The sequence below is a fragment of the Variovorax sp. CCNWLW235 genome (assembly GCF_037204085.1).
Taxonomy (GTDB): domain Bacteria; phylum Pseudomonadota; class Gammaproteobacteria; order Burkholderiales; family Burkholderiaceae_C; genus Variovorax.
On sequence record NZ_JBBCBW010000009.1, the window covers coordinates 55184 to 110125 of the forward strand.

At 65.3% G+C, this 54942-nt stretch carries 57 protein-coding genes and 1 tRNA gene (1 of these 58 running past the window's edge); 25 read left to right on the top strand and 33 right to left on the bottom strand.

Annotated elements, in window-relative coordinates; all coding sequences use genetic code 11:
- The 4 genes from V9L21_RS12750 to V9L21_RS12765 all read right to left on the bottom strand — a co-directional run.
- Positions 1-391, bottom strand: the 5' portion of a protein-coding gene (locus V9L21_RS12750; protein ID WP_337312342.1) for an ankyrin repeat domain-containing protein. Its footprint begins 308 nt before the window's first position; the window shows 391 of its 699 coding nt (coding positions 1-391); the start codon lies at positions 389-391; the stop codon falls past the left edge of the window.
- A gap of 2 nt (positions 392-393) precedes the next feature.
- Positions 394-897 (bottom strand): GlcG/HbpS family heme-binding protein, encoded by a 504-nt coding sequence (locus V9L21_RS12755; protein ID WP_337312344.1) that lies wholly within the window; start codon positions 895-897, stop codon positions 394-396.
- 133 nt (positions 898-1030) lie between these two features.
- Positions 1031-1669 carry a response regulator transcription factor gene (locus V9L21_RS12760; RefSeq protein ID WP_337312346.1) on the bottom strand — a complete coding sequence of 213 codons (639 nt, stop codon included), beginning with the start codon at positions 1667-1669 and terminating at the stop codon, positions 1031-1033.
- The gene (locus V9L21_RS12765; protein WP_337312348.1) at positions 1666-3168 is read right to left on the bottom strand and encodes a sensor histidine kinase; all 1503 of its coding nucleotides are present in this window, start codon (positions 3166-3168) and stop codon (positions 1666-1668) included. Before V9L21_RS12765 ends, V9L21_RS12760 begins: the two co-directional genes overlap by 4 nt.
- A gap of 62 nt (positions 3169-3230) precedes the next feature.
- On the opposite strand from V9L21_RS12765, the gene V9L21_RS12770 reads away from it, so the two are divergent.
- Positions 3231-4307 (top strand): DUF72 domain-containing protein, encoded by a 1077-nt coding sequence (locus tag V9L21_RS12770; RefSeq protein ID WP_337312350.1) that lies wholly within the window; start codon positions 3231-3233, stop codon positions 4305-4307.
- A gap of 4 nt (positions 4308-4311) precedes the next feature.
- Here the strand turns inward: V9L21_RS12770 and V9L21_RS12775 are convergent, their stop codons facing one another.
- The 5 genes from V9L21_RS12775 to V9L21_RS12795 all read right to left on the bottom strand — a co-directional run bounded on the left by V9L21_RS12775 (position 4312) and on the right by V9L21_RS12795 (position 8024).
- Positions 4312-4803: a RidA family protein gene (locus tag V9L21_RS12775; protein ID WP_337312352.1), complete on the bottom strand. Its 492-nt coding sequence runs from the start codon at positions 4801-4803 to the stop codon at positions 4312-4314.
- A 109-nt stretch (positions 4804-4912) separates the two neighbouring features.
- Positions 4913-5233, bottom strand: coding sequence for a non-heme iron oxygenase ferredoxin subunit (locus V9L21_RS12780; protein ID WP_126745865.1), 321 nt, complete (start codon positions 5231-5233; stop codon positions 4913-4915).
- A 28-nt stretch (positions 5234-5261) separates the two neighbouring features.
- Entirely contained in the window at positions 5262-5741 is a 480-nt protein-coding gene (locus tag V9L21_RS12785) for an aromatic-ring-hydroxylating dioxygenase subunit beta (protein WP_337312357.1), read from the bottom strand.
- Positions 5738-6997 (bottom strand): aromatic ring-hydroxylating dioxygenase subunit alpha, encoded by a 1260-nt coding sequence (locus V9L21_RS12790; RefSeq protein WP_337312359.1) that lies wholly within the window; start codon positions 6995-6997, stop codon positions 5738-5740. The genes V9L21_RS12785 and V9L21_RS12790 overlap by 4 nt, the downstream gene beginning before the upstream one ends.
- A 37-nt stretch (positions 6998-7034) precedes the next feature.
- Positions 7035-8024, bottom strand: coding sequence for a 2Fe-2S iron-sulfur cluster-binding protein (locus tag V9L21_RS12795; RefSeq protein WP_337312361.1), 990 nt, complete (start codon positions 8022-8024; stop codon positions 7035-7037).
- A 128-nt stretch (positions 8025-8152) separates the two neighbouring features.
- Between V9L21_RS12795 and V9L21_RS12800 the strand changes: the two genes are divergently transcribed.
- The gene (locus V9L21_RS12800) at positions 8153-9067 is read left to right on the top strand and encodes a LysR family transcriptional regulator (RefSeq protein ID WP_337312363.1); all 915 of its coding nucleotides are present in this window, start codon (positions 8153-8155) and stop codon (positions 9065-9067) included.
- A gap of 19 nt (positions 9068-9086) precedes the next feature.
- Here the strand turns inward: V9L21_RS12800 and V9L21_RS12805 are convergent, their stop codons facing one another.
- Positions 9087-9710 carry a 2'-5' RNA ligase family protein gene (locus V9L21_RS12805; RefSeq protein ID WP_337312365.1) on the bottom strand — a complete coding sequence of 208 codons (624 nt, stop codon included), beginning with the start codon at positions 9708-9710 and terminating at the stop codon, positions 9087-9089.
- 173 nt (positions 9711-9883) lie between these two features.
- On the opposite strand from V9L21_RS12805, the gene V9L21_RS12810 reads away from it, so the two are divergent.
- The 9 genes from V9L21_RS12810 to V9L21_RS12850 all read left to right on the top strand — a co-directional run bounded on the left by V9L21_RS12810 (position 9884) and on the right by V9L21_RS12850 (position 18471).
- Positions 9884-10480, top strand: coding sequence for a TetR/AcrR family transcriptional regulator (locus V9L21_RS12810; RefSeq protein ID WP_337312544.1), 597 nt, complete (start codon positions 9884-9886; stop codon positions 10478-10480).
- A gap of 36 nt (positions 10481-10516) precedes the next feature.
- The gene (locus tag V9L21_RS12815; protein ID WP_337312366.1) at positions 10517-10804 is read left to right on the top strand and encodes a YciI family protein; all 288 of its coding nucleotides are present in this window, start codon (positions 10517-10519) and stop codon (positions 10802-10804) included.
- A 25-nt stretch (positions 10805-10829) separates the two neighbouring features.
- Positions 10830-11450 (top strand): DNA-3-methyladenine glycosylase I, encoded by a 621-nt coding sequence (locus V9L21_RS12820; protein WP_337312368.1) that lies wholly within the window; start codon positions 10830-10832, stop codon positions 11448-11450.
- Between the two features lie 47 nt (positions 11451-11497).
- Positions 11498-11845, top strand: coding sequence for a DUF2946 family protein (locus V9L21_RS12825; protein ID WP_337312370.1), 348 nt, complete (start codon positions 11498-11500; stop codon positions 11843-11845).
- A gap of 147 nt (positions 11846-11992) precedes the next feature.
- Positions 11993-14170: a TonB-dependent siderophore receptor gene (locus V9L21_RS12830; RefSeq protein WP_337312371.1), complete on the top strand. Its 2178-nt coding sequence runs from the start codon at positions 11993-11995 to the stop codon at positions 14168-14170.
- Positions 14171-14188: 18 nt separating this feature from the next.
- Positions 14189-14947, top strand: coding sequence for an ABC transporter ATP-binding protein (locus V9L21_RS12835; RefSeq protein ID WP_337312373.1), 759 nt, complete (start codon positions 14189-14191; stop codon positions 14945-14947).
- Positions 14944-16371: an ABC transporter permease gene (locus V9L21_RS12840; protein WP_337312374.1), complete on the top strand. Its 1428-nt coding sequence runs from the start codon at positions 14944-14946 to the stop codon at positions 16369-16371. Before V9L21_RS12835 ends, V9L21_RS12840 begins: the two co-directional genes overlap by 4 nt.
- Positions 16368-17732, top strand: a complete 1365-nt coding sequence (locus V9L21_RS12845; protein WP_337312376.1) for an ABC transporter permease — start codon at positions 16368-16370, stop codon at positions 17730-17732. Before V9L21_RS12840 ends, V9L21_RS12845 begins: the two co-directional genes overlap by 4 nt.
- A gap of 214 nt (positions 17733-17946) precedes the next feature.
- Complete coding sequence (locus V9L21_RS12850) at positions 17947-18471, top strand: dioxygenase family protein (protein WP_443304784.1); 525 nt, start codon at positions 17947-17949, stop codon at positions 18469-18471.
- A 38-nt stretch (positions 18472-18509) separates the two neighbouring features.
- Here the strand turns inward: V9L21_RS12850 and guaA are convergent, their stop codons facing one another.
- The 4 genes from guaA to guaB all read right to left on the bottom strand — a co-directional run bounded on the left by guaA (position 18510) and on the right by guaB (position 22369).
- A complete protein-coding gene (guaA, locus tag V9L21_RS12855) occupies positions 18510-20129 on the bottom strand; it encodes a glutamine-hydrolyzing GMP synthase (protein ID WP_337312380.1) in 1620 nt (539 codons plus the stop codon).
- A gap of 13 nt (positions 20130-20142) precedes the next feature.
- Positions 20143-20562, bottom strand: a complete 420-nt coding sequence (locus V9L21_RS12860) for a type II toxin-antitoxin system VapC family toxin (protein ID WP_337312546.1) — start codon at positions 20560-20562, stop codon at positions 20143-20145.
- Between the two features lie 11 nt (positions 20563-20573).
- Positions 20574-20822, bottom strand: coding sequence for a type II toxin-antitoxin system Phd/YefM family antitoxin (locus tag V9L21_RS12865; protein ID WP_337312382.1), 249 nt, complete (start codon positions 20820-20822; stop codon positions 20574-20576).
- 77 nt (positions 20823-20899) lie between these two features.
- The gene (gene guaB, locus V9L21_RS12870; protein ID WP_337297545.1) at positions 20900-22369 is read right to left on the bottom strand and encodes an IMP dehydrogenase; all 1470 of its coding nucleotides are present in this window, start codon (positions 22367-22369) and stop codon (positions 20900-20902) included.
- Between the two features lie 179 nt (positions 22370-22548).
- Between guaB and V9L21_RS12875 the strand changes: the two genes are divergently transcribed.
- Entirely contained in the window at positions 22549-23076 is a 528-nt protein-coding gene (locus V9L21_RS12875; RefSeq protein ID WP_337312384.1) for a DUF4124 domain-containing protein, read from the top strand.
- Between the two features lie 10 nt (positions 23077-23086).
- Here V9L21_RS12875 and V9L21_RS12880 read toward each other — a convergent pair whose 3' ends face one another.
- Both V9L21_RS12880 and V9L21_RS12885 read right to left on the bottom strand, forming a co-directional pair.
- Entirely contained in the window at positions 23087-23422 is a 336-nt protein-coding gene (locus V9L21_RS12880) for an RnfH family protein (RefSeq protein ID WP_337312385.1), read from the bottom strand.
- Positions 23419-23868, bottom strand: a complete 450-nt coding sequence (locus tag V9L21_RS12885; RefSeq protein ID WP_126745891.1) for a type II toxin-antitoxin system RatA family toxin — start codon at positions 23866-23868, stop codon at positions 23419-23421. Before V9L21_RS12885 ends, V9L21_RS12880 begins: the two co-directional genes overlap by 4 nt.
- Before the next feature lie 62 nt (positions 23869-23930).
- Between V9L21_RS12885 and smpB the strand changes: the two genes are divergently transcribed.
- From smpB to V9L21_RS12900, 3 genes are all read left to right on the top strand, one after another.
- Positions 23931-24407: an SsrA-binding protein SmpB gene (gene smpB / locus V9L21_RS12890; protein WP_012747861.1), complete on the top strand. Its 477-nt coding sequence runs from the start codon at positions 23931-23933 to the stop codon at positions 24405-24407.
- A 90-nt stretch (positions 24408-24497) separates the two neighbouring features.
- Positions 24498-24878: a COG4315 family predicted lipoprotein gene (locus V9L21_RS12895; protein ID WP_337312394.1), complete on the top strand. Its 381-nt coding sequence runs from the start codon at positions 24498-24500 to the stop codon at positions 24876-24878.
- 128 nt (positions 24879-25006) lie between these two features.
- A complete protein-coding gene (locus V9L21_RS12900) occupies positions 25007-25402 on the top strand; it encodes a COG4315 family predicted lipoprotein (RefSeq protein WP_126745893.1) in 396 nt (131 codons plus the stop codon).
- Between the two features lie 71 nt (positions 25403-25473).
- Here V9L21_RS12900 and V9L21_RS12905 read toward each other — a convergent pair whose 3' ends face one another.
- The 12 genes from V9L21_RS12905 to V9L21_RS12960 all read right to left on the bottom strand — a co-directional run bounded on the left by V9L21_RS12905 (position 25474) and on the right by V9L21_RS12960 (position 41717).
- Positions 25474-26403 (bottom strand): DMT family transporter, encoded by a 930-nt coding sequence (locus V9L21_RS12905; RefSeq protein ID WP_337312396.1) that lies wholly within the window; start codon positions 26401-26403, stop codon positions 25474-25476.
- A 22-nt stretch (positions 26404-26425) separates the two neighbouring features.
- The gene (gene typA, locus V9L21_RS12910; RefSeq protein WP_337312398.1) at positions 26426-28261 is read right to left on the bottom strand and encodes a translational GTPase TypA; all 1836 of its coding nucleotides are present in this window, start codon (positions 28259-28261) and stop codon (positions 26426-26428) included.
- The gene (gene truB, locus V9L21_RS12915; RefSeq protein WP_337312400.1) at positions 28258-29214 is read right to left on the bottom strand and encodes a tRNA pseudouridine(55) synthase TruB; all 957 of its coding nucleotides are present in this window, start codon (positions 29212-29214) and stop codon (positions 28258-28260) included. Before truB ends, typA begins: the two co-directional genes overlap by 4 nt.
- A gap of 2 nt (positions 29215-29216) precedes the next feature.
- On the bottom strand, positions 29217-29588 hold the full coding sequence (gene rbfA, locus V9L21_RS12920; protein ID WP_126745896.1) for a 30S ribosome-binding factor RbfA: 372 nt from the start codon (positions 29586-29588) through the stop codon (positions 29217-29219).
- A 24-nt stretch (positions 29589-29612) separates the two neighbouring features.
- Positions 29613-32567, bottom strand: coding sequence for a translation initiation factor IF-2 (gene infB / locus V9L21_RS12925; protein ID WP_337312402.1), 2955 nt, complete (start codon positions 32565-32567; stop codon positions 29613-29615).
- A gap of 24 nt (positions 32568-32591) precedes the next feature.
- A complete protein-coding gene (nusA, locus tag V9L21_RS12930) occupies positions 32592-34076 on the bottom strand; it encodes a transcription termination factor NusA (protein ID WP_126745899.1) in 1485 nt (494 codons plus the stop codon).
- 16 nt (positions 34077-34092) lie between these two features.
- Positions 34093-34731, bottom strand: a complete 639-nt coding sequence (gene rimP / locus V9L21_RS12935) for a ribosome maturation factor RimP (RefSeq protein WP_337312404.1) — start codon at positions 34729-34731, stop codon at positions 34093-34095.
- Positions 34732-34913: 182 nt separating this feature from the next.
- Complete coding sequence (locus V9L21_RS12940) at positions 34914-36113, bottom strand: YbfB/YjiJ family MFS transporter (RefSeq protein ID WP_337312406.1); 1200 nt, start codon at positions 36111-36113, stop codon at positions 34914-34916.
- A gap of 18 nt (positions 36114-36131) precedes the next feature.
- Complete coding sequence (locus V9L21_RS12945) at positions 36132-37763, bottom strand: ABC transporter ATP-binding protein (RefSeq protein ID WP_337312408.1); 1632 nt, start codon at positions 37761-37763, stop codon at positions 36132-36134.
- Complete coding sequence (locus V9L21_RS12950; RefSeq protein WP_337312410.1) at positions 37760-38839, bottom strand: ABC transporter permease; 1080 nt, start codon at positions 38837-38839, stop codon at positions 37760-37762. The genes V9L21_RS12945 and V9L21_RS12950 overlap by 4 nt, the downstream gene beginning before the upstream one ends.
- A 7-nt stretch (positions 38840-38846) precedes the next feature.
- Positions 38847-39887: a microcin C ABC transporter permease YejB gene (locus tag V9L21_RS12955; protein ID WP_337312412.1), complete on the bottom strand. Its 1041-nt coding sequence runs from the start codon at positions 39885-39887 to the stop codon at positions 38847-38849.
- 18 nt (positions 39888-39905) lie between these two features.
- Positions 39906-41717 (bottom strand): extracellular solute-binding protein, encoded by a 1812-nt coding sequence (locus V9L21_RS12960; RefSeq protein WP_337312414.1) that lies wholly within the window; start codon positions 41715-41717, stop codon positions 39906-39908.
- A gap of 37 nt (positions 41718-41754) precedes the next feature.
- Here V9L21_RS12960 and fabI point away from each other — a divergent pair, with 37 nt between their 5' ends.
- Together fabI and V9L21_RS12970 are read left to right on the top strand one after the other, a co-directional pair.
- On the top strand, positions 41755-42537 hold the full coding sequence (gene fabI, locus V9L21_RS12965) for an enoyl-ACP reductase FabI (protein ID WP_157613990.1): 783 nt from the start codon (positions 41755-41757) through the stop codon (positions 42535-42537).
- A 52-nt stretch (positions 42538-42589) separates the two neighbouring features.
- On the top strand, positions 42590-43441 hold the full coding sequence (locus V9L21_RS12970; protein WP_337312417.1) for a DNA ligase: 852 nt from the start codon (positions 42590-42592) through the stop codon (positions 43439-43441).
- A gap of 39 nt (positions 43442-43480) precedes the next feature.
- Here the strand turns inward: V9L21_RS12970 and V9L21_RS12975 are convergent, their stop codons facing one another.
- Positions 43481-45784, bottom strand: coding sequence for an arginine/lysine/ornithine decarboxylase (locus V9L21_RS12975; RefSeq protein WP_337312419.1), 2304 nt, complete (start codon positions 45782-45784; stop codon positions 43481-43483).
- A gap of 108 nt (positions 45785-45892) precedes the next feature.
- On the opposite strand from V9L21_RS12975, the gene V9L21_RS12980 reads away from it, so the two are divergent.
- The 5 genes from V9L21_RS12980 (at position 45893) to V9L21_RS13000 (ending at position 48433) form a co-directional block, all read left to right on the top strand.
- Positions 45893-46318, top strand: coding sequence for an NfeD family protein (locus V9L21_RS12980; protein ID WP_258506498.1), 426 nt, complete (start codon positions 45893-45895; stop codon positions 46316-46318).
- Positions 46319-46344: 26 nt separating this feature from the next.
- The gene (locus V9L21_RS12985) at positions 46345-47274 is read left to right on the top strand and encodes an SPFH domain-containing protein (RefSeq protein WP_126745910.1); all 930 of its coding nucleotides are present in this window, start codon (positions 46345-46347) and stop codon (positions 47272-47274) included.
- A gap of 24 nt (positions 47275-47298) precedes the next feature.
- Positions 47299-47389, top strand: a tRNA-Ser gene (locus V9L21_RS12990).
- 30 nt (positions 47390-47419) lie between these two features.
- The gene (locus V9L21_RS12995) at positions 47420-47932 is read left to right on the top strand and encodes a hypothetical protein (protein ID WP_337312422.1); all 513 of its coding nucleotides are present in this window, start codon (positions 47420-47422) and stop codon (positions 47930-47932) included.
- Between the two features lie 108 nt (positions 47933-48040).
- Positions 48041-48433, top strand: a complete 393-nt coding sequence (locus tag V9L21_RS13000) for a response regulator (RefSeq protein ID WP_337312424.1) — start codon at positions 48041-48043, stop codon at positions 48431-48433.
- Positions 48434-48519: 86 nt separating this feature from the next.
- Here V9L21_RS13000 and V9L21_RS13005 read toward each other — a convergent pair whose 3' ends face one another.
- The 4 genes from V9L21_RS13005 to V9L21_RS13020 all read right to left on the bottom strand — a co-directional run bounded on the left by V9L21_RS13005 (position 48520) and on the right by V9L21_RS13020 (position 52244).
- Positions 48520-49725 (bottom strand): branched-chain amino acid ABC transporter substrate-binding protein, encoded by a 1206-nt coding sequence (locus V9L21_RS13005; RefSeq protein WP_337312426.1) that lies wholly within the window; start codon positions 49723-49725, stop codon positions 48520-48522.
- A 133-nt stretch (positions 49726-49858) separates the two neighbouring features.
- The gene (locus V9L21_RS13010) at positions 49859-50272 is read right to left on the bottom strand and encodes a hypothetical protein (RefSeq protein WP_337312429.1); all 414 of its coding nucleotides are present in this window, start codon (positions 50270-50272) and stop codon (positions 49859-49861) included.
- Positions 50272-50715 (bottom strand): DNA polymerase III subunit chi, encoded by a 444-nt coding sequence (locus tag V9L21_RS13015; RefSeq protein ID WP_157613997.1) that lies wholly within the window; start codon positions 50713-50715, stop codon positions 50272-50274. Before V9L21_RS13015 ends, V9L21_RS13010 begins: the two co-directional genes overlap by 1 nt.
- On the bottom strand, positions 50712-52244 hold the full coding sequence (locus tag V9L21_RS13020) for a leucyl aminopeptidase (protein ID WP_337312431.1): 1533 nt from the start codon (positions 52242-52244) through the stop codon (positions 50712-50714). Before V9L21_RS13020 ends, V9L21_RS13015 begins: the two co-directional genes overlap by 4 nt.
- A gap of 21 nt (positions 52245-52265) precedes the next feature.
- Between V9L21_RS13020 and lptF the strand changes: the two genes are divergently transcribed.
- Genes lptF through V9L21_RS13035 form a run of 3 tightly spaced genes read left to right on the top strand, consistent with a single transcriptional unit; the run spans position 52266 to position 54906 of the window.
- On the top strand, positions 52266-53408 hold the full coding sequence (lptF, locus tag V9L21_RS13025) for an LPS export ABC transporter permease LptF (protein ID WP_337312433.1): 1143 nt from the start codon (positions 52266-52268) through the stop codon (positions 53406-53408).
- Positions 53405-54514: an LPS export ABC transporter permease LptG gene (lptG, locus tag V9L21_RS13030; protein ID WP_258506511.1), complete on the top strand. Its 1110-nt coding sequence runs from the start codon at positions 53405-53407 to the stop codon at positions 54512-54514. The genes lptF and lptG overlap by 4 nt, the downstream gene beginning before the upstream one ends.
- 17 nt (positions 54515-54531) lie before the next feature.
- A complete protein-coding gene (locus tag V9L21_RS13035) occupies positions 54532-54906 on the top strand; it encodes a sirohydrochlorin chelatase (RefSeq protein ID WP_337312435.1) in 375 nt (124 codons plus the stop codon).
- Positions 54907-54942: the final 36 nt, after the last annotated feature.

Below are 54942 nucleotides of genomic sequence, written 5' to 3' on the forward strand. Positions count from 1 at the left end.
CCTGTTTTGCGCTGGCGCCGAGCGACAGCAGCAGCGCGAGTGTCGGAACGTCGTCGGCCACCGATGCGATGGTGACCGCGTCGTAGCGATCGTCTTCGAGCGCGTCGAGCTTCGCGCCCGCCTTGGCAAGCAGCTTCACTGCTTCGCGCTGCCGCGCGTGGGTGGCCACGTGCAAAGGCGTGCGGCCCCGCGCATCCCGTGCGTCCAGGTTGGCGCCGGTGGCAATCAGGCTTTTGAGCTTTGGCAGGTCGCCATGCCAGGCGGCCCGGTGCAGCCCTTCATAGGCCAGCACCTCGGCCGCTTGCGGCGGCACCTGGGCCTGCGCGCCAAACGCCGCGCCCATGCCGAGCGCGACCGCCAGCGCCAGGGACCAGATGCCGCGCTTCATCATGATCAACCCAGCAGGCCCTTGACCTTGTCCAGCGCGGCATTGGCGCACTGCTCGTCCAGATGGCCGCCGGGCGCACCGCCCACGCCCACGGCGCCGATCACTTCGTTGCCCGACTTCACCGGCACGCCACCGCCGAGCAACAGCACGCCCGGCAGGTAGACCAGGTTGGCACCCGCCGGGTTCTTCTGCGAGCCTTCCATCATGGCCTGGGTCGCGTTCTTGGCCGATGCCGAAGTCCAGGCCTTGCGTTCGCTCGATGCCAGCGTGTGCGGGCCTGCGTTGTCGGCGCGCAGCACGGCACGCACGGTGCCGGCGCGGTCGACCACGGTGGCGGCCACGTTGTAGCCGTTGGCTGCGCAGGCGGCCACGGCTTCGGCCGCGATCTGGTTGGCCAGGGCTAGCGAGATGTTCTTTTCGGAGCGCACCGCGGGTGCGGTGGTCTGGGCCTGTGCGGCAGAAGCGGCAAGCAGAATGGCGAGGCCGCCAAGGCGAAGGTTGGAACGCATTTTTCGATTTCTCCAGTGGATGCGGGGTTGCGCCGGCGCATTGCCGACGGCTGCGCCACTGTAGAAAACACCGGCCGCCGAGGCCATTCGTACGGCTACGCCCGGCGCTCCGTAGAACTACGGAGTGGCGGGTTCAGGCTTCTCCGGCCACCAGCGCGGCGTAGCGCCGGATCAGCTGCGCAAGCGAGTCGCAATCGAGCTTGGCAAACAGGTTGGCGCGGTGCGTCTCGACCGTGCGGGGCGACAGCGCCAGCATGCGCGCGATCTCCTTGTTGGTCAGCCCCTGCACGATGAAGGCAAGCACCTCGCGCTCGCGCTCGGACAGCTGCGCCACCCGCTCGCGCGCGGCGTTGTCGGCCTGCGCGCGTTCGCGCGAGCGCACATGCTGGCGCACGGCGTGCTGCAGGGCTTCGAGCAGCTGCTCGTCGTCTACCGGCTTCTCGAGAAACTCGGCCGCGCCGGCCTTGAAGGCGCGGCGGCACATCTCGACGGTGCCGTGGCCGGTGAGCATGATCACGGGCTGGTCGACGCCCTGCGCCACCAGCCGGTCGAGCACGGTGAGCCCGCTGATGCCGGGCATGCGCACGTCGAGCACGATGGCGCCGATGCTCGCGCGGTCGAAGTTGTCGATGAAGGCCTGCGGATCGGCCCAGCCCTGCACCCGCAGGCCGACCGTGCCGATCAAGAGCGAGAGGCTGTCGCGCACCGCCTGGTCGTCGTCGATGAGATGGACGAGCGGCGACAACGGCGAATGTGGGACCGTGCTGTTCATGCCGTGCGCTCCTTGCTCGATGCCGCCACCAGCGGCAACAGCAGCGTGAAGCGCGCACCGCGCGGCGCCGCATTGGCCGCGCTCAAGCTGCCGCCCATGCCGCTCGCCAGCGTTTCGCTGAGGCTCAGGCCAAGGCCCAAGCCGCCTTCACGCGTGCTGAAGAAGGGCTCGAAAAGGCGCGGCATGGCCTCGGGCGAAATGCCGCGCCCGTTGTCGGTCACGGTCAGCACGCCTTCCTGGCCGTTGCGCCCGACCGAAACAGCAAGACGCCGCTCGGACACGGGCACTAGGTCGAGCGCCTGCAAAGCGTTCATCAGCAGGTTGTGCACGATCTGCTCGAGCGCCACGGCTTCGGCCTGCACGCGCACCGGCGCCTGGGCCGTGGCGTCGAACTGCGCGGCAACGCCGCGTTGTGCGAACTCCGGCGACAGGAGGTGCATGGCGCTGCGCACCACCTCCTGCAGCACCAGCGGCTTCACATCGCCGCCGGCTTCAGGGCGCTCGATCACGCGGCGCAGCCGGCCGACCACGCCGGCCGCGCGGCGCGCCTGCTCCACGGCCTGGCCCATGGCATCGCGCGCCGAGGCCAGCTCGGGCGGATCGTCGTCCAGCAGCCGCCGCGCGGCCTGCGCATTGGCCAGCACGGCCGTGAGCGGCTGGTTCAGTTCGTGCGCCAAGCCCGCCGAGAGCTCGCCCAGCGCATTGAGCCGCGCCACCTGGCCGAGGCGCAGCAGCTCTTCGGCACGGCGGCGCGCAATGCGCTGGCGCTGGGCGGTCCACAAGCCGGCGAGCAGCAACGCCACAGCCACGGCCCAGCCCGCAATGCCGCGCCATGGCAGTTCGGCCCAGCCCACGCGGCGCTCAGCCACAAGGTCGAAAGGCTGGCTCGGAGACGCGAGGGGTTTGGTGAGGCCGAAGCGCCAGCCGCCCGTATCCGCCGGGGCTGCATGCCCCTGCTGCAGGACAAACTGCTGCCCGCCCCGCTGCAGACTTACGCGCACCGGGCTTTGCTGGGGGTTCATCGGCCAGTCGCGCCACGGCACCGAGCCGGCCAGGTCGATTTCGAGCGAATAGCTGACGGGCGTGGCACCGATCACGAGCTGGTATCGGCCCTGCGCAAGATCGACCGCAGCCACTTCGGCTCGGCGTTGGGTGCGCGAACTCGCTTCCGCTGCGGCCAGGGCAGCCGCGTGCTTCTCATCGGGCCAGGATTCGTCCCCCGCACGCCTCTGCACGCGCAAGATCGACGGATAGACCGAAGAGAGCCGCTGCTCCGGTCGGTCTGCACCGCTGCCGGTTTCAAGCAGCGCCAGCGTAGCCAGCACCGCGTCGTATTGCACCATCTGCTGGCTCATGAGGCGGTGCGCAATGCGCACGTCGGCTTCGAACGCCTGCTGCAGCTGGGCCAGCTCTGCGCGCGCGAGCCACACCGCGCCCACGGCCGTGAACACCAGCCATGCCAGCCACCAGCCCACCTGCGTACGCAACCACTGTTTCATGGCGCGGATTGTGCCCGCCGCGGCAAGGCCGGCCGATGTTGGCCGAGAATGCGGCCCCAGACATGGCTGAAGTGCAGGACTCCCTTTTCCCCGATCTTCCGCGCCCGCCCGAGGCGCCTCCAGCGGTGCTGCAAGAGCCCGAGGCCGAGCCGCCGCCGAAGAAGAAACCACGCGGCGGCACCGTGGCGGCAGCGGCAGCCGACCCCGCACTCATCGAACTGGCCGCGGCGCTCCCACCCGGGCTTCGGCTTGGCACTTCTTCATGGAGCTATCCGGGCTGGGCCAACCTGGTGTGGGACGGCGAATACGCCGAATCGGTGCTCTCGAAAAACGGGCTCGCCGCGCTGGCGCAACACCCGCTCTTTCGCACAGTGAGCCTGGACCGCAACTTCTACCGCGCGCTTACGGCAAGCCAATATGCGCGCTATGCGGCCATGGTGCCGGACGACTTTCGCTTTGTGGTGAAGGCGCCGAGCCTGGTGACCGATGCCACCGTGCGCGACGAAAGCGGCCGCGGCACGCAAGTGAACCCGGTGTTCCTGAACAGCGAGATCGCCATCCAGGAATTCGTGCAGCCCGCGCTCGAGGGCCTCGGCCACCGCATCGGTGCGCTGGTGTTCCAGCTGAGCCCGATTCCTTCGCAACTGCTGGCCGACCAGCCCGCACTGCTCACCCGCATCGGCGACATGCTGGAGGCCCTGCCCGGCCTGCAGCCGGCAGCGCCCGACGCCGTCATTGCCGTTGAAGTGCGCGACCCGCAGTTGCTGTGCCCCGCCTTCGCCGACATGCTGCGCAGCACGGGCGCCACCTTCTGCATGGGCCTGCACGCCAAGATGCCGCCCATCGAAGACCAGTTGCCGATGCTGCGCGCACTGTGGCCGGGGCCGCTGGTGTGCCGCTGGAACCTGCATCGCCGGCATGGCCGCTTCGGCTATGAAGATGCGGAAAAACTCTATGGGCCGTTCGACAGGATCGTCGACCCCGATCCGGAAACGCGCGAGGCTTTGGCCAAGGTGATTGCAGGCACCACGCGCGCAGGGCAGAACGCCTACGTCACCGTGAGCAACAACGCCGAAGGGTGCGCGCCGCTCACGATTGCCTCGCTGGCGCGCGACATCGTCAACTTGCCGAAGCGCTAGCGCATCAACTGGCGGCGGGCTTGACGGCTACGGTCATCTCCAGCTCGACGCTCGCGTTCTTGGGCAACGCATACACACCGACCGCCGTGCGCACATGCACGCCGGCGTCGCCGAACACGCGGTGCAGCAGCTCCGAAGCGGCATCGGCCACTTCGCTCTGCTGCGTGAAGTCGGCGGTGCACTGCACGAACACACCCACGCGCAGCACCTTGGCAATTTCGTCCAGCGAGCCGAGTTCGCGCCGCAGCAGCGTCAGGCAGCGCAAGACGCAGATCTGCGCGGCTTCACGGGCCTTGGCAAGAGGCACCTGGTCGCCCACGCGGCCGGTAACGACAACGGTGGTTCCCACGCGCGGCACCTGGCAACTGGTGTAGAGGGTGTTTCCGTCGCGCACCACAGGTATGTAGTTGCCGCCGGCGACAAGCTCGCCTTCGAAGCTGTGGCCCAGTTCGGCGGCAATGCGGTCGGCAATCTGGTCTCGGGTCTGCGCAGTCATACGGGTTCCATGTTCCATCAAACGATGGCTTCATTGTCGCCATCCGCGCGTGCCGCAACAGATACAGATCGCGCCGGCCCGATGCGCAACAGACGGCTTGGCGGAGCGCCTACTGCTCGATGGCAAGGTACACCCGCCCGCCCTCGATTTTCACCGGATAGCTGCGCAGGTCCTCGGTGAGCGGCGCGCACATGGCCTTGCCGGTGCGCACGTCGAAGCGGCCCTGGTGCAGCGGGCATTCGATCTCGTGGCCTTCCAGAAAGCCGTCGCAAAGGCGCGCGTGGCCATGGGTGCAGATGTTGTCGGTCGCATGAATGCCGTCTTCGGTGCCGTAGAGGGCAATGTCCCTGCCCTGCACCTCGATGCCCACCACGTCGTCGGCGGGAACCTCGTCGACCGACGCCGCGTCGATCCATGTCACTGTGGTCATAGCTGAATGCCTTCGAAACTTGGGGGGCTCAGATGGGATAGATGATCGAGTTGGGGATCATCTCGCTGTCGAACACGCAAAGGCGCGTCGCGAACTTCAGTCCTTCGGGGGTCGACACCACCGTGTCGATGTAGCGGCCGACGTTGAACACGGTCGATGCCTGGTCGAGCTTGGTGCGGAACACCGCGTAGTTGGCCTCGCTGTGGATCATGCCGTCGACATCGACCTTGTGCACCAGCGGCAGGCCCACCACATGGCGCTGGTAGTACGGGTCGTGGAACAGCGTTTCCTTGATGCCGTAGACCCGGTCTTCGAGCATGCCCCGGCTCTCGAAAGACAGCGTGGCAAGCGGCAGCCCGCGCTCGTGGTTCTCGCGCGGCTGCAGCCGGTAGCTGCACTCGTCGATGAAGAATGCGGGCCACAAGTCCCACTGGCCCGAATCGACGGCATGCGCATAGGCCGCGTAGAGGCGCGACAGTTCAAGGTAGGCGTTGGCGTCGAGGTTCATGCCGCCTCCATCACTTCACGCCAGTAGCGGTACATGCCGCGGATCAATGTTTCGGTGACCATGTGATCGGTGTTCTCGACCTCGCGCCCGCCCAGCTCGGCCAGGGTGCGGTGGTAGGGCTTCTGCTCGAAGCCCTCTTGCGAGAACTCGATCACCTCGCCGTCGTCGGCCGAAACGAAACCGGCCGGCCCGAACAGGTTGGCCTGGCGCAGGCGCCGCTCGGTCATCTCTTCGGTGTCGTCCTCGAAGCCGAAATGCGTCCAGACGAAATCGAAGGCGTCGTGCCCCACGGGCTGGATGTGGCGCGTCGACACGCTGTTGACCTGCTGCTGCAGGATGAGGCTCGGGAACAGCGTCATCATCACCGCGGTCGGCCCGTTCCACCATGGCTCGGGCACGATGTCCAGAAAGCGCGGGTCCTTGAGCTGCATGCTCTCCTTGAAGCTCGACACCTGCGTGACCTGTGCTGCCTTGCCGGCGCTGCCGCGGGTGGAAATCATCGCGGCGTGGCGGCCACGCGAATCCATCTTGAGCTCCGACTTGTTGTCCGCACGCCAGAGCCCGAAGGTGACGAACCATGTGTGCAAGAGGCCCGGGTGGTATGGGTCCTTGATGTTCTCCTGCATCAGCTTCCAGTTGCCGGGAATGCGCTGGCGGTTGTAGCCGAGGATGGTGAGCTTGCGGCCGTCAAACAGGCGGTCGAAGTAGCCGAGGATGTCGGGCCCCAGAAACTCCTCGAACGGCTCCACATCGTGGTCGAACGATGCGAACACCACGCCGCCGCGCGAGGCCACCCTGAGCTTGTTGAGGCCGTGCTCCTCGGTCTTGAAGTCTGCCGGCATGCCGCCGTTGACCTTGCCGTCCTGCTTCACGCCGCGGCGGAACGGCACGCCTTGCAGGTCGCCCTTGAGCGTGTAGTTCCACTGGTGGTATGGGCAGACGAACTCCTTCCTGTTGCCGTGGCGCTCGCGGCAGAACTGCATGCCGCGGTGCGCGCAAACGTTCTCGAACACGTGGATGGCGCCCGCTTCGTCGCGCGACATGACGACGGAGCGCTCGCCGATGGCGGTGCGCTTGAAGTCGCCCGGATTCGGAATCTCGGCTTCCAGGCCCACGTAGCACCAGTGCTTTTCGTAGAAGAAGCGCTGCAGCTCCTTCTTGTGCAGCGCCTCGTCGGTGTAGGCCATGAAGGGAATGCGGCTGGTCTTTTCGCTTTCCCACCGCAGCTCGATGGGAAATACGTCTTGCGTGCTCATCGCGGGTCTCCTTTTCTTTTGGGTCTGTCTCTGTTCTTCAGGTGCCTTGCAGGTAGAAGGCGTCGGCATGGGTCTGCTCGGGTGCGAGGCCGCGCGCATGCACCAGCTGCGACACGGCCTCGACCATGGGCGGCGAGCCGCAGAGGTAGGCACGCCAGCCGTCCAGGTCGCCGGGCCAGTCGGCGCGGATGGCATCGGTGATGAGGCCCTGGCGCTGGTTTTCGCGCGCAGCGCCGGTGACGACCACCACATGCATCTTCAGCCCCGGATGCTGCGCTTGCAGTTCTGCGAGTTCGGCCAGCCCGTACACGTCGGCGTCGGAGCGCACGCCAAGGTAAAGGTGAATCGGCTGCATCAGATCGGCCGCGATCGCGCCGCGAACGATCGAAAGAATGGGCGCGAGGCCGGTTCCGCCGGCGGCGCAGAGCATCGGCCCGCGGTGCTTCGTGCGCAAGTAGGCCGTTCCGAGTGGACCGCTCACGCGCACCGCATCGCCCATGCGCAACTGCTCGAAGATGTGCGTGGTGACGCGCCCGCCCGGCACCTTGCGGATATGAAATTCAAGCTCTGCATCGCGGCTCAAGCCGGCCATCGAATAGGGCCGCGCCAGGTCCGGCGCGAACTGCAGCTGCGCGTATTGGCCCGGTGAAAACTCGAGCGGCTTGTTCGGCTTGAGCCGCAGGCGGCGGATGTCGTGCGTGAGCACGTCGATGCCGGTCACGGTCGCCTTGAGAATGCGCGCCGGATGCACCACCACTTCGTCGGGCTCCGGAATCTCGATGGTGCAACTTTCGGTCAGCGTGCTCTGGCAGGCGAGCACGTAGCGCTCGCCCTGCCCATCAGGGCGGATCGCGTCTTGCCCGGCGTCGAGCACCTGGCCGGCCACCACCTTGCAGCGGCAGGTGCCGCAGCGCCCCGACATGCAGCTGTAAGACACTGGCACATGGTGCTCGCGCAGCACTTCGAGAAGGTTCGCGCCGGGGCGGACTTCGAGCGTGCGGGCAATGGGGTGAATGTGCAGGTCCATCGGGGGGCTTTTCTTTGCGCCGGCTCAAGAGGCCGGCCTGTCTCTGGAGCGGATGATGCGCGGCGAAGACAGATTGACCAATAGAATCCGGTGAATCGGCTACATCACCGCCATGAATAAAGGTCCGTATGCAACTCAAGGACATCGACCTCAACCTGCTGCTGGTGTTTGACCGCATGCTGGCCGAAAAGCGCGTCTCGGCCGTGGCCGAATCGCTCGGGCTTTCGCAGCCGGCCATCAGCAATGCTTTGGCGCGCTTGCGCAAGCTGCTGGGCGACGAGCTCTTCTTGCGCACGGCTCGCGGCATGGAGCCCACGCCTTTTGCGCTGCAGCTGGCCGAACCGGTGGCCTACGCAATGGGCGCGCTGCACTCGGCGCTGAACCAGCAGGTGGTGTTCGACCCCGCCAGCAGCACGCGCAGCTTCACGCTTGCCATGACCGACATCGGCGAGATCTACTTCACGCCCCGGCTCATGGAAACGCTGTCCGGCACGGCGCCGGGCGTGACGATCAGCACGGTGCGCAACAACGCCGCGGCCAGCCTGCGCGATGAACTCGAAGCCGGTCACGTCGACATTGCAATCGGCCTGCTGCCGCAGCTCAAGGCCGGCGTGTTCCAGCGCCGGCTGTTTCTGCAGCGCTATGTGTGCCTTTTTTCAGGCACCCATCCGCTGGCGCGCAAGCGCAGCGTGTCGCTCAAGGACTTCAGCGCGGCCGACCATGTTCTGGTGCAGGCCGCCGGCACGGGTCATGGCAAGGCCGACGACGTGATGGCTGCGCAAGGCATTCAAAGGCGCATTCGGCTCAGGGTGCCGCACTTCGTGGCCATTGGCCACATTCTTCGCTCGAGCGAAATGATTGCCACCGTGCCGGAACGCCTGGCGCAGAGCATCGCCGAGCCTTTCGGGCTGGTGTGGCGCCCTCACCCGGTGCCGCTGCCGCAGATTGCAATCAACCTGTTCTGGCACGCGAAGGTGCATCGCGACCCGGGCAACCAATGGCTGCGCGGATTGCTGTTCGACAATTTTGCGGACAGCGACTAGAGCGCGGCGGCGAAGAGCTTCAGGCGGGCCGGACCACGGGCCACTGACCGAGCACCTCATGGATGCTTTCGCCCACGTGGCTTTCGATGAGGGCGAACGAATCGGCCCTCCACCGGACCGGCTCGATCGGATGCCGCTCGACCTTTGTGGGCGTGTAGGCCAGGGTCATGTGAGGCGTGAAGCCGTGATCGGGCTTGAAGCCCGCATCGGCCAGTGCTTCGCCAAGACGCTGCCTGAAGGCCGCAAGCGCTGATGTCCCGCTTTCAGCGCCGCACAAAACGAACGCCTTGCTCTTGTCGAACCGCATGACCTCGTCGAACACCACATCGAAAGACGGAGGCGCCACGCTCGCTGCCGCGTCGATGGCGGCCTGCACCTGCTTGCGCGGCACCGCCGCCGGATAGCTGCCGAGGTGATGCAGCGTGACATGCAGGCGATGCGCCTCGGTCAGCTTTCCCTTCAGTGCATGCCGGTCCTTGAGGCGCGCGCCCAGCGCGGCAATCGAAGCGGCGTCTTCAGCGTGCGGAAAGATCGCCAGGAAAAGCGAGCGCGGCAGACGCTCCTTGCGGGGAACTGTGCCGCGAACGCGGCGCAGGGGCGGCGGCGGAGGATCGATACCTGGGAGAAGAAGCTGTTCGGGCATGGCAAAAATAAGAGCGTCTTCCCCCGGAGATTCGGACTGCTGCTGGGCCCATAGCTTACCGAAAGCACCCGCATCGGCCTGGCGATTTGCGTTCTTGACGAATCAGAGCGGCTGCCCTATTCTCCGCGCCGTTTAGGACAGCCGTCCTAGTTGCAGGAGATACCGGATTGCAGATGACCGCCATGGCCGACAAGACCACCCGCGAGCAGATCGTGGATGCTGCGGACCAGCTGTTCTACACGCGAGGTTTCGAGGCCACTTCGTTCGCCGACATTGCGAAGGTGGTGAACATTTCGCGCGGCAATTTCTATCATCACTTCAAGACCAAGGACGAAATTTTGGATGCGGTGATTGCCGCGCGCCTTGGCCAGACGCGCGGCATGCTGGCGCAATGGGAAGCATGCGGCCCTGATCCCACACGCCGCATCCGGAGCTTCATTCACATCCTGGTTGCCAACCAGCCTCTCATCATGCGGCACGGCTGTCCGGTGGGCACGCTGTCTACCGAACTCGCCAAGCTGGACCATCCCTCGCTGAAGCAGGCCAACGGCCTGTTCACCCTGTTCCGCGTCTGGCTGCGAAAGCAGTTCGCGCTGCTGGGCCGCAAGGCCGACGCAGATGCGCTCGCCATGCACCTGCTCGCCCGGAGCCAGGGCGTGGCCGTGCTGGCCAATGCCTTTCGCGACAAGTCCTTCGTGCAGCAGGAAGTGCGGCAGCTGTGCGAATGGCTCGAGTCCTGCGCGCCCAAGCCAGCCACCAGCAACCGCTGACCTCCAGATCCATCACCCTCCACAAACAGAAAAACCATGTTCATCGTGCTTCTCAAGTTCTCCAGCAACAAGGCCAATGCAGCCCAGTGGATGGAAGGCCACAAGGCGTGGCTCCAGCGCGGTTTCGACGACGGCGTGTTCATGCTCGCCGGCAGCCTCAAGCCCAACCAGGGTGGTACCGTGCTCGCGCACCGCACGACCATGGCCGAGCTGCAGGCGCGCGTCGACGCCGATCCGTTCGTTGCCGAGAACGTCGTGAGCGCCGAGATCATGGAAATTGCGCCGGCCCGCGCCGACGAGCGGCTCGGCTTTCTGCTGGGCTGACTATCCCTATACCCGCATCCACCTGATGACCACATTGATCGATGGCCCGGACGGCCACCCACGCTGCCGCTGGTGCGCAAGCGCGCCGGAATTTCTTGCCTATCACGACACCGAATGGGGCTTTCCGGTGACAGACGACCGCCGCCTGTTCGAAAAGCTCTGCCTGGAAGGCTTCCAGTCCGGGTTGAGCTGGCGCACCATCCTTGCCAAGCGGGGGAACTTTCGCGCGGCCTTCCACGGCTTCGACTTCAACAAGGTGGCCCGCTTCACCGCGAAAGACGTCGAGCGCCTGCTGCAAGATGCGGGCATCGTCCGGCATCGGGGCAAGATCGAGGCGGTGATCCACAACGCCGCGCGGGCGCAAGAACTGGTTGCAAGCCACGGCTCGCTGGCGGCCTTTTTCTGGAGCCATGAGCCCGATGCCGGCGCGCTCACGGAACCGCAGAGTGCTTCGACGTCCGAAGCTTCAATCGCGCTGTCCAAGGCACTGAAGAAGCTCGGCTGGAAGTTCGTCGGACCGACGACCGTGTACGCCTTCATGCAGGCCATGGGCCTCATCAACGACCATGCGCAAGGCTGCGTGATCCGGTCGAAGGTGCAACACGCGCGAAGCGCGTTCAAGAGGCCGCACGCCGCACCAGGCTGAACCGGCGGCCGGTGCGCGACAGTATGATTCCGGCCTTCGCTGTCATCATGCGCCGCATTCTTCTCCGACTCCTGCTGCTCGCCGTGTTCTTCAACACGGCCGTCGGCATGCCCTTGCACGAAGCGGAGCATCTGCAGCAGGCGGGGCCGGAAGTTGCGCAGGAGTGGCGCTCGCTGGATGCTGGCGACACCGACGGCCACGACACGGAAGCCCAGGCGCTGTGCTCGTGGTGCGTGGCGTTCGCGCAGCAGGCCTGCGCCCTCGCTGCGCCGCCGATCTACCTGGCCAGCCGGACCGAACCGGCTTCGCTCCAGGCCACGCGGCCCGCAGCCGCATTCGTTCCCGATCCTGAACGCTGGCCCTTCGCCTCGCGCGATCCCCCTGCACTCGCCTGACATCCGCCGCTAGGCGGACTGTTGCCTGCTCGCCCCGTTGCCCGGTGCCTCACACGCATCCGGCGGCATGCGTACCAGTTCCTTCCCGATTTCTGCCTTGCCGCGCCTTCGTCGTGCAGCCGGGCCGTCTCTCGTCGAGTGCCGTTCATGATTTCCAACCTCACCTCCATCCCTTTCGCGGAGCGCCGGATTCCCGGTTGCCGCCTGCTTCCCCTCGCCCTTGCAGTGGCGAGCCTTTTCGCCGGCCCGGCCTTCGCCCAATCGACGACCGAGACCCCGGCGACAGCCGAGCTGTCGACCATCGAAGTCATCGGCCGCACCGAGTCCGGCGCCTACCACTCCGAAGAAGCCGCCGGCGCCAAGACCGAACTGCCGCTGCGCGAGCTGCCGCAGTCGGTGCGCATCGTCACGCGCCAGGCAATCGACGACCTGGGCGCCACCAGGCTGGACGACGTGCTCGACTACGTGGGCGGCGTTTCGCGCCAGAACAACTTCGGCGGCCTGTGGGACAACATAGCGATCCGCGGCCTCCCAGGCAACGAGAACACCGGCATGGCCACGCTGCTGAACGGCTTCTCGTCCAATCGCGGCTTCAATGCCCCGCGAGACCTTGCAGGCGTCGAGCGCATCGAATTTCTCAAGGGCACGGCCGCCGCGCTCTACGGCAGCAGCGAGCCGGGCGGCACGCTCAACATCGTGTCGAAGCGGCCGCTCTGGAAGGCCGCGCATTCGGTCGAGGGATATGCCGGCAGCCATGGTTTGAAGCGCGGCTCGTTCGACAGTACCGGGCCCCTCGGGGAGAACCTCGCCTACCGGCTCAACGTTGCGGCGGAAGACCGAGACAGCTTTCGCGACCATGTGAGCGCCAGGCGCCAGGTGATTGCGCCGGCCTTCACCTGGAAGCTGGGCCGCGACACGGTGTTGGAGTATGCGGGCGAGGTGCTGCGGCACAAGACGCCGCTGGACCGCGGCGTGGTGGCCGTCAACAACCAGCTGGGGGCGATTCCGCGCAGCCGTTTCCTGGGTGAACCCGCCGACGGCGACGTGACCGTCGACAACCAGACGCACCAGTTCGTTCTTTTGCATGAATGGAACACCAACTGGCGAAGCCGTGTGGGCCTTTCTTATCGCGAAACCTCGATCAACGGCTTTGCAACGGAGGCAAGCGCGCTGCAGGCCAACGGCAACCTCACGCGTCAGCGGCGCTTTCGCGACTTCGAATCCCACGACACCGCCTTGCAGGCCGAGCTGCAGGGCAAGGTGCAGACGGGCGGCCTCGAGCACGAACTGCTGTTCGGCGTGGAGAGCTTCCGCTTCAGAATGGATTCGGTGATGCTGCGGGTGAACCCGAGCGCCGCGCGGCCGTATGCCATCGACATCTACAACCCGGTGTACGGCCAGGCCCAGCCCACGCCGGGTGCGAACACCGATACGCTGGAACATCAGCGCGGCACCGCGTTCTATGTGCAGGACGCGATCAAGCTCGCACCCGAATGGCGGCTGGTGGCCGGCGTGCGGGTGGACAACTACCGCCAGTCGCTGCTGAACCGCCGCACGAACACCACAGCCGACCAGGACCCATCGGCCACATCGCCGCGCATTGGCCTGAGTTGGCTGCCGACGCCGCAGTGGACCTTCTATGCGAACGCGGGCCGCTCGTTCCGCCCGAACGTCGGCTCGGACTTTGCGGCCAACAGCTTCGCGCCGGAAACCGGTCGCGCGCTGGAGCTTGGCACCAAATGGGAGAGTGCTGACCAGCGCATCGGCGCTACCGCCGCGCTGTTCGACATTCGCAAGCGCAACGTGCTGACCTCCGACCCGGTGAACACCGGCTACTCGGTTTCCGCGGGAGAAATCCGCAGCCGCGGCCTCGAGCTCGACTTTGCGGGCCAGGTGACGAAGAACTGGCGGGTCAATGCGAGCCTGGTGTTCAACGACGTGGAAATTGCGAAAGACAACAGCCTGGAAGTGGGCGGCCGCCTGCTCAACGTGCCGAAGGTCAACGGCAGCGTGCTTGCCGTGTACGAGGACGCCTTTGCCAACGGGCAGCGCTACGGCATTGGCGGCGGGGTCACTTACATGGGCAAGCGGCTGGGCCAGGCCCGCACGCAGGCCGAGGCCAATGCCGGCACGCCCGCATTCGACCTGCCGAGCTACACCACGGCCAAGCTGGTCGCCTACTGGCGCCTCAACCCCACGCTGCGGTTGACGCTGGATGTCGACAACCTTTTCGACAAGACCTACTACGCGAGCTCCTACAGCCGCGTGTGGGTGACGCCGGGAACGGCACGCACCATCACGCTCGGCCTGCAGGCCCGGTTCTGACGCGAGGAAATACAGATCATGGCCATGAACGACTTTTCACCGCCGCACGCCGCGGCCCACCCCGCGCTGGAGGCCCAAGGCGTGGTCGCCGGCTATGGCGCGCACACCATCCTGCACGGGCTGGACCTCACGGTGAAAGCCGGTGAAATCTACGCGCTGCTGGGTGCCAACGGCGCCGGCAAGACTACGACGCTGAGCCTTTTCCTGGGCTTCGTGCAGCCCGCCAGCGGCCGCCTGCGCGTGAACGGCACCGACCCGGTGGCAGACCCGACAGGCGCACGGCGCCAGCTTGCCTACATACCCGAGAACGTGGCGCTCTACGAGCACCTGAGCGCGCGCGAGAACGTGGCCTACCTGCTTCACCTTGCCGCGCAGCCCGCATCCGCACAGGCCATCGACGAGGCATTGGCCAGCGCCGGGCTGGACGCCGCCGCGCACGGGCGACGCGTGTCGGGGTTCTCGAAAGGCATGCGCCAGAAGGTGGCGATTGCGCTGGCGCTCGCGCGCAAGGTGCCGGCGCTGCTGCTCGACGAGCCCACCTCCGGGCTGGACCCGCAGGCCACCACCGAGTTCAGCCGCATCCTCGGGCTGCTGCGCGCGCAAGGCGTGGCCGTGCTCATGGTGACGCACGACTTGCTCGGCGCCGCGGACGTGGCCGATCGCATCGGCTTCATCGAGCGCGGCCGGCTGATCGAGGAAGTCGCCGCCTCGGGTACCGAGCGCTTCGACGTGCGCGCCTTGCACCGCCGCTACGCAGGCCAGGAGGCAACGCAATGAGCGCCGCACTGCACATTGCACGCGAGGAATGGCGCCTGCTGCGGCGCGACCGCGTCGCCGTGCTCGGGCTTGCGTTGCTGCTGCTGTTGACGGCGGTGGCCACATTCACGGCCTGGGAACAGCGCCGCACCACCGATGCGGAACGCGCGCGCCACCAGGCGCAGGTCGACCATGAATTCGAAACCCAGCCCGACCGGCACCCGCACCGCATGGTGCACTACGGGCACTTCGTTTTCCGGCCACTGAACCCGCTGGCGGCTTTCGACCCTGGAATCGACGCCTACACGGGCCACACGCTCTTCCTTGAAGGGCACCGGCAGAACAGCGCCAATTTCGGCGACGTACGGCAGTCTTCGCTGCTGCTGCGCTTCGGCCAGCTCACCCCTGCCTTCGTGCTGCAGGTGCTGGCACCGCTGCTGCTCATCTTTGTCGGCCATGCGGCGCTGGCGCGGGAGCGCGAATCGGGCACGTTGCGGGTGCTGCTCGCGCAAGGGGTCCGGCCGCGGCAGATCGTGGCGGGCAAGTTGCTGGCGCTGTGCGGCGTGGCGGCCGCGGCGTTGCTGCCCGCATTGCTGGCGCTGTTGTGGATCGGCGCGGCAACGCCCGCTCCCGCCAGCCTGCCTGTTGCAATGGCGGCTGGCTACGGCGTGTGGCTGTTGATCTGGGCCGCGGGAATCGTCGGCGTTTCTGCGTGGTTCGGGCGCGGACGCGACGCCCTGGTGGCATTGCTCGCGCTCTGGGCCGTGAGCGTGGTGCTCGTGCCGCGCCTGGCGCCAGAGATCGCGGCCTCGGCGCTTGCGCTGCCCACGCGCTTCGAGACCGACATCGCGGTGGCCCGCGACCTGGCTGCGCTGGGCGACAGCCACGACCCGGATGATCCCTACTTCGCCGGCTTCAAGAAAAAGGTGCTCGCGCAGTACGGCGTTTCTCGCGTGGAAGATCTTCCCGTCAACTACAAGGGCCTGCTGGGCATGGAGGGCGAGCGGCTGACCAGCGCCCTTTTCCAGCGCTACGCCGATGCTGGCTTCGAGCGCCAGGCCGCGCAGTTGCGCCGCGTCGACGGCTTTGCGCTGCTGAGCCCCGTGGTCGCGCTGCGCCGCCTCTCGATGGCAGCAGCGGGTACCGACCTGGAGAACTACCGCCGATTCGTCGAGCAGGCCGAGCGCCATCGCTATCGCCTGGTGCAGGAGCTCAACCGCCTGCAGGCCGAAAAACTCAGCTTCGCCGGCGACCGCTCCAGCCGCGACAGCCGCATCAGCCACGCGCATTGGCACGGCGTTGCCGACTTTCGCTACGAAGCCGCGCCGCCTGTGGAGGCGCTGCGCCGCGTGGCGCCCGCCGCCGGTGTGCTGCTGCTCTGGCTGGCGATGCTCGCGGGCTTGCTGGGGCTGGCCACGCGCCGCCTGGGGAGGGTGACGCGATGAGCTGGCTCGCCCACGAATTGCGCCTGCTGGTGCGCTCGAAACTGGCGCTGGCTGCGTTGGCATTGCTGTTGGTGCTGTCGACCCTGGCCGTGCTTTCGGGCACGCGCGAGGTGGCGCGCCAGCAGCAGACCATCGCGCGGCTGGCCGGGCTGCAGCAGCAAGACCTCGCTGCGCAGGCACGCAAATACACCCACGGCGGCGATGCCGGCTCCGCTGCGTATTACACCTTCCACGGCACCTGGGATGCACCGTCTTCCACGGCCTTCCTTGCGCTCGGCCTGCGCGATGCCACGCCCTATGTGCTGCGCGTGCGCGCGCTGGCGCTGCAGGCTCAACTGCACGAAGGCGAGAACTTCAATCCCGAATTGGCGCTGGCCGGCCGCTTCGACTTCGCTTTCGTGCTGGTGTATCTGGCGCCGCTGTTTCTCGTCGCGCTGTTGCACGACCTGGTATCGGGCGAGCGCCGATCGGGCCGCCTGGGCACGCTGCTGGCCATGCCCGGCGCCGGCCGCGGACTGTGGCTGCGCCGCGCGGGCTTGCGCACGGCGCTGGTCTTCAGTTGCCTGGTGCTGCCTGTGCTGGCGGGAGCACTGGGCAGCGGCACTGCTATCGAAGCCGTGGGCATCGTGCTGCTGGTCACGGCCGGCTACCTTGCGGTGTGGAGCGGGCTGGCGCTGATCATTGCGACGCGGCGCGGAAGCTCCGCCGCCAACGCGATGGCACTCATGGGCTGCTGGGCCGTGCTGACGCTCATCCTGCCGACCCTTGCCAACGCTGTGCTCGTGCGCGCCGTGCCTGTGCACCAGGGTGTGGAGTTGATGCTGGCGCAGCGCCAGGCCGTGCACGGCGCGTGGGACCTGCCACCGGAGGCGACGATGGAGAAGTTCTTCCGCACGCACCCCGAATGGCGGCACACCGCGCCGCTGCCCTCGGGCTTTCACTGGAAGTGGTACTACGCGTTTCAGCAGCTCGGCGACGAAAGCGCGGCACCGCAGGTAGCGGCTTACCGCGACGGCCTTATCGCGCGCCAGCGCTGGACCTCGCGGCTGGGCTGGCTGCTGCCGGGCGTCGGCGTGCAGGCCGCATTGCATCGACAGGCCGATACCGATTTGCAGGCGCAACTGGCCTATCAGGATCGCATCGCCGAATTTCATGCCCGCTTGCGCGCCTTCTACTACCCCTACCTGTTCAACGACCTGCGCTTCGGCCAGCAGGACTTTGCCTCCCAGCCGCACTTCAGCCTGCCAGCGCAACCGGCGGAAGTGCCGCTCGAGCACCTGCTGGCGCTGCTGCTGATGGGCGTAGCGGTTCTGGCGCTGGGCGTGGCCGCGGCCGGCCGGGTGCGCCCGAGCGCCGGTTGACGAAGGTGCGGAACTCGCGCGTGCGCCGCGGCTCTGACAGGCCATGCACGCCACGCCAGAACCAGGATCTGACCGGGTCGAATCCGCACCGGATCGAGCACAATCCGAACGGACTGGCCCTGCGGCCGGCCTTCCACGGCGCGCCGTTGCCGCGGCGATGGTCGCCTTTCCGGCGCTCTGGCTGGGCGCCCGCGCTCAACCAGCGCCAGTGCGGATGGCCACGCCGTCGCAGACGGAAGGGCCGTTTTATCCCGTCCGCCTGCCGAGCGACTCCGACAACGACCTGTTGCGCAACGGCACGCTGAACTACCGCGGCGGCCAGCCCGCATGGGTCGACGGCTCGGTGACCGACCTGGACGGCAAGCCGCTGCGCGGCGCGCAGGTCGAAATCTGGCAATGCGACGAAAACGGCCATTACCACCACCCCGGCGACGGTGACCGCGCAGATGCGGCCTTTCAGGGCTTCGGCCGCGTCGCGGTGGGCGAGGACGGCAGCTACCGCTTCCGCACCATCCGGCCCGTGCCCTACAGCGGCCGCACGCCGCACATTCACGTGAAAGTGAAGCTGGGCACGCGCGAACTGCTGACCACGCAGCTCTACGTGGCCGGCGACCCTGGCAACGCGCGCGACTATCTCTGGCGCAACCTTTCCCAAGCTGCGAGGGACGCCATTACCGTGCCTTTCGAGCGTGGGGCGGACGGGCTGCGGGCGCGCTTCCCTATCGTGGTTGCCGCCTGAGCCCGCTCGGCGCTAGCGATTGCTTGCGCCTCTGGCGCTTATTCCCACTCGATCGTTGCCGGCGGCTTGCTCGACACGTCGTACGTGACGCGGTTGATGCCGCGCACCTCATTGATGATGCGCCCAGACACCTTCTTGAGCAGCGCATACGGCAGCTCGGCCCAGTCGGCGGTCATGAAGTCGCTGGTCTGCACCGCACGCAGCGCGACCACGTAGTCGTAGGTGCGGCCGTCGCCCATCACGCCCACGCTCTTCACGGGGAGGAACACGGTGAAGGCCTGGCTCGTGAGGTCGTACCAGGTCTTGCCGGTGGCGTCGTCCTTGAAGTTGCGCAGCTCCTCGATGAAGATCGCGTCGGCGCGGCGCAGCAGGTCGGCGTATTCCTTTTTCACTTCGCCAAGAATGCGCACGCCCAGGCCCGGGCCGGGGAACGGATGGCGGTACACCATCTCGGGCGGAAGGCCGAGCGCCACGCCCAGTTCGCGCACTTCGTCCTTGAACAGGTCGCGCAGCGGCTCGAGCAGCTTGAGGCCGAGCTGCTCGGGCAAGCCGCCCACGTTGTGGTGGCTCTTGATGGTGACGGCCTTCTTGCTCTTGGCGCCGCCCGATTCGATGACATCCGGGTAGATGGTGCCTTGCGCAAGGAAGGTCGCACCCTTGTGGCCTCCATCGCCCGCCTTGAGCTTGGCGGCTTCCTGCTTGAACACGGTAACGAACTCGCCGCCGATGATCTTGCGCTTGGCTTCAGGGTCGCTCACGCCGGCGAGCTTGCCGAGGAACAGCTCGCTTGCATCGACGCGAATGACCTTTGCGTGCAGCTTGCCTTCGAACATCTCCATGACCATGTCGCCTTCGTTCAGGCGCAAGAGGCCGTGGTCGACGAACACGCAGGTCAGCTGGTCGCCGATGGCGCGGTGGATGAGCGCGGCGGCCACACTCGAATCCACGCCGCCCGAAAGGCCGAGGATGACTTCTTCATCGCCCACCTGCTCGCGGATCTTCTGCACGGCTTCGGCGATGTGGTCGCGCATGACCCAGTCGGGCTTGGCTTCGCAGATGCCGAGCACGAAGCGATCGATGATCGCCTTGCCTTGCACCGTGTGCGTTACTTCAGGGTGGAACTGCAGCGCGTAGTAGCGGCGCGCCTCGTCGGCCATGCCGGCGATGGGGCAGCTCTCGGTGCTGGCCATGAGCTTGAAGCCGGGCGGCAGTTCGGTGACCTTGTCGCCGTGGCTCATCCACACGTTGAGCATGCCGAAGCCTTCGGGCATGGTGAAGTCGGCAATGTCTTTCAGCAGCGCAGTGTGGCCATGGGCGCGCACCGAAGCAAAGCCGAACTCGCGCTTGTGGCCGCCCTCGACCTTGCCGCCGAGCTGGTGGGCCATGGTCTGCATGCCGTAGCAGATGCCGAGCACCGGCACGCCCAGGTCGAACACGGCTTGAGGCGCCTTGTCGGTGGTTTCTTCGTACACGCTCGCATGGCTGCCCGAAAGAATCACGCCCTTCAGGTGGCCGTCGGCCGCGTACTCGCGCACCCATTCGTCGGTCACGTCGCAAGGGTGCACTTCGCTGAGCACGTGTGCTTCGCGCACGCGGCGTGCGATGAGCTGGGTGACTTGCGAGCCGAAATCGAGGATGAGGATCTTGTCGTGTTGCATGGAGAAGACTCGGTCAGAGCGTTGAAATGTCGAATAGCCTGACGCCCGCTTGCGGCGCAGCCTGGATGAGTTGCTCGTCGAAAGTGGCGAGCGGAAGATTGAGCGACCTGGCGAGCCACAGGTAGCCCGCGTCATAGAGCGAGACGCCGGCATCGATGGCCACGGCGAGCACGGCCTTGTGCTGGGCCGGTGCGAGTTCATGCAGTTCCACGCGGTGGCGGATGGCATCGAGCACGCTCCACAGTCCTTCGACGGCCGAAGGAGGAATGCGGCCGCTGCGAACGCCGTTGGCAAGGATGTTGGCGCACTCCCACTGCCATGCATTGGGCGCCTGCGGCTCGACCTCATCGCGTCGAATGGCGCCGTAGAGCTTGCGGGTGTGTTCGCTGGCCTGGTCGGGCAGCAGCCAGGCGGCGGTAACGGAAGCGTCCATGACGAAGGCTGTCACGATTGCCGTCCTTCGTCGAGCAATGCGCGCACGGTTCGGCCGGGCTTGATGCTGGCGTGCAGCGCGTCGATCTGGCCGAGCTCGCGTTCGATCTGCTCGTCGGTGATGACCGGCTTGCGCCGCACCGGCAGCATGCGCACCACCTCCTTGCCGTGGCGCGTGATGCGAACTTCCTCGCCCTTTTCGACCAGGTCGATCAGGGCAGAGAAGTTGTTCTTGGCTTCGGCGATGCCGATGGATTGCATTTGGGCCAGAAAGTTGGAATCTGGCCCAAATTCTAATCCCGATCTGGCCTGACTTTCAAGATCTGGCCAGATCAGGCTTACTCGGCGCGGTAGTTCGGCGCTTCCTTGGTGATCTGCACGTCGTGCACGTGGCTCTCGCGAATGCCCGCCGTGGTGATCTCGACGAACTCGGCCTTGTTCTTCATCTCTTCGATGGTGGCGCAGCCGCAGTAGCCCATGCTGGCGCGCAATCCGCCGGACATCTGATACACGATGGAAACCATCGAGCCCTTGTAGGGCACGCGGCCTTCGATGCCTTCGGGCACCAGCTTGTCGGCGTTGGGGTTGCCGGTGGTGGATTCCTGGAAGTAGCGGTCGGCACTGCCCTGCTGCATGGCGCCGATGGAGCCCATGCCGCGGTAGCTCTTGTAGCTGCGGCCCTGGAACAGCACGATTTCGCCGGGCGCCTCTTCGGTGCCCGCGAACATGCCGCCCATCATCACGGTGCTTGCGCCCGCGGCAATGGCCTTGGCGATGTCGCCCGAATAGCGGATGCCGCCGTCGGCGATCAGCGGAATGCCTGTGCCCTGCAGCGCGGTGGCCACGTTATCCACGGCCATGATCTGCGGAACGCCCACGCCGGCGACGATGCGCGTGGTGCAGATCGAGCCGGGGCCGATGCCGACCTTGACCGCGTCCGCGCCGGCGTCGGCCAGCGCACGGGCTGCGTCGCCGGTGGCGATGTTGCCGCCGATCACGTCGACCTGCGGATAGTTCTTCTTGACCCAGCGCACGCGCTCGATCACGCCGGCGCTATGGCCGTGCGCGGTGTCGACTACGATGGCATCGACACCGGCCTTGACCAGTGCCTCGACGCGTTCTTCGGTGCCCGCCCCCACGCCGACCGCCGCGCCCACGCGCAGGCGGCCGCTCGGGTCGCGCGCCGCATTGGGGAAGCTGGTCTGCTTGGTGATGTCCTTGACGGTGATCAGGCCCTTGAGCTCCCATGCGCTGTTGATGACCAGCAGGCGTTCGAGCTTGTGCTTGTTGAGCAGCGCCTTGGCTTCGGCGAGCGTGGTGCCGTCGGGCACGGTGATGAGCTTTTCGCGCGGCGTCATGATCTCGCTCACCGGCACGTCCAGGCGGCTCTCGAAGCGCAGGTCGCGCCCCGTGACGATGCCCACCACCTTGCCGCCGTCGAGCACCGGAAAGCCCGAAATGCCCAGCTCGTCGGACAGCTGCATGACCTGCAGCACCGTGTGCGTGGGTGTGATCACCACCGGGTCGCGCAACACGCCGGATTCGTATCGCTTCACCTTGGCAACCTGCGCGGCCTGCTCGGCCGCGGTGAAGTTCTTGTGCACGATGCCGATGCCGCCTTCTTGCGCAATTGCGATCGCGAGGCGTGCCTCGGTCACGGTGTCCATCGCGGCGGAAACCAGCGGCAGATTGAGCGCGATGTTGCGGGAGAAACGGGTGGCGAGGGAGGTGTCCTTGGGCAGGACCTGGGAGAACGCTGGCACCAACAACACGTCGTCGAAGGTGAGCGCTTTGCCGAGAAGGCGCATGGGTGAAGCTCCAAAAGACGGATTGTAACGATGCCCGGTACTTACCCGCCCCCTGAGGGGCTTCGGCCGATATCGGCGTGGCCCGCAAGAGCGTCAAACGTCGCCAATTTCCAACTCGACGGCGTTGAAAGCGTGGGCCTTTCGTGTTGCAAAACGTAAGGCACAGCTAAACTCGCTGGATGAAATTCGCGCATTGGCTCGTACTGGGATGTGTTTGCCTGCTGCCGCTGTCGGCCAGCGCGCAATGGCAATGGATCGACAAGAGCGGCAAGAAGGTCTTCAGCGACCAGGCACCGCCGCCCGATATTCCCGAAAAGAACATCCTGCGCCGCGCGGGCTCGCCGCCGCCGGCCCGCACGGGCTTCGGCTCGGCTCCCGCCGACAGCGCAACCTCCGACGAGGCAGCCGCACCCAAGGCTCGTGAAGCCGCCGCAGCGCCCAAGCCTCCGGCTGTCGACAAGGAACTCGAGGAAAAGACCAAGAAGGCGCAGGCGGAAGAAAAGGCCAAGCAGGCCGCCGAGGCGGAGAAAAACGCCAAGATCAAGGCCGAGAACTGCGAACGCGCGCGCCAGGGCAAGGCCACGTTCGACAGCGGCATCCGCGTGGCCAAGGTCAACGCCAAGGGCGAGCGCGAGATCATGGACGACACCGCGCGCGCCGCCGAGCAGAAGCGCCTTCAGTCGATCATCCAAAGCGACTGCAAGTAGTCTCGAAGACTCAGTAGCCGGCCTTGCCGCCCTTGCGGCGGTTTGCAAAAAGGCCGGTACCCCGCGCGCCCTGCCGTTGAAAGCGCTCGCGGCGCGCGACCTTCGGGTCCACCGCCAAGGGCCGGCAGAGTTCGACGCGGTCGCCGTCCTTGAGCGGCTGGTTCCACTCGACTTCCCTGCCCCATATTCCCGGCGTCATCGATTGGCGCCAATCCAGTTGCGGGAAGCGCTGCGCGAGGTCGCTGGCTTTCACGGCATCGTCAACGGTGGCCTCGGGCGCCAGCCGCAGCACTTGCTCGAACACCTCGCGCGGCGCGGGCGAGCAGCTCAGCGTGACTTCGATCATCCTTCCTTGCCGTAGACCTGCTCGGCGCGCTTCACGAAGGCCTCGACCAAGCTGGAGGCCACGGTGTCGAACACCGGCCCCACAAGAGCCTGCAGCGCAAAGTTGCTGAAACCGTAGCTCATGTGCAGCTCGACACGGCAGGCTCGGTCGCCGGGCTCGCCCACGGGTGCGAACTTCCAGATGCCGTCAAGGTTGGAGAACGGCCCGTCGACCAGCTTGAGGTGAACTTCGCGCCCCGGTACGTGGCTGTTGCGGGTGGTAAAGCTCTGGTGAAGGCCGGCAAAAGCCAGGCCGACTTCGGCGGTCATGCCGGCCTCGTCTTCCTCGATGACCCGGGCCTTGTCGCACCAGGGCAGGAACTGCGGATACTTCTCCACATCGGTGACGAGCGCGTACATCTCTTCGGCGCTGTACCAGATGAGGACGGACTTGTTGACGGTTTTCATAGAATCGGGACAGCGTGCGCGACGGATTGTATTGAAGCCATGCGTCCCCATCTTTCCGAGCCATGGCCACCAAGAAACAAGATACCTCCTCCCGCATTGCCGACAACAAGAAGGCCGCGTACAACTATTTCTTCGAAGAACGCTTCGAGGCCGGCATCGTCCTCGAAGGCTGGGAAGTCAAGTCCCTGCGCGAAGGCAAGGTGCAGCTGACCGACGGCTACGTGGTGATCCGCGACGGCGAACTGTTCGTTGTCGGCCTACAGATCAACCCGCTCAAGAGTGCGTCGACCCACGTCAACCCTGACTCGATCCGCACCAAGAAGTTGCTGCTGCACAAGGAAGAAATCCGCCGGCTGGTCGGCAAGGTCGAACAAAAGGGCTACACCCTGGTGCCGCTCAACCTGCATTGGAAGGCGGGCAAGGTCAAATGCGAAATTGCGCTCGCCAAGGGCAAGGCCGAGCACGACAAGCGGGACACCATCAAGGACCGCGAAGGCAAGCGCGAAGTCGAGCGCGCCATGAAGAGCCGCAGCCGCTAGTTTCTTTTTTGCGCGGCATGGAATAAAACGCCACTGCGGGTGTTTATGCGGTGTCACCGGATGGTCGGTGCACCCAACCAGGAGTCTTCCATGTCGCCTCTTCGCGTTTCTTCCGCCGGCCTTGCCGCGGCGCTGCTCGGCAGCGTGCTCGCGCTTCCCGTTCTCGCCCAGCCCAAGGCCGCGGGCGGCGCGCTGGTCGGCCCAAACGGCATGACCCTCTACACCTTCGACAAGGACACGGCCGGCAGCGGCAAGTCGGCATGCAATGGAGGGTGCGCGGCCAACTGGCCACCCTTCATGGCCACGGACACCGACAAGCCGGCCGGCGACTTCACCATCGTCACGCGGGACGACGGCAAGAAGCAGTGGGCGGCCAAGGGCTGGCCGCTCTATTACTGGGCCAAGGACACGAAGCCGGGCGACAAGACCGGCGACGGCGTTGGCGGGGCCTGGAAAACCGCCAAGCCCTGATTGCACGTGATGTTTTGCTGAACTCGCGACGCCCGCCTACCGCGATTTGCCTTGAGGCCGGCATAAACTGCCGGCTCGCGCATCCAACTGGCTTGTGTTCGCGATTTTTCAACTGAAGGAGAAACTGCATGAAATTGCTCAGCGCCTCGATCCTCGCGGCGGCATTGCTCGCCGGTTGCGGTGGCATGTCCAACAAGACCGCCAGCGCACCCGACACCCCCACTCGCACCGCCGATGGCGTGCTCGTCGGACCGAACGGCATGACGCTCTACACCTTCGCCCGCGATACGCCCGGCGCAGGCACCTCCGCCTGCAATGCCCAGTGCGCCGCCAACTGGCCGCCGCTCCCCGTGGCCGAAACCGCCAAGCCCATGGGCGGCTACACCATCATCGTGCGCGAAGACGGCAAGAGGCAGTGGGCCTACAAGGGTTCTCCGCTCTACTACTGGACGAAGGACAGCAAGCCGGGCGACAAGACCGGTGACGGCGTCCTGAACGGCGCCTGGAAGGTTGCCCGCCCCTGAGGGCCGGCCGTCTGCTGAATGCAAAAGGCCCCGGCGAAAGTCGGGGCCTTTTTCTTTTTTCGGGGGTTGCCCTAGTGCGCGCTGGGCAGCACGCTGTCCGCCGCCGTGGTGGTGCGCCGTCCGCGCAGCGCAAGCAACTCGTTGAACACCAGCGCCCCGATGACCAGCGCGCCACCGGTCAGCACACTGGGCGCAGGCGTTTCGCCGGCACCGAGCCAAGCCAATGCAATGCCGAAGATCACCTCGAGCAACGCAAGCAAGGCAACTTCGGGCGCCTTCAGCACCCGTGCGCAAAGCACTGAAAGCACGCACGGGATCGCCAACTGGAACACGCCCAGGAAGGCAAGCAGGCCGAGGTCGTGCGCGTTCGCCTGAAAAGGCAGTGCAAAGGGCAGCGTGAAGAGTGCGCTGAGCGCCGCGCCGATCAGCACCGCGGGAACCAGGTCGATGTCCTGCCCCTTCGCATGCGCATGCTGAACCACCGTCCAATTGGTGGCACCCGCCAATGGCACGCAAAGCGCCACCAGCGTTCCGAGCAGAGATCCGCCCACCGCACCGCCCTGCAGCAGCTGCGTGCCGTACATCCAGGCAATGCCGAGCCCGGCCACCACAATGGCAAGCCAGGTTCGCAGCGGCAGCCGGTGGCCGATGAAGATGCGCGCAGCCAGCGCCGTGAACAACGGCCCGAGCGCCATGGTCACCAGCACGCTGGCGGTGGAAGCCAGCGTGAGCGCCACCATGAAGGCGGTGAACATCACCGTCCAGCAAACGCCCGAAATCCACAGCGCGCGGCCGCCGCGCCGTATTTGCGAAAACACCGCCCGGCCCCGCCAAAGCGGCAAGATCACCAGCAGCGCAAGCAGCGTGAAGAGGCTGCGCCAGAAGGTGATCTCGAAACTGTGCGCCTGCGCAAGGTGCCGCGTGACAACGCCCGCCGTGGCCCACATCAGGGTCACGGCGACCATCATCCACACGGCCCCTCCGTGCGTCAGGCGCAGCATCGGTCGGTGTTGGTGCCGGCGATCAGCTCGCCGTTTCGCGGCTGGCGCGCTTGCGGTCGCTTTCCTTCAGGAAACGCTTGCGCAGGCGAACGCTCTTGGGCGTGATTTCGACCAGTTCGTCGTCCTCGATGAACTCGACGCCGTATTCGAGCGTGAGGTCGATCGGGGGCGTGATCTTGATCGCATCTTCCTTGCCGCTCACGCGGAAGTTCGTCAGCTGCTTCGTACGCGTGGCGTTCACCACGAGATCGTTATCGCGGCTGTGGATGCCGACGATCATGCCTTCGTACACCGGATCGTTGGCCTTCACGAACATGCGGCCGCGGTCGTCCAGCTTGCCCAGGGCGTAGGTGAAGATTTCACCGTCGTCCATCGAGATCAGCACGCCGTTCTTGCGGCTGCCGATGTCGCCCTTGTGCGGTTCGTAGCTGTCGAAGATGTTGCTGATGAGGCCCGAGCCGCGCGTCAGGTTCAGGAACTCATTCGTGAAGCCGATCAGGCCGCGCGCCGGAATGCGGTACTCGAGGCGAACACGGCCGCGGCCGTCCGGTTCCATGTTGACCAGTTCGCCCTTTCGCTCGCCCAGTGCCTGCATCACGCCGCCTTGGTGCTGCTCTTCGATGTCGGCCGTGACCAGCTCGATGGGCTCGTGCTTCTCGCCGTTCACGGTGCGGAACACCACGCGCGGCTTCGACACGGCCATTTCGTAGCCTTCGCGGCGCATGTTTTCCAAGAGGATGGTCAGGTGCAGTTCACCACGGCCCATCACTTCGAAAATACCTTCTTCGTCGGTTTCGTTCACGCGCAGCGCAACGTTGTGCTGCAGTTCCTTCTGCAGGCGGTCCCAGATCTGGCGGCTGGTGACGAACTTGCCTTCGCGTCCGGCCAGCGGGCTGGTGTTCACGCAGAAGTTCATGGTCAGGGTCGGCTCGTCGACCTTGAGCATGGGCAGCGGCGCGGGCTTGTCCTTGTCGGTCACGGTGACGCCGATGCCGATGTCGGTGATGCCGTTGATCAGCACGATTTCGCCGGGGCCGGCTTCAGTCGATTGCACGCGGTCCAGGCCTTGGAAGGTCAGCACCTGGTTGACGCGGCCCTTGATGGACTTGCCGTCCGGACCTTCCATGACCAGCACGTCGGTCATGGGCCGGAGCGTGCCCTGGCTGATGCGGCCCACGCCGATGCGGCCGACGAAGGTCGAGAAGTCGAGCGCGGAAATCTGCAGCTGCAGCGGCGCGTTCGGGTCACCCTTTTGCGACGGAACGTGCTTCAAGATGGTGTTGAACAGGGCCGACATGTCGGGGCCCCATTGTTCACCGGGTGCGCCTTCTTCCAGCGACGACCAGCCGTTGATGCCCGAGGCGTAGACCACGGGGAAGTCGAGCTGTTCGTCGGTGGCGCCGAGCTTGTCGAACAGGTCGAAGGCAGCGTTGACCACCTTGTCGGGGTTCGCGCCCGGCTTGTCGACCTTGTTCACGACCAGAATCGGCTTGAGGCCGAGGGCCAGTGCCTTCTTGGTCACGAAGCGGGTCTGGGGCATCGGGCCTTCTTGCGCATCGATGAGCAGCACCACGCCGTCGACCATGCTGAGCGCACGTTCCACTTCACCGCCGAAGTCCGCGTGGCCGGGGGTGTCGACGATGTTGATGTGCGTGCCTTCCCAGGTCACAGCGCAGTTCTTGGCCAGGATCGTGATGCCACGTTCTTTTTCGATGGCGTTGTTGTCCATCACCGTGTCGACCACTTTCTCGTGCTCGGCAAAGGTGCCCGACTGGCGCAGCAGCTGGTCGACCATCGTGGTCTTGCCATGGTCCACGTGGGCAATGATGGCGATATTGCGGATTTGCTTGGTACTCATGGTGTCGCTTCGGTCTGTTGTGCGTTCAAAAGAATTTGCTGGATTTCGATGGGGTTCAGCAAGCGCCCCGGAATCAATTCGTTGGCCGTGACGTGGGCCGTTCCCAGGAAGGCCGGCGGTTCGATGCCGAACACCGCCACCTCGTCGGCATCGTCCCAGTTGCCACGGCGGCGCAGGCCCGAGAGAAAGCGTGCCGCATCTTCGTTGCCGAGCATGACGCGGCTGTGGCCGTCCACCAGGGATTCGGCAGGCAGGAGTTGTGCCAGGCGCTCTTCCTCGCCCATGGCCTCGAGCGCCTCGAGCGTGACGCATTGCGCATCGCCGAAGCCGCCGGTTGCCGTGCGGCGCAGCGAGGTCAGGTGCGCGCCGCAACCCAGGGCCTCGCCGATGTCTTCGCCCAAGGTGCGAATGTAGGTGCCCTTGCTCACGGAGGCAACGATCCGCAGGGCGGTCTCGTCCGTTCGCGTGATGCTCAGCCGGTGAATGACCACGTCGCGTGGCGCACGCTCTATTTCGATGCCTTCGCGCGCGTACTCGTACAGCGCCTTGCCATCTTTCTTGAGCGCGCTGTGCATCGGCGGAACCTGGCGGATCGGACCGGTGAACTGCGCTTCGACACGGGCCAGGTCTTCAGGCGTAACGTGCACCGGGCGCTCGGCAATGACCTCGCCCTCGGCATCCGCGGTGGCGGTCTTCACGCCCAGGCGGGCCGTGGCCACGTAGGTCTTGTCTGCGTCGAGGTGCAACTGGCTGAACTTGGTGGCTGCGCCAAAGCACAGGGGCAGCACGCCGGTCGCGAGCGGATCGAGCGTGCCGGTGTGGCCCGCTTTTTCGGCGCGCAGCAACCACTTGGCCTTTTGCAAGGCCTGGTTGCTGGAGAGTCCCAGCGGTTTATCGAGCAACAACACCCCATGCACAGGGCGCCGCTGCACCCTTGTGCGTGGCGCGTTCATGGCTAGTCGTCTTTCGAACGCGAAGCGACAGCCTGCGCAATGAGCGCATTCATGTCGGCCGCACGCTCGGTGGTGCGATCGAACAGGAAGTGCAGCGTCGGCACGGTGTGGATGTGCAAGCGCTTGAACAGGCCGTTGCGCAGGAACCCCGCAGCCTGGTTCAGCGCTTCGGTGGTCTCGTCCACGTCGCCCGTGAGCACGCTGAAGAACACCTTCGCATGCGCATAGTCGGGCGTGACCTCGACCGCCTGGATCGTGACCATGCCCACGCGCGGGTCCTTCAACTCGCGCGCGATCAGCTCCGTCAGATCGCGCTGGATCTGATCGGCAACCTTGAACGCGCGGTTGGGGGCGGCGGCTTTTCTTTTTGGCATGGACTCGGTCGCATCGAACGCTTGTTACAGCGTACGGGCGATTTCCTTGATTTCAAAGAACTCGAGCTGATCACCCTCTTTGATGTCGTTGTAGTTCTTGAGCTTGATACCGCACTCGAAGCCTTCGCGCACTTCGCGGACGTCGTCCTTCATGCGCTTGATCGAGTCGACTTCGCCGGTGTAGATCACCACGTTGTCGCGCAGCAGGCGGAAATGCGCGCTGCGGTTGACCGAACCCGAGGTGATGTACGAACCCGCGACCGTACCGATCTTCGAGGCCACGAACACCGTGCGGATCTCGGCCGAGCCGATGATTTCCTCGCGGCGCTCCGGTGCCAGCATGCCCGACATCGCAACCTTGATCTCGTCCACAGCGTCGTAAATGATGCTGTAGTAGTTCAGCTGCACGCCATTGCCTTCGGCCAGCTTGCGCGCACCGGCATCGGCACGCACGTTGAAGCCGATCACGATGGCCTTGGAGGCGATGGCGAGGTTGATGTCGCTTTCGCTGATGCCGCCGACGCCGGCGTACACGATCTGCACCTTGACCTCTTCGTTCGCCAGCTTGAGCAGCGATTGGGCCAGTGCTTCCTGCGAACCCTGAACGTCGGCCTTGATGATGATGCGCAGCGTCTGCACTTCGCCGGCCGAAAGGTCGGTGAACATGTTCTGCAGGTTCGCAGCCTGGGCCTTCGCCAGCTTGGTGTTGCGGAACTTGCCGGCACGGTAGGTCGCGATTTCGCGCGCACGGCGCTCGTCGCTCATCACCATGAACTCGTCGCCCGCTTGCGGCACTTCGGTCAGGCCCTGGATCTCGACCGGAATCGACGGACCCGCGGTCTTGATGGTCCGACCGTCTTCGTCGAGCATGGCGCGCACGCGGCCATAGGTCGAGCCGGCCAGCACCACGTCACCGGTCTTGAGCGTGCCGGACTGAACCAGCACGGTAGCAACCGGGCCGCGGCCCTTGTCGAGCTGCGCTTCGATGACCAGGCCCTTGGCCGCGGCATCCACCGGCGCCTTGAGTTCCAGCACTTCGGCTTGCAGCAGCACCTGTTCGAGCAGGTCGTCGATGCCCTGGCCCGTCTTGGCGGACACCGGCACGAACGGCACGTCGCCGCCGTACTCTTCCGGCACGACCTCCTCGGCCACCAGTTCCTGCTTTACGCGGTCCGGGCTGGCGTCGGGCTTGTCGATCTTGTTGATGGCAACCACGATCGGCACACCAGCGGCTTTCGCGTGCTTGATGGCTTCCTTGGTCTGCGGCATGACGCCGTCGTCGGCCGCCACTACCAGGATGACGATGTCGGTGGCCTGCGCACCACGGGCACGCATGGCCGTGAAAGCCTCGTGACCCGGGGTGTCGAGGAACGACACCATGCCGCGCTCGGTTTGCACGTGGTACGCACCAATGTGCTGGGTAATGCCGCCGGCTTCGCCCGCGGCCACCTTGGCACGGCGGATGTAGTCCAGCAGCGAGGTCTTGCCGTGGTCGACGTGGCCCATGACGGTCACGACCGGTGCGCGCGGCAGGGCTTCGGCGGTTTGCGCGCCAACGTCCTCGTCGGTGAAGGCTTCCGGGTCGTCCAGCGCGGCAACAACCGCGTTGTGGCCCATTTCCTCCACAAGGATCATGGCGGTGTCCTGGTCGAGCGACTGGTTGATGGTCGCCATCTGGCCCAGCTTCATGAGCTGCTTGATGACTTCCTGCGCCTTGACGGCCATCTTGTGCGCGAGCTCGGCCACCGTGATGGTTTCGGGCACGTGCACTTCGAGAATGCGCGCCTCGACCGGTGCGGCCTGCACATGCTCTTCGTGGCCTCCACGGTCATTGCTGCCGCGGCGGCCACGCGGGCCTCCGCGCCAGTTGCCGCGGCCGACACCACCGCTGGCATCGCCGCGGGTCTTGATCTCTTTCTTCTTGGCAGGATCGCCAGCCCAGCTCGACGAGAGCTTGGCCGACTTGACTTCCTTGCCCGCGCCGGCGGCGCCAGGCGCTGCGGGAGCGCCGGCTGCGGCGGGCGCACCGGGGCGGGCCGCGGGCGCGGCCGGCTTGTGCAGCGTGCCCTTGACCGCGGCCTTTTCGGGCTGCGGCTTCTCGGGCGCCTTGTGCGGCACCAGCACGCGGGCCGGTGCGTTCATCATGGCGCGAATGGCTTCGGCTTCGGCGAGTGCCTTGCGGCGACGCTCGTCGAGGTCCTTGGCGCGGGCGGCTTCCTCGTCGGCACGGGCCTTCGATTCAGCGGCGGCCTTGGCCTTCGCGTCTTCCTTGGCTTGCGTGGCGGCGGTCTGGGCGGCCAGCTTGGTGTCTGCGGCTTGCTGTTCAGCGGCAGCGGCTGCGGCGGCCGCAGGTGCGGCCACCGGCTTGGCCGCTTCCTTCGGGGGCGCGGCAGCGGCTTCGGCAGCAGCCTTTTTCTCGGCGGCGACGCGTGCGGCTTCCTGCTCGGCCTGTTCGGCGCGCTCGGCCTTTTCGGCCTGCTCGCGTTCGCGGGCTTCGGCTTCTTCGCGCAGGCGGCGCTTCTCGGCCAACTCTTCTTCCTGGCGGCGGATCAGTTCGGCCTGGCGGCGCGCCTCTTCCTCGCGGCGAGCCAGTTCGGCCTCGTCGATGCGGGGTGCGGCGGGTGCCGCGGCGGGCGCTTCAGCCACGGGCTGCGCTTCGGGCACGGCGGGGTGGCCGTCGTCGCGCTGGATGAAGGTGCGCTTCTTGCGCACTTCGACCTGGATGGTGCGGGCGCGACCGGTAGCGTCGGCCTGCTTGATCTCGCTGGTCGACTTCTTCGTCAGCGTGATCTTCTTGCGCTCGGGCTCGGCGGTGCCGTGGCTGGCTTTGAGAAAGCCGAGCAGGCGCTGCTTGTCAGCCTCGGTGAGTGCATCGGTGGGTGCCGCTTTGGGCACGCCTGCGCTCTTGAGCTGGTCAAGCAAGGTTTCGGGAGTCTTCTTGAGCTCGTTCGCGAACTCGGCGACAGTGGTACTGGACATATTGGTTTCGTGCCTCCATGACCATCACTCTTGGCCGGCGAACCAATGTTCGCGGGCTTTCAAGATGAGGGCTTTGGCGTCATCGGCGCTGTGGCCGGTGATCTCGGTGAGTTCATCGACCGCGAGGTCGGCGAGGTCGTCGCGGGTGTGCACACCCGCCTCGGCCAGCTTGGGAATCAGCTCGGGGTCGAGGCCTTCGAGGTCGCGCAGATTCTGCGAGACGGTCTCGACGCCCTCTTCCTTGGCGATTTCCATGGTCAACAGCGCATCCTTGGCGCGCGTGCGCAGCTCGTTGATGGTGTCTTCGTCGAAAGCTTCGATCTCCAGCATTTCGGAGATCGGCACATAGGCCACTTCCTCGAGGCTGTTGAAGCCCTCGGAGATCAGGATGTCGGCGATTTCCTCGTCGACGTCGAGCTTTTCCATGAAGAGCTTGCGGCTGGCATCGGTTTCGACGGCCTGCTTCTGCGCAGACTCGTTGGCGTCCATGATGTTGATCTTCCAGCCGGTGAGGTCGGAAGCCAGGCGCACGTTCTGGCCGCCGCGGCCGATGGCGATGGCGAGGTTTTCCTCGTCGACCACCACGTCCATGGCGTGCTTTTCCTCGTCGACCACGATCGACGACACGTTGGCCGGTGCCAGGGCGCCAATCACGAACTGGGCCGGGTCTTCGCTCCACAGCACGATGTCGACGCGCTCGCCGGCAAGCTCGTTGGTGACGGCGTTGACACGCGTGCCGCGAACGCCGACGCAGGTGCCGATGGGGTCGACACGCTTGTCATGCGACAGCACGGCGATCTTGGCGCGCGAACCCGGGTCGCGGGCACAGCTCTTGATTTCGAGCAGGCCTTGTTCGATTTCGGGCACTTCCTGGCGGAACAGCTCGATCATGAACTCGGGCGCCGAGCGCGACAGGATGATCGGCGCGCCGCGCAGCGTCAGGTCGACTTCCATGATCATGGCTCGCACGCGGTCGCCGTTGCGCAGGTTTTCCTTGGAGATCATCTCGCTGCGGCGCAGGCGCCCTTCGACGCGGCCGGCCTCCACGATGATGTCGCCCTTGTCCAGGCGCTTCACGGTGCCCACGAAGATCTTGTCGCCGCGCGACATGAAGTCGTTGAGCAGCATCTCGCGCTCGGCGTCGCGGATCTTCTGCAGGATGACCTGCTTGGCCGCCATGGCGCCGATACGGCCGATGGGCACGGATTCAACCGCTTCCTCGATGTATTCGTCGACCTCGATGTCGGGCATTTCTTCCCGGGCTTCGAACAGGAGGATTTCCTGGTCGGGCAGCTGCAGGCCGGCCTCGTCCGGAACGACGTGCCAGCGGCGAAAGGTTTCATAGTCGCCGCTGTCGCGATCGACCGAGACGCGGATGTCCACGTCGCCCTGGTGGAGCTTCTTGGTGGCCTGCGCCAGTGCGGACTCGACTGCGCCGAAAACCACGTCGCGCTCGACGTTCTTCTCGCGCGAGATCGCATCCACCAACATCAACATTTCGCGATTCATGCCACCACTCCTCTGGTCAGTCCGGAACATTCGTTCCGTCGTCAATATCCGAAAAACCCGGTTGGGTTTTGGCCTTGCGGCCCTTGAAATCCACAATTGGCGCAAGCCGCGCATCGCGCAGCTCGTCCAGCACGAAGCCGAGCGCATGCAACGTTGCAGGCGCGCGCTTCTTGCTCACTTTTTGACCCGGCTTGGGCTCGGGCGCATCGCTCCAGACGATTTGCCAGCCCGGGGCTCCGCTGGCCCCTTCCACGCGCTCCAGCGTGCCGCGAAACTTCTTGCGGGTGGCAGACACCTGCCCCGCCGCCGCGGCACCCATCGGCGCCTTGAGCGTGATGTCGACCACCTCGCCCACGAAACGCTCGAAATCCTGCTCATTGCGCAGCGGACGGTCAATACCCGGCGAGGAAACCTCGAGCCGCTTGTAATCGACACCATCGACCTCGAGCGCAAATTGCAGCTGCCGCGTTACCTTTTCGCAATCTTCGACGGTCACGAAAGGCTCGGGAATACCAGCAGCCACAGCTTCCGATGTGGGGGCCGTCCAAGGCAAATCAATCGTCACGCGCAGCAATCCCCCGGCCGAGCGTTCGATCTCGACCAGGTCGTAGCCGAGTCCGGCCACGGTTTGTTCCACAATCTGCTGCAATGCCACGTGTTCGAAAGTGCCTTGTAAAAATGCCTGTGCGAAATGCTTGTACGCGCCACCCGCCCGCCACGGATGCCACGCATTGAAAATGCATAGACCAAAAAAAACGGGCGGTTGGTACCCGCCCGTTTGGTCGTGAGCCTCGAATTATATGCTATTCCTGTGATAAATGAAGTGGCTGGAGCGGCTCAAAACGCCTGTCGGCGCCGGGATCTGGACCAGACCAGCGCAAACAGCACCGAACCAAGCGCCAGCGCAGCTGCCGCCACCAGCAGCGGCAGCTGAAAAGAACCGGTTCGCTGGGCCAAAGGCGCCGCAAACAGCGGCCCGATGATCTGCCCGACCCCATAGGAAGCCGTGGCGTAGCCGATCAGCCCGGCCGCGGCATTGCCCCGCAAGCGGCGGGCATCTCGCATGGCAAAAAGCGTGATGGCCGTGAAGGGCATGCCGAGCAGCAGGCTCCCCAGCGCAAAGCCCGTGATCGTCGGCCATGCCACCGACAGCACCACGCCGAGCGCCTGCAGCGCATAGGCCACGGCCAGCAGCAACCGGTTGTCCCAGTGAATGGGCGCGCGCGCACCGATCAGGGCGCCCGGAATGATGGCCAGCCCGAACAGCGGCCAGAAGAAGTCGGGCCAGGACGAGCCCGGCAGGGCCTGGCGGGCGATCACCGGCAGGAACGTGGCGGTAATGATGTAGCCGAAGCCGGCCAGGCCGTACAGCGCAACCAGCCAGATCGCGTCGCTGCGCGCCGACGCCGAAGCGGCCGGCCCCGCTGCGGCAGGAGATGGCGCCGTGGAACCGGTGGCCGCAGGCAGGTCGCCGTCATCAAAAATCCGCCAGATCAGCGCCACCAGCACCACCGCGAGCACGCCCAGACCGATCCATCCCGCTTCCGAACCCCAGCGGCCCAATGCGCCGCCGAGCAGGCCGGTCATGGCGATGCCGATGCCCGGCCCCGTGTAGATCACGCCGGCCAGCGCCGGGGAATTGGTTTCGGCCAATCGCCGCAGCCCCCACCCCGACGCGAAAACGAAAACCCAGGCGCTCATTACGCCGGCGGCCGTGCGCAGGATGCCCCAACTGGTAAAGCTGTGGAGCACGCCCATGCCGATCAACAGCACCGCCGTAGCGACCAAGCCGCCGCGCACCATGGTCTTGGCCTTGAAGCCGATGGCCGCGCAACTGACTGCGCCAAGAAAGTAACCCAGGTAATTGAGTGAAGCCAGCACGCCGCCGGCCTCGAGCTGGAGCTTTCCCTCGTGCAGCATGATCGGCAGCATGGGCGTGAAGGCGAAGCGCCCCAGCCCCATCGCTACCGCCAAAGTGACCATGCAGGCCAGCGCCGCGCGCCAGGCACCGCGCCGGCTTTGTCCGACTCCCGACATTTTCTTCAGTTCCGTTGTTTATTCCAGCAGCGCCGCGGCCACCAGTTTTTTTGTATAGGGGTGCTCGGGCGCATCGAGCACGCGCTCGACCGGACCGGTTTCGAGGATGGCACCGTCCTTCATCACGATGACTTGGTGCGCCATGGCGCGGATCACCTCGACGTCGTGCGTGATCAGCAAATAACTCAGGCCCCGCTCGCGCTGGAGGCGCTGGAGCAATCCCAGCACCTGCTTCTGGATCGTGACGTCGAGCGCGCTGGTCGGCTCGTCGAGCACCAGCAATTGCGGATCGACGATCAATGCGCGCGCAATTGCAAGCCGCTGGCGCTGCCCTCCAGAAAACTCGTGCGGATAGCGGTCGAGCAGCGATGGAAACTGCGCCTCGCCCAGACCCACGTCGGTCAGCGCTGCCAGCGCGCGCGCCCGGCGCTGGGCGGTGTCGAGTTCGGGTGCGTGCACGCGCAGCCCCTCCCCCACGATCTGCTCGACCGTCATGCGGGGCGAGAGCGAAGAAAACGGGTCCTGGAAAACCACCTGCATGACCCGGCGCAGGGCCAGGTCGGACGCGCGGTCGACCGCCCACCCCTTGCCGCCCACTTTCAACGCGCCGCGGTACTTCAGCAGGCCGAGCGCCGCCAGCGCCAGCGTCGACTTGCCCGAGCCCGATTCGCCGACCACCCCCAGCGTCTCGCCTGGGGCGATGCGGAAGTCGGCGTTCTCCACCGCGATGAATTCACCCTTGCGGAACCAGCCCGCGATGCCGGGCCTGGACACCGGATAGCTCACCCGCAGCCCGGTGGCCTCGAGCACCGGCTGTGAACCGGCGCCCACGGCCACCGCGGCAACGTCGCGCTCCGGATGGCTGTCGATCAGCTTTCGCGTGTAGGCATGCTGCGGCGCTTCGAACACGGCGGCGACAGCACCATGCTCGACCATGTGGCCGTTTTCCATCACCGCAACCCGGTCGGCGAACCGGCGCACCAGATTGAGGTCGTGCGTGATCAACAGCACGGCCATGCCGTGCTTGCGCTGAAGATCGGCAAGCAGGTCGAGAATTTGCGCGCGCACCGTCACGTCGAGCGCAGTGGTGGGCTCGTCCGCCAGCAGCAGGCGCGGCTTGCAGGCGAGCGCCATCGCAATCATGGCGCGTTGGCGCTGGCCGCCCGAAAGCTGGTGCGGAAACGCCCTCGCCCGCCGCTCGGGCTCGGGAATTCCGGTGTCGGCAAGCAACTGGACGGCAGCCGCCTGCGCCGCCCGCGCGGAAAGCCCTTCGTGCAGTTCGAGCACCTCGGCAATCTGGTCGCCCACGCTGTAGAGCGCATTGAGCGCCGTCATGGGCTCCTGGAAGATCATCGCGATCTCCTTGCCGCGAATGCCGCGCAGCTCCCGCTCCGGAATCGACAGCAGGTCGCGGGCATTCGAACCGCCCCGCGCGCCAGATAGCTTGGCGGAGCCGGTCACTTCGGCGTTCTGAGCCAGCCGCAGCAGCGACAGGGCCGTGACGGTCTTGCCCGAGCCTGATTCACCGACAAGCGCGAGCTTTTCGCCGGCGGCAATGCGGAAGTCGACACCGTGGACCACGCTCTTGCCGCCAAAGGCGACGCGCAGGTCCTTTACGTCGAGCAGCGGCTGATGATTCATTTCGGTCATTTGTCGGCCTTCCGCGGATCGAGCGCGTCGCGCAGCGCGTCGCCCATGAAGGTCAGCAGCATCAGCGTGACGACCAGCACGCCGAAGGTAGAAAGCGAAATCCACCAGGCATCGATGTTGGCCTTGCCCTGGCTCAGCAGCTCGCCGAGCGACGGCGTGCCCGGCGGCACGCCCAGGCCGAGAAAGTCGAGCGAGGTCAGCGCCAGGATTGCCGCGCTCATGCGAAACGGCAGAAAGGTGACGACCGGCACCATGCTGTTGGGCAGGATGTGGCGCCACATGATCTGCAGGTTGCCCACGCCAAGAGCGCGAGCGGCGCGCACGTAGTCCATCTGGCGGTTACGCAGGAACTCGGCACGCACGTAGTCGGCCAGGCCCATCCATCCGAAAAGGCTCAGCAAGATCAGCAGCAACGCCACGCTGGGCGCGAAGATCGCGCTGAAGATGATCAGCAGGTACAGCTCGGGCATCGAGCCCCATATCTCGATGAAACGCTGGAATGCGAGATCGACCTTTCCGGCGAAATAACCCTGCACGGCACCCGCGATCACGCCAAGCACCGTGCCTATGGCGGTGAGCGCCAGTCCGAACAGCACACTCACGCGAAAACCGTAGATCAGCTGCGCCAGCAGGTCGCGCCCGCGGTCGTCCGTGCCGAAAAAGTTGTCACCCGTCGGGGCCGCCGGGCTCGGCGCCTTAGCGAAGTAGTTCAGCGTCTTCGGCCCGTAAGGATTGGGCGCGTAAATCGCCCAGTTACCACCCTGCGTGATGCGCTCGCGAATGAAGGGATCGAGGTAGTCGGCCGGCGTCTCGAAATCGCCGCCGAATGTTTTCTCGGAGTAGTCGCGCAGCACCGGGAAATAGGTGCGGCCCTCATAGCGCAGAACCAACGGCTTGTCGGTCGACAGCACTTCGGCAAACAGGCTCAGCACCACCATCGCGGTGAATATCACCAGGCTCCAGTAGCCGAGGCGGTTGCGCTTGAAGCGTATCCACGCACGGCGGCCGGGAGAAACATGCGCGGTGGTATTCGGCACGGCGTTGGCGTTCAGGCCAGCCGGCACCGCGATGGACATCGCGCTCTCAGTCGAATTTGACACGCGGGTCCACCCAGACATAACAGAGATCGGAAATCAGCTTGGTCACCAGGCCGATCAGCGTGAAAAGATACAGGGTGCCGAGCACCACCGGGTAGTCGCGCCGTATCACGCTCTCATAGCCGAGCAGGCCCAACCCGTCGAGAGAGAACAGGGTCTCAATGAGCAGCGAGCCCGCGAAGAACGCGCCGATGAAGGCCGATGGCAGGCCCGTGATGATCGGGATGAGGGCATTGCGGAACACATGCTTCCACAGCACCTGCCGCTCACCCAGCCCCTTGGCGCGGGCGGTGAGAACGTACTGCTTGCGAATTTCTTCGAGAAAAGCGTTCTTGGTGAGCATGGCCGTTACCGCAAAGCTGCCGAGCACCATGGCGGTGACGGGCAGCGTGATGTGCCAGAGGTAGTCGACGATGCGGGCGCCCCAACTCAGCTCATCCCAGTTGGACGAGGTCAATCCTCGCAGTGGAAACCACTGAAGCTGGCCGCCGAAGACCACCAGCAGCGCGACCCCGAGCACAAAGCCGGGAATGGCATAGCCGATGAGCACGATGAGCGTGCTGATCAGGTCGAAGCGCGTTCCCGCCCTGACCGCCTTGGCGACGCCCAGCGGCACCGCGACGCCGTAGCTGATGAAAAACGTCCATAAGCCGAGGCTGATCGATACCGGCAGCTTCTCGAGAATCAGCGTCCACACATCCTTGTTCTGGAAGAAGCTCCCGCCGAGATCGAAGCGCGCAAACTGGCCGAGCATCTGCCAGAGGCGTTCATGCGGCGGCTTGTCGAAGCCGTAGAGCGCCTTGATCTGTTCGAGCCGCTTCGGATCGACACCCTGGTTGCCCCGGTAGGAACCGCCGCCCGATTCGAAACCGCCACCACCGCCACCGGCACCCGCGGTTTTTGCCTCAGCCAGGTACTGCTCTACCGGCCCACCCGGCACGAACTGGATCACGAGGAAAGTGACCAGCAAGACGCCCAGCAGCGTGGGAATGAACAGCAGCAGCCGTTTGAGCACATAGGAGAGCACGGTTCGTTTCCTTCTCTTCTATTGTTTCTGCGGCTTGGCCCACCAGGTCCCCATGACCCAGGCTTCGGCACCGGCATACGGCGGCATCGGCGCCTTGAACGCCAGCCGCCGGTCGTCGTAGGCGACCCGGTGCGATGTCAGCGTCCATTGGGGAATCAGGTAATGGCTGTGCATGACCACCCGGTCCAGTGCGCGGCACGCGGGCAGCAGTTCGACCTTGCTGTCTGCTCCCACGATTTTCTTCAGCAGCGCGTCGACCGCGGGCGTGGACACGCCCATGTAGTTGCCCGAGCTCTCCGTCTTGGCGGCCTTGCTGCCGAAGATCTCGAGAAGTTGCTGGCCCGGATTGTTGGTGCCCGGAAAGTTGATGGTGGTGATGTCGAACTCGAACCGGTCGAGACGCTCCTGGTAGAGCGCGAAGTCGACCGGCGCGAAGTTCAGCGAGATGCCGAGCTTTTCGAGGTTGCGCATCCATGGCGACACCGTGCGCACGCCGCCCTCCTTGCTGTCCAGGTATTCCAGCGTCATCGCCTCGCCCTTCGCATTGCGCAGTGCGCCGTCCCGGTATTCCCAGCCGGCGGCTTTCAGCAGGTCGCGGGCTCGTCGAAGGTTGTTGCGCAGCGACTGCCCGGCGCCTTCAGTGGTGGGCGGGGCATACATCGGGCCGAAGCTCGCCTCGGGAATCTTGCCTCGCCAGGGCTCGAGCAGCGCCGTCTCTTCTGCGGAGGGCAAGCCCTGGGCCTCGCAATCGGTGTTGCCGAACAGGTCCTTCACGCGTGGATAGCCGTTGTAGAACATCTGGCGGTTCATCCACTCATAGTCCAGCGCCAGGCCCAGCGCCTCCCGCACACGCGGATCGCTCAGCTTGTCGCGGCGGCTGTTCAGCACGAAGCTCTGGAACCCGGAAGGCTTCTTGTGCGGAAACTCCCGCTTGATGAGCTCACCGGAGTCGAAACGCTTGCCCGTGACGCGGCGCGCCCAGTCGCCCGCCGAGTAGAAGCTCATCATGTCGAACTCCCCGGCCTTCAGAGCCTCCAGGCGGGCGGTGTTGTCCTTGTAGATCTTGATGGTGATGCGGTCGAAGTTCTGCGCGCCGCGGTTCACCGCCAGATTGCGCCCCCAGTAATTGGGGTCGCGCACATAGGTGATGTCCTTGCCAAAGCGTACGGGTCCGATCTTGTAGGCCCCACTGCCGATCGGAATGTCCATCACCACCTGGTCGAAGGGCTTGGCCTTGCCGTTCTCCACGCCCCAGGCACGGCTGAAGACTGGCAAACCGCCCACGATCAAAGGCAGCTCGCGATTCGGCGTCTTGAAACGGAAACGGATGGTGCGAGCGTCCAGCACGTCGGCGCCCTCCACCTCCTGCAGCATGGTCTTGTATCCGGGCGAGGTGAAGGGGCCGATCAGCGTGTCGTAGCTGTGCTTCACATCGGCGGCTTCCACGGGCATGCCGTTGTGGAAGCGGGCCTCCGGACGCAGCCGGAACGTCACGCTGAGGCGGTCCGGTGCAACCGCGACGTCTTCGGCCAGCAGGCCGTAGCCCGAGGCGGTTTCGTCCATCGATCCGGTCAGCAGCGAATCGAACAGCAGGCCGTCCAGGTAGGCCGGCGGCGCGCCCTTGATGGTGAAGGGGTTGTACTTGTCGAAGGTCGAATAGCGCTGGTTGCTCACGAGCCGGAGCTCGCCGCCCTTGGGTGCATCGGGGTTGACGTAGTCAAACGACTGGAAGCCGGGCGCGTATTTCAGGTCGTCCCAAAGTGCATATCCGTGCGCCCCCCATGCGGGAACCGCGCACAACGTCAATAACCAAGCCCAGGTAAACCGCATGCGAGAATTCTGCCCAAGATTTTCACGAGGCAACTTCATGGGCTTTCTTTCCGGCAAAAAACTGTTGATCACCGGCGTGTTGAGCAATCGCTCCATTGCCTACGGCATCGCCAAGGCCTGCCACGAACAAGGCGCCGAGCTCGCCTTCAGCTATGTCGGCGAACGGTTCAAGGACCGTATCACCGAATTCGCCGCCGATTTCGACTCCAAGCTGATTTTTGATTGCGACGTGGGCGACGACGCGCAGATCGACAAGCTTTTTGCCGATCTGGCGCAGACCTGGCCCAAGTTCGATGGTTTCGTGCACAGCATCGGCTTCGCCCCCCGCGAAGCCATCGCGGGCGACTTTCTCGAAGGGCTCTCGCGCGAGGGCTTCAAGATTGCGCACGACATCAGTGCCTACAGCTTCCCGGCCATGGCCAAGGCAGCCCTGCCCTATCTGAACGACAAGTCGGCGCTCCTGACGCTGACCTACCTGGGTGCCGAGCGCGCGCTGCCCAACTACAACACCATGGGCCTGGCCAAGGCCTCGCTCGAAGCTTCGGTGCGCTACACCGCGGCCTCGCTCGGCCCCAAGGGCATGCGGGTCAACGGCATCAGCGCCGGCCCGATCAAGACGCTGGCGGCCAGCGGCATCAAGGGCTTCGGCAAGATGCTGTCGGCCGTGGCAGACGCCTCGCCCATCCGCCGCAACGTGACGATCGAAGAAGTCGGCAACGTGGCCGCCTTTCTGCTGAGCGACCTGGCCAGCGGCGTCACGGCCGAAATCACCTACGTGGATGGCGGCTTCAGCAACGTCGTGGCGGGAATGGCCGAATAAGGCTGGCTCCCGGCTTCGACAGAACATTTCCCCATCGATTGGCAACGACTTCTTGCTAACCCGACGTTCCCTCTTGCTCGCCGGGCTTGGCGCGCTGGCGGCCCGTGCCGCCGCGGCGCGCGGCGCTGCTCCGGGGCTGATGCTGGCCGAGGTCTATCGCCCCGGCATGTCGCTGGCCGACTACTGGGTCAGCGAAAAGTACGACGGGGTGCGCGGCTACTGGGACGGCAAGCGGCTCTGGACGCGCGGCGGCGAGCCGGTGGTGGCGCCTGCCTGGTTTACCGCGCCACTGCCCAAGCAGCCGCTCGACGGCGAGTTGTGGGCCGGCCGGGGTCAGTTTGCGCACGCCGTTTCCACGGTGCGCAGCCAGACGCCCAACGACAGCGCCTGGCACAGCATGCGCTTCATGGTGTTCGACCTGCCGAGCCAGGGAGGTGATTTCACGGCGCGGCTTGCGGCCCTGCGCAAGCTGCTGCCGATCACCGACGCCCCTTGGGTCGTGCCCGTGCCGCAAGAGCGGGCCACCACGCATGCGGACCTGCAAGCGCTGCTCGACAAGACGGTGAAGATGGGCGGCGAAGGCCTCATGCTGCATCGGGGCGGATCGCTCTATCGCGCGGAACGCAACAACGACCTGCTCAAGGTAAAGCCCCATGAAGACGCCGATGCCCGCGTGGTGGGCCACGTGCCGGGCAAAGGCAGGCACAGCGGGCGGCTGGGTGCACTGCTGGTCGAAACGCCCGAAGGCAAGCGCTTCAAGCTTGGCACCGGCCTGACCGACGCCGAGCGCGACAATCCGCCGGCGGTCGGCAGCTGGGTGACCTACCGCTTCAATGGCATGAACGCCAGCGGCCTGCCGAGGTTTGCCCGCTTCATGCGGGTGCGAATCGACCTGCCCTCTTGAACGCAGCGCGCTGAGCGCGCCACGTGCTTCCTTCGTTTCTTATTTCTTCGACGCGGCCACGCAGTCCGCGTAGTAGCGCTTCTTGCCGGTTTCGTCGATGCGCGCCACCAAGCCGTGGATGTCGGTCTCGAAGCCCGGGCACTGCAAGTTGAACTCGCGTGAGAACTTGAGGTAGTCAACGATCTTCTTGTTGAACACTTCGCCCGGGATGAGCAGCGGAATGCCCGGCGGGTACGGCGTGATCAGGCTGGTGGTGATGCGGCCTTCGAGCTCGTCGATTTCCACGCGCTCGGTCTTGCGGTGCGCAATGTGGGCAAAAGCGTCGCTGGGCTTCATGGCCGGCGTCAGGTCGCTCAGGTACATCTCAGTCGTGAGGCGCGCCACGTCGTAGCGCGCGTACAGCTGGTGGATGTGCTGGCACAGGTCGCGCAGGCCCAGGCGCTCGTAGCCGGGATGCTGCTGGCAGAACTCGGGCAGGATGCGCCACATCGGCTGATTGCGCGCGTAGTCGTCCTTGAACTGCTGCAGCGCCGTGAGCAGCGTGTTCCAGCGGCCCTTGGTGATGCCGATGGTGAACATGATGAAGAAGCTGTAGAGCCCGGTCTTTTCCACGATCACGCCGTGCTCGGCGAGGAACTTGGTCACCACGCTCGCGGGAATGCCCGTCTCGGCAAAGTTGCCCTCGAGGTCCAGGCCGGGCGTCACGATGGTCGACTTGATCGGGTCGAGCATGTTGAAGCCGTCGGCCAGTTCGCCAAAGCCATGCCAGTTGCGCGGCGACTTCTTGCTCTTGCTCGGCTTGCTGTTCTTCTCGCCCGTCATGATCCAGTCTTCGGCGCGGCCGATGCCTTCGTCGACGAGCTTTTCGGGGCCCCAGACCTTGAACCACCATTCGTCCTTGCCGAACTCCTCCTCCACCTTGCGCATGGCGCGGCGGAAATCGAGCGCCTCGAGAATGCTTTCTTCCACCAGCGCGGTGCCGCCGGGCGGCTCCATCATGGCGGCGGCCACGTCGCAGCTCGCGATGATTGCGTATTGGGGGCTGGTCGACGAGTGCATCAGGTAAGCCTCGTTGAACAGGTCGCGGTCGAGCGCGCGGTTCTGCGAGTCTTGCACCAGCACATGGCTGGCCTGGCTGATACCTGCCAGCAGCTTGTGCGTCGACTGCGTGGCAAACACCAGCGATTCCTTCGGACGCACGCGGCGCTTGCCCATGGCGTGATAGGCGCCATAGAACGGGTGGAAAGCCGCATGCGGCAGCCACGCCTCGTCGAAGTGCAGCGTGTCGACGTAGCCGTCGAGCATGCCCTTGATGGTCTCGGTGTTGTAGATCACGCCGTCGTAGGTCGACTGGGTGAGCGTCATCACGCGCGGCTTGACCTTGTCCGGGTCCACGTCGGCCAGCAGCGGGTTGGCCTTGATCTTGGCCTTGATCGCGCTCTGCTCGAACTCGCTCTTCGGAATGGGGCCGATGATGCCGAAGTGGTTGCGCGTGGGCTTCATGAACACCGGAATCGCGCCGGTCATGATGATCGCGTGCAGGATCGACTTGTGGCAGTTGCGGTCGACCACCACCACGTCGTCCGGCGCCACCGTGTGGTGCCACACCATCTTGTTGCTGGTGCTGGTGCCGTTGGTCACGAAGAAGCAATGGTCGGCGTTGAAGATGCGCGCCGCATTGCGCTCGCTGGCCGCCACCGGGCCGGTATGGTCGAGCAGCTGACCGAGTTCTTCCACCGCGTTGCAGACGTCGGCGCGCAGCATGTTCTCGCCGAAGAACTGGTGGAACATCTGCCCCACCGGGCTCTTCAGGAACGCCACGCCGCCCGAGTGGCCCGGGCAGTGCCACGAGTACGAGCCATCTTCCGCGTAGTCGATCAGCGCCTTGAAGAACGGCGGCTGCACGCCTTCAAGGTAGCTCTTGGCCTCGCGGATGATGTGGCGCGCCACGAACTCCGGCGTGTCCTCGAACATGTGGATGAAGCCGTGCAGCTCGCGCAAGATGTCGTTCGGAATATGGCGCGAAGTCTTGGTTTCGCCGTAAATATAGATCGGCACATCGGCGTTCTTGCGCCGCACCTCGCCGATGAAGCTGCGCAGGCTGAGCACGGCCGGGTCCAGGTCGGGACCCACGGTGAATTCCTCGTCGTCGATCGACAGGATGAACGCGCTGGCACGGCTTTGCTGCTGGGCGAACTGGCTCAGGTCACCATAGCTCGTGACGCCCAGCACCTCGAAGCCCTCGCTTTCGAAGGCCTGCGCAAGCGCGCGAATACCGAGGCCCGAGGTGTTTTCGGAGCGGAAGTCCTCGTCGATGATGACGATGGGGAAGCGAAATTTCATGAGCAGGGCTCCGGACAGGCAATGAGGCGCGAAGTGTACGGAATTCGGATGAAGGATTGCGTGAGCTTTTGACTCAGAATGTCGAGCGTCCATCAAAGAGGAGAAGACATGGCGAATTCCACCATCTGGTGGCTGATAGCGGGGGCCGCGATCGTGCTCGAATTGCTCTCGGGTACGGTCTACTTGTTGCTGCTGGCCACCGGCTTTGCAGCCGCAGCCATTGCCGCGCACCTGGGCATGGGCACGGTCACGCAGCTGGTCGTGGCGGCCGTGGTCGGCGTGGGTGCGGTGCTGGTCTGGTACGCCGTGCAGCGCAGGCGGCCGGCGGCCCCGCCCACCGAGGCGAATCGCGACGTCAACATGGACATCGGCGAAATCATCCACGTGGAGGCATGGAGCCCCGAGGGCACGGCCACCGTGCGCTATCGTGGCGCCCAGTGGACGGTGGTCCAGCGCGCGGGCCGCGTCCCGTCGGCCGGAGAGCACCGCGTGGTCGAAGTCATCGGCAGCCGCCTCGTGGTCGAAAAGACCTAAACACAGAATTCAAGAGGAGAAACATCATGGAATTTTCGGTTCCCATCATCATCCTGGTCATTGCGATCATCTTCATCAGCCAGTCGGTCAAGTTCGTGCCGCAGCAGAACGCATGGGTGCGCGAGCGCCTGGGCAAGTACCACGGCACCATGACGCCTGGCCCCAACTTCCTGATCCCGTTCATCGACCGGGTCGCCTACAAGCACAGCCTGAAGGAAATTCCGCTCGACGTGCCCAGCCAGATCTGCATCACGCGGGACAACACCCAGCTGCAGGTAGACGGCATCCTGTACTTCCAGGTGACCGACCCGATGCGCGCAAGCTACGGCTCGTCCAACTACATCGTGGCCGTGACGCAGCTGGCACAAACGTCGCTGCGCAGCGTGATCGGCAAGCTCGAGCTGGACAAGACCTTCGAGGAGCGCGACGTCATCAATGCGCAAGTGGTTGCCGCCATCGACGAGGCGGCGCTCAACTGGGGCGTGAAGGTGCTGCGCTACGAAATCAAGGACCTGACCCCGCCCAAGGAAATTCTGCTGGCCATGCAGGCGCAGATCACCGCCGAGCGCGGCAAGCGCGCGCTCATCGCGGCTTCCGAAGGCCGCCGTCAGGAGCAGATCAACATCGCCACGGGCGAACGCGAGGCTTTCATTGCCCGCTCCGAGGGCGAAAAGCAGGCCCAGATCAACAACGCCCAGGGCGAGGCGGCCGCCATCACGGCGGTGGCCACCGCCACTGCCGACGCCATCGAGCGCGTGGCAGCAGCCATTCGCCAGCCGGGCGGCGAACAGGCCGTGCAGCTCAAGGTGGCCGAGCGCGCCGTCGATGCCTACGGCAAGGTAGCTGCGGATTCCAAGACCACGCTGATCGTGCCGAGCAACATGAGCGAAACGGCAGCACTCATCGCGTCGGCCATGCGCATGGTTCAGGCCGGCAAACCGCAAAATCCGGCCTGAGCGACTGCTACAATCGTGGGCTCAGGAGCGGTGGATGAGCGGTTTAAGTCGCACGCCTGGAAAGCGTGTGAGGGTTAATAGCCCTCCGCGGGTTCGAATCCCGCCTGCTCCGCCAGAGATTGATTGTTCGTAACCGTTCACGAACATGCAGCAAGAGAAGAAAGCCCGAGTTGCCCCTAAGGCACCTTGGGCTTTTTTGTGGGCGCCGTTGTACTCCAGCAACGCGCCGGGCGCCGCCAACCGAGGTCGTCTGGCGGTACCATCCAAAGGTCTTACTTTTCACGCCTGCAAAGGAGCCCGGATGGCCGGACAGCAACAAAACTCATCGCGTGGCGACACGTCACTCGAACAGACATTGGAGAAGACCGAAGCGGTTGCCGCCGATGTGCAGCGGGCATCGGACAACCTCGCGGTCGTGAACACGGTTCTCGAGCAGGGGCTGCCCGAAGAGGTACAGGTGGGCGACGTGGCCCAGGCGATCGAGCACACCAGCCAGTTGGAGGAAAAGCTGGCCAAGTCGGCGGAAACGCTGGCCGAGGTCAACGCCGCCTTGAGCGAAGAAATCGAAAAGCGGCTCGAAGCCACTGCCGAGCGCGACGAAAGCCAGGCACAGGCAGAGGAACTCAAGGCAAGAATCCGGACCGGCGCTGCGGACTGACCGTCTTTTCGGCCCGCCCCGGCCGAATGGATTGCGCCTTATCCCTTCTCCTACGCTGCGAACTCATCCGGCACGCTACGCTATTGGTTCTCAAAGCGAAACCCCGGCATGGCCCTCATCACGTTCCTCGTCGAGGACAACAAGACCATCAGAGACAACCTGGTTCCGGCCCTCGAGGACCTTGTCAATGGACAGGTCGTCGGGTTTGCTGAAACCGAGTCGGCCGCGCTCGCCTGGCTTGCCGCCCATCCCCACGACTGGCAGCTTCTCATCATCGACCTGTTCCTGAAGGAAGGCTCCGGCCTTGGCGTGCTCTCGGGCTGCAAGACCCGCGGACCCGGCCAACGCGTGGTGGTGCTGAGCAACTACGTCACGGCCGACATTCGCGCCCGCTGCGAGGCCTTGGGCGCCGATGCGGTCTTCGACAAATCACGCGATCTCGACGCCTTCATCGAATACTGCAACACCGACCGGCCCTCGGGCCACGCCGCCCTCTCCTGATTACCGTCGGAAGGGGCAGGCAATAAAAAAGGGCCCGAAGGCCCTTTTTCTTTTTTGCGCATTGCTGCGCTATGCGGTGAAGCCGATCAGCGCACCACGGCGATTTGCGTACGCACGCCACCCTTGTAGGTGAAGAGGGTCAGCGCGCCGTTCTTGATGTCGCCCTTTTCGTCGAAGGCGATCGGGCCGGTCACACCCTTGTATTGCACCTTGCCGACTTCCGGCAGGTACTTTTCAGGGTCGGCGGAACCGGCCTTGACCATGGCTTCGGCCAGCACGTTGACCGCGTCGTACACGTACGGTGCATAGATCTGCACGTCCACGCCGTTCTTGGTCTTGAACTTGGCCTTGAAGTCTTCCAGCGGCTGCTTGAAGTCGCCGTCGACACCGCCGGCTTCAGCGCAAACCACCATCTCTTCGCCGATGGCGTCACCAGCCAGCTTCGGCAGTTCGCTGGTGCACAGGCCGTCGCCGCCCATGAACTTGACGTTCAGGCCGAGCTGCTTGACCTGCTTGAGCATCGGGCCGCCCACGGCGTCCATGCCGCCGAAGAACAGCACGTCGGGCTTGGTAGCCTTGAGCTTGGTCAGGATGGCGTTGAAGTCGGTCGACTTGTCGGTCGTGAATTCGTGGCCGACGATGGTCGCGCCGGCAGCCTTGGCGGCCTTTTCGAATTCTTCGGCAACGCCTTGGCCGTAGGCCGTGCGGTCGTCGATCACGGCAATGTTCTTGCCCTTGAGCGTTTCGACAGCGTACTTGCCCAGCGTGCCGCCGAGTTGCGTGTCGTCGGCCACCACGCGGAACGTGGTCTTGAAGCCTTGGCGCGTGTACTTGGGGTTGGTTGCCGACGGCGAAACCTGCGGAATGCCGGCGTCGCTGTAGAGCTTCGATGCGGGAATGGTGGTGCCCGAATTCAGGTGGCCCACGATACCGTTGACCTTGCTGTCGACCAGCTTCTGGGCCACTGCCGTGCCTTGCTTCGGATCGCCGGCGTCGTCTTCTGCCAGCAGTTCGAACTTGGCAACCTTGTCGCCGATCTTGAGGCCCTTGGCATTGAGGTCTTCGATGGCCATCTTGGCGCCGAACTCGTTGTCCTTGCCAAGGTGGGCAATGGCACCGCTGGTGGGGCCGACGTGGCCGATCTTGACGATCAGTGCGTCTGCCGGAGGCGCTGCAGGTGCCGGAGCCGCTGCCGTGGGCGCCGGTGCGGCGGGTGCAGCGGCTTCTTCTTTCTTGCCGCAAGCCACGAGCGTGAGAGCAGCCAGTGCGACCGCAGTCCATTTCAATTGCATGAGAACCTCCAGAACATTGATAAAAAACTAAAAACCGGTCGTGTGATCCGGGCGCGCAGACCTCGCAAGTTTCGCGCCGCGGACCAGCGGCACCCTCACGCCTACCGACCTGCGGCGCAGTTTAGCTGAAGCTTTATGCTCCGGAAGCTGGCGTAGACCCTGTGTTTTCCGAGAGCTCGGCGGCCATTGCCTCGATGACCAAAGCACGCAAAACGGCCTCGATTTCTTCACGCAGCCGAGGCAGCATCGAATCGAGTTGCTGTTGAACCGCGGCCGACACCGTGTCGCTCAACCGCTCTTCCAAAGACAGGTCCACGCGCTGCAGCACCCGATGCAAAAGCTGCTCTTCGAGGCGCACTATTTCGGCGTCGGACCGCTGCTCGGCCGGGGGCAGCGCCACGGCCTCGGCCGGGTCGACCGGCGGTGCCGGCGTGCTGGCAGGAGAAGGCGGCTTGCCGGTCTCGGCGGCCACGGGCTCGGCCGGGAGATCGAGCACGGTGGTCAAGGTAGGAACGAACCGGGGCGGTGTACGCAGCGTGCTGGCCATCAGGAAGCGCTCCTCGCAAAATCGTGCGGCTGGATGGTGTAGCCCCGGTCGGCATAGTGGCGCCACCGCGATCTGCCGATCTGCCGGTCTGTGGCCTCGTCGCTCACGATGTCGATCAGGCGCTCGAAGCGCTCGAAGCCCGCCGGAACCTCAGGCCCCAGGTTCACGAGCATCTCGCGGTGCGGAAGCGAGGCAACATCCGCACCTTCGGCCGAAAGAATGACCGGCGAACGGGCCACCATGTGCGCCTGTGCATCGCCGCGGCAATGCGCGATGAAATCGGACGGCGAGAGTTGCCAGAGCGCGGCATCCACGGCCTCCAGCACCTGCGCCTCGCCCACCACCACCACGCGCAGCCCGCGCGCGCTCACGGCCTTTCGAACCAGCCGGCAGGCGTAGTTGACCTTGTCCGGCGTATTGAAATGAAAGCCGATTTCCGTCACTGTGCGGACCGGGCCTTTCGCGCGGCGGGGCCGGCGTTCTTGCGCGCGGCCTTCGGCGCGGGCGCCTTGCCCGCACCGCTGCGCGCGCATTCCATCAGATAAGACACCAGCAGGCCCACCGGGCGGCCGGTCGATCCCTTGGCCGCCCCGCTCTTCCAGGCCGTGCCCGCGATGTCCAGGTGCGCCCAGGCGAAATCGCCGGCGAAGCGCTGCAGGAACTTGGCGGCCGTGATGGCACCGCCGGCACGGCCCGCCACATTGGCCACATCGGCAAAGTTGCTCTTGAGGCCGTCGGCGTATTCGTCGTCCAGCGGCAGGCGCCAGCAACGGTCTTGCGATTCTTCTCCTGCCGCCTGGAGCGCGGCGGCCAAGGTTTCGTCGGCCGTGAAGAGGCCGCTGCGCACGCCGCCCAGCGCCACGACGCACGCCCCGGTAAGGGTGGCGATATCGATCACGGCGGCCGGATCGAAGCGCTTGGCGTACGTCAGTGCGTCGCACAAGATAAGGCGCCCTTCCGCATCGGTGTTCAGCACCTCGATGGTCTGCCCGCTCATGCTGGTGACCACGTCGCCGGGCTTGATGGCCCGGCCGTCGTTCATGTTCTCGCACGAGGGCACCAGGCCCACCACGTTGATGGCAGGCTGGATTTCGCCCAGCGCGCGGAAGGTGCCGAGCACGCTGGCCGCACCGCACATGTCGAACTTCATCTCGTCCATTTCGGCCGCCGGCTTGAGCGAGACGCCGCCGGTGTCGAAGGTGATGCCCTTGCCGACCAGCACCACGGGCGCTTGGTCCTTCGGGCCGCCCTGGTAGCGCAGCACGATGAAGCGCAGCGGCTCGGCCGAGCCTTGCGCCACGGCCGCGAACGAGCCCATGCCGAGCTTCTGCACTTCCTTGGGGCCCAGCACCTCGCATTTGATGCGGGGCAGCTTGGCCAGGCCTTGGGCCGCGTCAGCCAGCAAGGTAGGAGTGCAATAGTTGCCGGGGCGGTTGCCCCATTCCTTGGCAAATTCGATGCCGGACACCGTGGCCCGGGCTTCGTCGAAGGCCTTGCTCACAGCCGCGGCATCGCTCACACCCACCGTGAGGTTGCGGATGGAGCGCCCGCCGTCGCCGTTCGAAGCCTTCGATTTGCTCGTGGTGTAGACGTAGCTGGCGTCGGCCGCCGCGGCAACGGTGCAGGCCACCGCCGCGCCGTCGGCTTCATGCGCAAACACGATCACCACCCGCTTGGGCGCATGGGCCTTGGCCGCATTGACCGCCGCAATGACGCCGCTGCGCACCGACGCGGGCTTGCCATCGCCAATGGCGGCGAGCACCACGCGCGACGCCACCACCTCGTCCGGATGGTAGAGCGCGAGCAGCTTGCCGGCCTTGTCGGGCAGGTCGCCGGCCTTGCGCGCACTGGCAATCAGGGCAGAAAGCGGGTCCTTGGCGGTGATGGGGGTGCTGCCGACGAGCACGATCAGAACGTCGGATTTTTCGGCCGCGGCGCGGGCGACGGTGAGGGTCTTGAGCTGAAAGTCCATAATCCTTTTTTTCCTCGAACGATGTTATTCCATTCTTCCCTACGCAAGGAGCTGTCGCGCAGCTTCGGAGCGACCCTCGTGGTCCTGGTCACCATCGTGATGACCATGATGCTCATCCGCACGCTCGGGCTCGCCTCCAAGGGCAGCGTGAACCCGTCCGAAGTGTTCCTCGTGATGGCCTACACGGTGCTCGGCTACATGCCGACCATCCTGAGCCTGAGCCTGTTCATCGCCATTGTCGGCACCTTGTCGCGCATGTACCGCGACAGCGAAATGGTGATCTGGTTCTCCAGCGGGCGCGGCCTGGTCGACTTCGTGCAGCCGCTGTTTCGCTTTGCCTGGCCGGTGCTCGCGTTGATTGCCATCATGGCCCTGCTGGGCTGGCCCTGGGCCAACTCGCAGACCATCGGCATGCGCGCGCAGTACGAAAGGCGCAGCGACATCGAGCGCGTCACGCCCGGCGAATTCCGTGAATCGGCCGGGCGCATCCGTGTCTTCTTCATCGACAAGGACACGCCCGACGGCGCCACGGCGACCAACGTGTTCATCTGGGCCATCGAACGGGGGCTGCAGATCACCACATCGGCGCGCAGCGGCCGCATCGAGAACGTGGGCGAGCACCGCTACCTGATGCTGAGCAACGGGCAACGGGTCGAACGCCCGCTGCTGCCCACGGCAACCTCGGGCCTCAAGATCAGCGAATTCGAGACCTACGGCACCCGCGCCGGCGGCAACGACTCGTTTACCACCGACTCCACGCCGGCCCGCGCCAAGCCTACGCTCCAGCTCCTGCGGGAGCCCGGCGACACCAACCGAGGCGAACTCGCCTGGCGCATCGGCATGCTGCTGGCCGCCATCAACTTCGTGCTGCTCGCGCTGACCGTCTCCAGCGTGAACCCGCGCGTGGGGCGCAGCGGCAACCTGCTGTTTGCGCTGTTCGCCTTCGTCGTCTACTACAACATGCTCAACCTCGGCCAGAGCTGGATCAGCTCCGGCCGCTACGGCATGGGCTCCTTCATGCTGCTGCTTCACGGCGGCGTGCTGCTGATCGGCGTGATATGGCTGGTTTTGCGCAATAACAACTGGGGCAGACGGCGCAGGACGGAACGCGTCATTGCCGGCGGCCTGTCGTCCCAGCCCAACAAGATCGACCCGACCACGTGAAAACCATCCGACGCCTGATCTACGTCGAGGCACTGAAGGCCGTGGCCTTCGTGACGCTCGGCTTCCTGAGCCTGTTCTTCTTCTTCGACTTCGTCGATGAGCTGCAATCCATCGGCAAGCCCGAAAGCCTGGCCTACGGCCCGGCGCAGGCACTGGTCTACGTGACCTTGCTCATTCCGAGCCACCTTTATGAGCTGCTCCCCATCACGGTACTGATCGGCTGCATCTTCGTGATGGCGCGGCTGGCACAAAGCTCCGAATACACCATTCTTCGCACCAGCGGCCTCGGCCCCTGGCGCGCGCTGCGCACCCTGCTCCTGCTGGGCGTGGGTTTTGTTTTTCTGACCTTTGCCATCGGCGACTACATCGCGCCGGCGTCCGAGCGCACGGGCCAGCTGCTCAAGTCGCGCTACCAGGGCACCTTCTCGCTGGTCGGCAACACGGGCGCGTGGCTCAAGGAAAAGCGCGACAACGTGTCGTACGCCGTCAACGTGCTCTCCATTTCGCGCGACGGCTCCCTTCGGAATGCGCGCATCTTCGAGTTCGACGAGAAGGGCTATGTGCGCAAGCAGCTGCTCGCAACTTCCGCGCGCATCCTCGACGACCGCTGGGTCTTGTCGGATGTCGAGCTGCAGGACTACGACACGCGCAGCGACGCCAACAAGGCGCACATCCTGACCAGCCGGGTGCCAGAGATCGAGTGGCCGACCACCCTCACGGCCGAAATGGTGTCGGTCGCCCTTTTGCGGCCCGACCGCATGAGCACCATCGACCTGTTCGACTACATCAGCCACCTCGAAGCCAACGGGCAGACCGCCCAGCGCTACGAGATCCAGTTCTGGCGCAAGGTCTTCTATCCGCTCTCGTGCCTGGTGATGGTGGTGCTCGCCCTGCCTTTCGCTTACCTGCATTTCCGCCAGACCGGCATCACCACCTATGTGTTCGGCGGCGTGATGATCGGCATCAGCTTTTTCCTGCTGAACAACGTGTTCGGCTATCTCGGCAACCTGAGCAACTGGTCACCATGGCTGACCGCCGCGGCACCGGGGCTCATTTATTCCGTCATGTCGCTTGCCGCATTCAGTTGGCTGGTTCTTCGAAGATAGAAGCGGAGAAGCGGGACATGACGACGGTGAACGCGAGAGGCATCATTCTCTTGGCCCATGGCTCGCGCGACGAGCGCTGGCGCGAGCCCATCGAGGCCGTGGCCGCGCGCGTCACGGCGCTCGACCCGCAAGCTCGGGTGGTTTGCGCCTACATGGAGCTGGCCACACCCGACCTGCGTACGGCTTCGGCAGCCCTGATTGCGAGCGGCGCGCGGTCGCTCAGGGTTGTTCCGCTGTTCCTGGGCATGGGCAAGCACGCCCGTGAAGACCTGCCGCTGCAGCTCGAGGCTCTCCGCGGCACCTGGCCCAACGTGGAGTTCCAACTCGCCAACATCGTGGGCGAAGAGCCCGAACTGGTCGAACTGCTGGCCAGAATCGCAACCAAATCTTGAAGTCCCAGGTATTTCGATAGACTCCGAAGGCATAAT

Coding starts and splice junctions, on each gene's coding strand:
- V9L21_RS12840 (WP_337312374.1), top strand. CDS start 14,944: ATGAGCGCCGCACTGCACATTGCACGCGAGGAATGGCGCCTGCTGCGG.
- guaB (WP_337297545.1), bottom strand. CDS start 22,369: ATGCGCCTTCTCGGCAAAGCGCTCACCTTCGACGACGTGTTGTTGGTG.
- V9L21_RS12845 (WP_337312376.1), top strand. CDS start 16,368: ATGAGCTGGCTCGCCCACGAATTGCGCCTGCTGGTGCGCTCGAAACTG.
- V9L21_RS13005 (WP_337312426.1), bottom strand. CDS start 49,725: ATGCAATTGAAATGGACTGCGGTCGCACTGGCTGCTCTCACGCTCGTG.
- V9L21_RS12795 (WP_337312361.1), bottom strand. CDS start 8,024: ATGGACCTGCACATTCACCCCATTGCCCGCACGCTCGAAGTCCGCCCC.
- V9L21_RS12770 (WP_337312350.1), top strand. CDS start 3,231: ATGGCTGAAGTGCAGGACTCCCTTTTCCCCGATCTTCCGCGCCCGCCC.
- V9L21_RS12960 (WP_337312414.1), bottom strand. CDS start 41,717: ATGCGGTTTACCTGGGCTTGGTTATTGACGTTGTGCGCGGTTCCCGCA.
- V9L21_RS12810 (WP_337312544.1), top strand. CDS start 9,884: ATGACCGCCATGGCCGACAAGACCACCCGCGAGCAGATCGTGGATGCT.
- V9L21_RS12940 (WP_337312406.1), bottom strand. CDS start 36,113: ATGTCGGGAGTCGGACAAAGCCGGCGCGGTGCCTGGCGCGCGGCGCTG.
- V9L21_RS12765 (WP_337312348.1), bottom strand. CDS start 3,168: ATGAAACAGTGGTTGCGTACGCAGGTGGGCTGGTGGCTGGCATGGCTG.
- V9L21_RS12760 (WP_337312346.1), bottom strand. CDS start 1,669: ATGAACAGCACGGTCCCACATTCGCCGTTGTCGCCGCTCGTCCATCTC.
- V9L21_RS12995 (WP_337312422.1), top strand. CDS start 47,420: ATGCAGCAAGAGAAGAAAGCCCGAGTTGCCCCTAAGGCACCTTGGGCT.
- typA (WP_337312398.1), bottom strand. CDS start 28,261: ATGAGTACCAAGCAAATCCGCAATATCGCCATCATTGCCCACGTGGAC.
- V9L21_RS12875 (WP_337312384.1), top strand. CDS start 22,549: ATGAAATTCGCGCATTGGCTCGTACTGGGATGTGTTTGCCTGCTGCCG.
- V9L21_RS12825 (WP_337312370.1), top strand. CDS start 11,498: ATGCGCCGCATTCTTCTCCGACTCCTGCTGCTCGCCGTGTTCTTCAAC.
- V9L21_RS12985 (WP_126745910.1), top strand. CDS start 46,345: ATGGAATTTTCGGTTCCCATCATCATCCTGGTCATTGCGATCATCTTC.
- V9L21_RS12895 (WP_337312394.1), top strand. CDS start 24,498: ATGTCGCCTCTTCGCGTTTCTTCCGCCGGCCTTGCCGCGGCGCTGCTC.
- truB (WP_337312400.1), bottom strand. CDS start 29,214: ATGAACGCGCCACGCACAAGGGTGCAGCGGCGCCCTGTGCATGGGGTG.
- V9L21_RS12885 (WP_126745891.1), bottom strand. CDS start 23,868: ATGAAAACCGTCAACAAGTCCGTCCTCATCTGGTACAGCGCCGAAGAG.
- V9L21_RS12835 (WP_337312373.1), top strand. CDS start 14,189: ATGGCCATGAACGACTTTTCACCGCCGCACGCCGCGGCCCACCCCGCG.
- V9L21_RS12860 (WP_337312546.1), bottom strand. CDS start 20,562: ATGGACGCTTCCGTTACCGCCGCCTGGCTGCTGCCCGACCAGGCCAGC.
- V9L21_RS13000 (WP_337312424.1), top strand. CDS start 48,041: ATGGCCCTCATCACGTTCCTCGTCGAGGACAACAAGACCATCAGAGAC.
- V9L21_RS13010 (WP_337312429.1), bottom strand. CDS start 50,272: ATGGCCAGCACGCTGCGTACACCGCCCCGGTTCGTTCCTACCTTGACC.
- smpB (WP_012747861.1), top strand. CDS start 23,931: ATGGCCACCAAGAAACAAGATACCTCCTCCCGCATTGCCGACAACAAG.
- V9L21_RS12950 (WP_337312410.1), bottom strand. CDS start 38,839: ATGTCCATCGCGGTGCCGGCTGGCCTGAACGCCAACGCCGTGCCGAAT.
- V9L21_RS12790 (WP_337312359.1), bottom strand. CDS start 6,997: ATGAGCACGCAAGACGTATTTCCCATCGAGCTGCGGTGGGAAAGCGAA.
- V9L21_RS12865 (WP_337312382.1), bottom strand. CDS start 20,822: ATGCAATCCATCGGCATCGCCGAAGCCAAGAACAACTTCTCTGCCCTG.
- V9L21_RS12900 (WP_126745893.1), top strand. CDS start 25,007: ATGAAATTGCTCAGCGCCTCGATCCTCGCGGCGGCATTGCTCGCCGGT.
- nusA (WP_126745899.1), bottom strand. CDS start 34,076: ATGAATCGCGAAATGTTGATGTTGGTGGATGCGATCTCGCGCGAGAAG.
- V9L21_RS12780 (WP_126745865.1), bottom strand. CDS start 5,233: ATGACCACAGTGACATGGATCGACGCGGCGTCGGTCGACGAGGTTCCC.
- lptF (WP_337312433.1), top strand. CDS start 52,266: ATGTTATTCCATTCTTCCCTACGCAAGGAGCTGTCGCGCAGCTTCGGA.
- V9L21_RS12755 (WP_337312344.1), bottom strand. CDS start 897: ATGCGTTCCAACCTTCGCCTTGGCGGCCTCGCCATTCTGCTTGCCGCT.
- V9L21_RS13035 (WP_337312435.1), top strand. CDS start 54,532: ATGACGACGGTGAACGCGAGAGGCATCATTCTCTTGGCCCATGGCTCG.
- guaA (WP_337312380.1), bottom strand. CDS start 20,129: ATGCAACACGACAAGATCCTCATCCTCGATTTCGGCTCGCAAGTCACC.
- V9L21_RS12975 (WP_337312419.1), bottom strand. CDS start 45,784: ATGAAATTTCGCTTCCCCATCGTCATCATCGACGAGGACTTCCGCTCC.
- V9L21_RS13020 (WP_337312431.1), bottom strand. CDS start 52,244: ATGGACTTTCAGCTCAAGACCCTCACCGTCGCCCGCGCCGCGGCCGAA.
- V9L21_RS12800 (WP_337312363.1), top strand. CDS start 8,153: ATGCAACTCAAGGACATCGACCTCAACCTGCTGCTGGTGTTTGACCGC.
- V9L21_RS12775 (WP_337312352.1), bottom strand. CDS start 4,803: ATGACTGCGCAGACCCGAGACCAGATTGCCGACCGCATTGCCGCCGAA.
- V9L21_RS12945 (WP_337312408.1), bottom strand. CDS start 37,763: ATGACCGAAATGAATCATCAGCCGCTGCTCGACGTAAAGGACCTGCGC.
- V9L21_RS12980 (WP_258506498.1), top strand. CDS start 45,893: ATGGCGAATTCCACCATCTGGTGGCTGATAGCGGGGGCCGCGATCGTG.
- V9L21_RS12830 (WP_337312371.1), top strand. CDS start 11,993: ATGATTTCCAACCTCACCTCCATCCCTTTCGCGGAGCGCCGGATTCCC.
- V9L21_RS12850 (WP_443304784.1), top strand. CDS start 17,947: ATGGCCACGCCGTCGCAGACGGAAGGGCCGTTTTATCCCGTCCGCCTG.
- rbfA (WP_126745896.1), bottom strand. CDS start 29,588: ATGCCAAAAAGAAAAGCCGCCGCCCCCAACCGCGCGTTCAAGGTTGCC.
- V9L21_RS12880 (WP_337312385.1), bottom strand. CDS start 23,422: ATGATCGAAGTCACGCTGAGCTGCTCGCCCGCGCCGCGCGAGGTGTTC.
- fabI (WP_157613990.1), top strand. CDS start 41,755: ATGGGCTTTCTTTCCGGCAAAAAACTGTTGATCACCGGCGTGTTGAGC.
- V9L21_RS12785 (WP_337312357.1), bottom strand. CDS start 5,741: ATGAACCTCGACGCCAACGCCTACCTTGAACTGTCGCGCCTCTACGCG.
- infB (WP_337312402.1), bottom strand. CDS start 32,567: ATGTCCAGTACCACTGTCGCCGAGTTCGCGAACGAGCTCAAGAAGACT.
- V9L21_RS12905 (WP_337312396.1), bottom strand. CDS start 26,403: ATGCTGCGCCTGACGCACGGAGGGGCCGTGTGGATGATGGTCGCCGTG.
- V9L21_RS12805 (WP_337312365.1), bottom strand. CDS start 9,710: ATGCCCGAACAGCTTCTTCTCCCAGGTATCGATCCTCCGCCGCCGCCC.
- V9L21_RS12820 (WP_337312368.1), top strand. CDS start 10,830: ATGACCACATTGATCGATGGCCCGGACGGCCACCCACGCTGCCGCTGG.
- V9L21_RS12815 (WP_337312366.1), top strand. CDS start 10,517: ATGTTCATCGTGCTTCTCAAGTTCTCCAGCAACAAGGCCAATGCAGCC.